Source organism: Viridibacillus sp. NPDC093762 (assembly GCF_050279675.1).
GTDB lineage: Bacteria > Bacillota > Bacilli > Bacillales_A > Planococcaceae > Viridibacillus.
This window is the reverse complement of sequence record NZ_JBNNUK010000006.1, coordinates 115,344-173,014: the sequence shown is the minus strand read 5'-3', so window position 1 is coordinate 173,014 and position 57,671 is coordinate 115,344. Positions and strand designations below refer to the sequence as shown.

The following is a 57,671-nucleotide window of genomic DNA, read 5'->3' as shown; positions in this document are numbered from 1 at the left end:
TATACTCGTGACAGGTATAATGTCTCTGCCACTTGCTATTATTTTCTGTCTTGCAGGATTTTTAATTGGCGATACACTTCGTATGAAAAAAAGCAAAGTTTATTTATTTATGACTACAGGTATTAGTGTATTACTATCTATGGCGATTATGTATGTAATCTCGGTTAAGTTATTCAATGTAGATAGTTTGAAGATTATGTTGAAGATTGTCAGAGAAAGCTATGAAAAATCAAATGAATTAGCTAAGACTATGCCGGGGGTTAAAGCGCTCACTGCTGAACAGTTAGATCAGGTGTTTGATTTAATAACTATGGTAATGCCGACTATGATTACGATGTCTGTATTCATGATCACTTTTATCATCATTACAGTTAATTTACCGTTATTAAAACGTTTTGGAATAACTGTTCCAAAATTTGCACCATTTAAAGACCTTCAATTGCCTAAATCGGTCTTATGGTACTATATGCTAGTTTTAATAGTGACATTATTTATAAAACCTGAAAGTGGCTCTTTTGCTGATATGGCTTTTTTGAATCTGTCATTTATACTTAGTACATTACTGTTGTTACAAGGGATTTCGTTTATTCACTACTATGTACATGAGCAAGAATGGCCTAAATGGATTGCAATAATAAGTACTATTTTAGCGTTACCTTTATATTCGTTTGTTACGCTACTTGGTATTGTGGATTTAGGATTTAATATTCGTGCGCTTGTAACGAGAACGCCGAGAAAATAAGGAGCTGAATTCTATGGGTACTTTGTTTAGAAAAAGGCCAATTCGATATCCTCTTTTAATTCTGTCTCTTCTTAGTGTAGCAAGCGTTATTGTATGTATAATGTGGAATCCGCTCATTGGTATTGCTTATGGTCTTGTAGTGGTATTGGCTTTAATAACGACTTGGAAAACGGAAAAAACAACCTATGAAGAAACAGAAAAGCACATTGAAACTCTCTCATATCGTATGAAAAAAGTAGGGGATGAGGCCTTGCTTGAAATGCCTATTGGTATCATTTTAATTGATACTCAATATATGATTGAATGGTCGAATCCATATATGCTTGGTATTTTAGATGTAGATACATTAATGGGAGAGGAGATTTTTACGCTTTCAGAGGATCTCTATACATTAATTAAACATGATGAAAAGCATGAGATGAATGTCACACTTAGAGATCGTAAGTATCGAGCATTTTATAAACCCGAAGAAAGGTTATTATATTTCTTTGATATAACAGAGCAAGTAGAAATTGAAACGCTATACTATGAAGATCGTTCAGTAATAGCTGTGCTCTTTGTTGATAACTATGATGAAATTACACAGGGTATGGATGATCAAAATCGTAGCCAGACAAATTCACTTATTACATCGCTCATTAATAATTGGGGCACACAATACGGTATTTTCATAAAACGAATTTCGACGGATCGGTTTATAGCGATATTAAATGAATCCATTTTACAAGAAATCGAGAAGAAGAAATTCTCTATCTTAGATGATATTCGTGAAACTACTGCAAAACAAAGTTTATCTTTGACTTTAAGTATTGGTGTTGGTACTGGTTCACAATCCCTTATAGAACTTGGTGAACTAGCGCAATCTAGTTTAGATCTTGTTTTAGGGCGCGGTGGTGACCAGGTTGCTATCAAGCAACCAAATGGTAAAGTGAAATTTTATGGTGGTAAAACAAATCCAGTTGAAAAACGTACTAGAGTACGTGCACGCGTTATTTCCCATGCACTACGTGATTTAATCCAGGATAGTGATCAAGTCTTCGTAATGGGCCATAAAATGCCCGATATGGACGCCATAGGAGCAGCCATTGGCGTTCGTAAAATGGCTCAGATGAATAAGATTGATGGTTATGTTGTTATGGATTTTGATCAAATTGATAATAGCATTGTCCGCTTAATGAATGTGGTCAAGGAAAAATCAGACCTCTATGATCGATTTATTACTCCAGAGGAAGCATTATCAAAAATTACCGATAAGTCATTATTAGTCGTTGTTGATACACATAAGCCATCGATGACTATTGAAGAGAAATTAATAAATAAGGCTGAAAAGGTCGTCGTAATTGACCACCATCGACGTGGTGAAGAGTTTGTAAAAAATCCAATGCTTGTCTATATGGAACCTTACGCGTCTTCGACAGCAGAGCTTGTAACAGAATTATTAGAGTATCAGCCAAAAAATGATAAAATAACAATGTTAGAGGCAACAGCTCTTCTAGCAGGCATTATTGTCGATACCAAAAGTTTTACTCTACGTACTGGAGCGCGTACGTTTGAAGCAGCGTCGTATTTACGTACGAACGGTGCAGATACAATCTTAGTACAACGTATATTGAAGGAAGATATCAATACGTATATTGAACGTTCTAAAATAGTTCAAACAGCGGAGTTTGTACATCAAGGGCTAGCTATAGCTCGTGGGGATAATGATAAGATTTATAACTCGGTATTACTTGCACAAACAGCAGATATATTATTAACAATGAAAGATATTTCTGCATCATTTGTAGTCGCACATCGTCATGATGGAGTCATTGGTATAAGTGCCCGTTCACTAGGAGAGATTAACGTCCAACTTGTAATGGAAGAGCTTGGTGGTGGTGGACACTTAACGAATGCCGCATGTCAATTAGACGTAGCAACAATCGATGGGGCTATTAGCATGTTAAAAGAAGCAATAGAGGTTGTATTAGAAGGGAGTTCGGAATCATGAAAGTAGTATTCTTAAAAGACGTTAAAGGTAAAGGCAAAAAAGGTGAAATCAAAAATGTAGCTGATGGTTATGCACATAACTTCTTATTAAAAAACAATCTAGCTGTTGAGGCAAACCAAGCAGCAATTAGCCAATTAGATGGGCAAAAGAAAAAAGCTGCAAAAGATGCTGCTGCTGAATTAGCTGCTGCAAAAGATTTAAAAGCAAAAATTGAAGAGTTAACGGTTATTCTAAAAGCAAAATCAGGTGAAGGTGGCCGCTTATTTGGTGCGGTGACTACAAAACAAATTGCAGATGGTTTAAATAAACAACATGGTATTAAAATTGATAAACGTAAAATGGAATTAGCAGACGCTATTCGTGCACTAGGATATACAAACGTACCAGTGAAGCTACATCATGAAGTGACAGCTACGCTGAAAGTACATGTTACAGAAGAAGCGTAAGGAGAGACATATATGAACGATCCATTATTGGAACGCGTTCCGCCTCATAATCTTGAAGCTGAACAATCTGTCATAGGAGCCATTTTTCTTGAACCACAATCACTCATAACGGCTTCAGAAATTCTTCTTGAAGATGATTTCTATAGATCTGCGCATGTTAAAATCTTCTCGACGATGTTGCGTCTAAGCGATCAAGGTAAAGCAATAGACGTCGTTACAGTGACAGAGGAACTTTCCAATCATAATGAGCTAGAAGACATAGGAGGCATTTCTTATTTAACAGAACTTGCCAATGCTGTACCAACAGCAGCCAATGTCGCTTATTATGCACAAATCGTTTCAGAGAAGGCTTTACTACGCCGCTTAATTAGAGTAGCAACGAAAATTGTAGAAGATGGTTATACACGTGAAGATGAAGTAGATGCACTTTTAGCGGAAGCTGAACGTAAAATGATGGAAGTGGCAAGCCGCAAAAACGCAGGCGACTTTAAGCCTGTGAAGGATGTACTTGTCCAAACATATGAAAACATTGAGCAGTTACAACATCGAAAAGGAGATGTAACTGGTATCCCTACTGGGTTCCGTGATTTGGACCGCCTAACTGCGGGATTCCAACGAGGGGATTTAATCATTGTAGCGGCACGACCTTCAGTTGGAAAAACAGCATTTGCTTTAAATGTTGCCCAAAACGTAGGAACAAAAACGTCTGAAAACGTTGCTATCTTCTCACTTGAGATGGGTGCAGAACAGCTCGTTATGCGTATGATATGTGCAGAAGGTAACATTGATGCACAAGTATTACGAACTGGTGCGTTAAATGTTGAAGATTGGCGCAAACTAACAATGGCAATGGGCAGTTTATCTAAGGCTGGCATTTTCATTGACGATACACCAGGTGTACGTATTAATGAAATACGGGCAAAATGTCGCCGTTTAAAACAAGAACATGGGCTTGGTATGATTTTAATTGACTATTTGCAGCTTATTCAAGGCAGTGGTAGCGGGCGCGAAAACCGCCAACAAGAAGTATCCGAAATCTCACGCTCACTAAAAGCATTAGCACGTGAATTAGAAGTGCCTGTTATTGCTTTATCTCAGTTGTCACGTGGCGTTGAACAACGTCAAGATAAACGACCAATGATGAGTGATTTACGTGAATCCGGAAGTATTGAGCAAGATGCCGATATCGTTTCTTTCCTATATCGTGAAGATTACTACGATAAAGAAACGGAAGATGCTAATACGATTGAAATTATTGTAGCGAAGCAACGTAATGGTCCAACAGATACGGTTAAGCTTGCGTTCGTTAAAGAACATAACAAATTTGTTAGTGTCGATTGGTCGCAGCATGAACCAGCTGGAGGATACTAGAGTATATAAAACACGAACGTTGAATTACTATACATCATAGTGCGTTCGTGTTTTTGTTTGTTTTTAATTGACTATTGTCTTTTCAGTTGATACAATAAGCGTTGTTTGATTCAGGATGCTTGAAAGCGTCTGACGGAGGTGCTGGTATGACATCAGTAGTAGTAGTAGGAACTCAATGGGGAGATGAAGGTAAAGGTAAAATTACCGACTTCCTATCTAAAAAAGCAGAAGCGATTGCTCGTTATGCAGGTGGAGATAATGCAGGACATACAATTAAATTTGATGGTGAAACTTACAAGTTGCACTTAATCCCATCAGGTATTTTTTATCAAGATAAGATTTCAGTAATCGGTAACGGATTAGTTGTAAACCCTAAATCCATTGTAACGGAATTAAAAGGCTTACAAGAAAGAGGAGTAAGTACTGAAAATCTTCGTATCTCGAACCGTGCACACGTTATTCTTCCTTATCATATTAAACAAGATATTGTTGATGAAGAAAGTCGTGGCGACAACAAAATTGGGACAACTGCTAAAGGTATCGGACCTTGCTATCAAGATAAAGTAGCCCGTATCGGTATCCGTATGGCGGACTTATTAGATCGTGAAGTATTTGAACAAAAACTTCGTGAAAACTTAGCTCTTAAAAATCGCCTTTTTGAAAAGTTCTATGAAACAGAAGGGTTAAATTTTGAAGACATTTTTGAGGAATACTATGGCTATGGTCAGGAAATTGCTAAATATGTAACTGATACTTCAAAAATCTTGAATGATGTTCTTGATGAAGGTGGTCGCGTATTATTTGAAGGCGCACAAGGCGTTATGCTTGATGTCGATCAAGGAACATACCCATACGTAACTTCTTCAAACCCAGTAGCAGGTGGAGTGGCAATTGGTGCAGGAGTTGGACCATCTAGAGAAATGCGTGTAATAGGAGTTTGTAAAGCCTATACATCTCGTGTTGGTGACGGACCATTCCCAACTGAATTATTTGATGAAGTAGGTAACCAAATCCGTGAAGTTGGTCGCGAATATGGTACAACTACAGGTCGTCCACGTCGTGTTGGTTGGTTTGATAGCGTAGTAGTGCGTCATTCACGTCGCGTAAGTGGAATTACAGATTTATCGTTAAACTCAATTGATGTATTATCAGGTCTTGAAACGGTTAAAATCTGTACAGCTTATAAATACAAAGGTCAAACAATCACAGAATACCCTGCTAACCTTCACATTATTGAACAATGTGAGCCGGTATATGAAGAACTACCAGGTTGGGCTGAGGACATTACAGGCTGCAGAACGCTAGAAGAATTACCAGTGAACGCTCGTCGCTATGTTGAGCGCGTAAGTGAACTAGCTGGCATTCAAATTGCTACATTCTCAGTAGGTCCAGACCGTGATCAAACAAATGTCCTTGTAGACGTTTGGGGAGAATAAGTAAAAATTAATAAATAGACAAAAGGTGGGGGAAATTTTCTCCGCTTTTTTTGTCTTTTTAAACTGTATAATATTAACTATATTGTTTTGAAGTGGGATTTATTTGGAGGCGAAATAGTTTTGGGGAGTAATAAGTGTTATTTTAATTAGTTGGTTAGGAAATACACTATATTATCAATTAAAGCAATTGAAGGATCCGATTATACTAACTAACTAAGTAGGTAAGTAAATGAGTGAAGGCTTCAAGCATTTATTTATTGGATATCTCTTTCTTCTAATTAATATATATAGTTGTAGATATAATACCTAAGTTTATAGGTTACATTTTAATTTCTAGCGGTATTGCAAAAATAGCTACTGAAGGAAAAGAAACGATGAGAGCTCAGCTATTAGCAATAGTACTGACTGTGTATCCACTGCCACATTTTTTCTTATAAGATCAAGTGAGGGCCTCTTATAACTGGGATGAGTACAACGATTTAGGCTATGCATTGTTGCAAGTTATTCAAGTATAGTTTCTTTTCGTTGTTATTCAGTCAGTTTTTACTCCTTTAGCTATTGTGAAATTGAGTAAAATGACTAATAAGATGGGTATGTGGCATCTTTCAATACACTTGCTGTCGCTGTTTACTATGACTTTAATAATGAATACATTTTGGATGTTACAATTTACTTTCTTATTTATCATGTCAGCAGCGACTTTTATTATTAAGATTGGTTTTCTCGTTTATTTACGCAAATGCAACAAAGAACGGAAAAGAGCATAGCGATTGATACTTTAATATAAATGCAAAAGGCTAATTCTCTAAAGAGAATTAGCCTTTTGCATTTAGTGAATATCTTTCTTCTTAAAGCGTCCACCACGAACTTCGGCGATATTGCCAATTGCCAGGAATGCATGATTATCGAGTTCTTCTACAATTGTTGTTAGTTTAGATTCTTCTAGTCTAGTGATCACCGTGAAAATCACTTTTTTCCTGTCACCAGTATAAGCCCCTTCTCCAATTAGATACGTTACCCCACGACCTAGACGATCCATAATAGCACGCCCGATTTCTTCATATTCTTCGCTGATAATATAGACGGATTTCGATTCATCAAGTCCTTGAATAACTACATCGATGGTTTTGTAAGCAATGAAATAGGCTAGAACTGAATACATTGCTTGTTCCCATGTGAAAATAAAACCGGCTATAGCGAAAATGATTAAGTTGAAGAACATAATGATTTCGCCGACAGAGAACGGAGAATTTTTGTTAAATAGAATGGCCATAATTTCGGTCCCATCAAGAGAGCCACCGTAGCGGATAACGATACCGACACCAGTGCCAAGAACGATTCCGCCAAATACTGTAGATAATAGTAAATCGTTTGTGAAAGGTTCAATTGGGTGTAATAGAACCGTTGCTATAGATAGAGTAGTAATTCCTAACGCGGTTGATAAGGCAAAGGTTTTCCCTATTTGCTTATAACCGAGGAAAAAGAAGGGTATGTTCAAGAGGAAAATAAATAATCCTAGTTGTAAACCGCTAAGGTGGGAAACAATAATAGATATACCAACAATTCCACCATCTAAAATATTGTTTGGTACAAGAAATTGTTCCAAGCCAATGGCCATAATAATAGCACCGGTCATCACCATAATAATGCGTTTTAGTAAACGAGCTTTAGACGTTTTCCTATTCCTATCATTGATTTTTTTTGCTTCGGCTAAAATGTCTTCCATACTCCTGTTTGAGTCACTCAAACTAATCTCCCCCATTCTCTAAAAAACTAATAATTCTAACTTAATTTTAACGGAATTTTCAAAAATGCAAAAGTGCAAAGAGTTATATTGTAACAATTATCACAAAAATGAAATGAGATTTTTGTATATATAGAGAGTAGTATGGTGAATAATGTTTACAAAAAATGTTTATAATATATAAAAATTACCTAATTTGAACCTTGATTTGTAATAAATTCAAAATAAATGGAGTTAATTATACATTTTAGTGACATCAAGTGTAATATGTTCAATTGGAAATTGGAATATGTTAAATTAGAGAGGCTTGATTTCGACATAACTCTTGTAAGTAATAATTGATTTATATCAATAAAACGAAAGGAGCTTACCATGCGTTTGAAACGGAATAGTAGTGAGAACTCTATATTTTTTAAACGAATCTGCCAATTAACAGCACTGAAAGTAGCAACTATCACAATATTCTTCGTATCATTAGTAGGATGGAGTAATAGTTATGCAAATGCTTCGGAAGCCAATCAATTGCATAAAATTTATCATATATACATTAAGAATCAATACATTGGAGCAGTATCCAATGAAAAGTTGATTGATCAACATATTGAAGACAAAGTGAAAAAGGCTAGTACACAATACGATGATCTGTCTCTTGATGCTACGTCAGATTTATCCGTTATATCAGAGCAAGTTTTCCAAGAGGAAACAAATGACGAAGATACTTTAAAAAAGCTAGATGAAGCTTTAACAGTTAAAGCTTCAGCATTTGCATTACTTATCGATGGTGAAGTGGCTACCTATGTCAAAGATATCGATGCATATGATGAAACAATTCGCCAGCTTAAATTACAGTATGTTTCAGCCGAAGAGCTTAAGTCGTTGGATGCTATGGAAAATAATCATAAAACTTTACCACCATTAAAGAAAAACGAAACACGTATTGTGGATGTTTCTATAAAACAATCTGTAGCTGGGATGACTGAGTATACAGATCCAGCTAATGTATTAACTACAAAGGAAGCTGTTAAATTACTAACAAAAGGCAAGCTTCTAGAGAAACCTTATACCATTAAAAAAGGCGATACACTTAGTAGTATTGCAGCTAAATATAACCTTTCAACTTCTAAGCTTTTGAAACTAAATGAAGATTTAACAGATGAAAAATCCCTAACAATTGGAAATACCATTAAAGTAGCAGAATTAGAGCCTTGGATTAATATCGAACTAACAAAAGAATCCATAAAGTCCGAGAAAATAGAGCATAAAACAATTATAAAAAAAGATGAAAAAATGCTGACTGGCGAGAAAGAAGTAAAACAAAAAGGCGTGGACGGCAAAAAACTAGTAAGACATATAATTACTGAAATAGACGGTGAGCCTGCTTTAGAAAATGTAACGACGCAATCTGTTATGAAGGAAGCAGAAACACGTGTAATCGTGAAGGGAACAAAGGAAGTACCTTCGCGTGGGAGTGGAAGCTTTGAATGGCCAGCAGAAGGTGGTTACATTTCAAGTGAAATGGGCTATCGTTGGGGCGAATTACATCGAGGACTCGATATTGCTAGACCGGATGGTTTTACAATTAAAGCAGCTGATAACGGTGAAGTCACATTTGCAGGTGTGGATGGAACTTACGGCAATAAAGTAACAATTGATCATAATAACGGCTTTCAAACAGTCTATGGGCACCTGGCATCTATTGATGTGGAAGTGGGACAAGTTGTAGCGCAAGGTTCAAAATTAGGGGTAATGGGTACAACAGGTAATTCAACAGGCGTACACTTACATTTTGAGGTGTCTAAAAATGGAAAATTACTAAACCCGTTAAATGTATTAAAATAAAATAGAACGATACAGTCCGTTATGCAAGTGGACTGTTTTTTTTACATAGAGTTCTTTGTAAAATGGGTTAAGAATAAAATTATTCCCCGGGAAACTTCAATGTGCCTTGAATTCCAAAAGATGCACAGAAGGCTAAAGCATGATAGAGTTAAAGATATGGAATATACGAAAACTAACGTTAATTGACAACATAAATCCAATTCATATATGAAGGGAAGTATAAACGTGGACAAGACAATATTAGTTGTAGATGATGAAAAACCGATTGCAGATATACTACAATTTAATTTGATAAAAGAGGGTTACAAAGTTATTTGTGCCTATGATGGTGATGAAGCACTTGAGAAAGTGGAAGAAATCAAACCAGATTTAATGCTTCTAGATATCATGTTACCGAAAAGAGATGGTATAGAAGTATGCCGTGAAGTACGAAAGAAATATGATATACCTATTATTATGTTAACAGCGAAAGACTCCGAAATTGATAAAGTATTAGGTTTAGAATTAGGCGCAGATGATTATGTGACTAAACCATTTAGTACTCGCGAATTAATCGCCCGTGTAAAAGCGAATATGCGCCGCCACCAATCAACTGTAGCAACAGAAGAGCAAGAAGAAACTTCAAGCGATATCGTAGTTGGCTCGCTTGTCATTCAACCAGAAGCGTATTTAGTATTAAAACGCGATGAAGCAATTGAACTGACACATCGTGAATTTGAATTACTACATTATCTAGCAAAACATATTGGTCAAGTTATGACGCGTGAGCATTTATTGCAAACGGTATGGGGCTATGACTATTTTGGAGATGTTCGTACTGTGGATGTAACAATCCGCCGCTTACGTGAGAAGATTGAAGACAACCCAAGTCATCCAGCATGGATTGTTACACGCCGTGGCGTAGGATATTATTTAAGAAATCCTGAACAGGAGTAAAGTACATGCAGAAAGTCCGTTTTTTCAAATCCGTTCATGTAAAGCTAGTACTAGTTTACGTGCTATTAATTGTAATAGCTATGCAAATTATAGGATTCTATTTCGTCCGCGAATTGGAACAAACATTAAAGGAAAACTTTCAAACATCTGTTAACGACCGTTTAAAACTAGTGACATTTAGTGTTAAAGAGGAGCTTTTAAAAGAAAGAACTGAAGCTGATCCTTCGTTGGAGCAAAGTTTGAAATCGGTATTAGGTGGAATATCCTCTGGGGATATAAGTGAAATTCAAGTTATCGATGCACGCTATCGTATTTTAGCTACATCTGATGCGAGCAATCAGTCCATCGTTGGACAGCGCGCGACGGAGAAATTAGTGCGCCAATCAATAGCTACTCCAACTCGTTCGGAAAAAATCGCATTAGATGATCAAACCAAAACACGTGTATGGTTAGTAGCGACGCCTATTACTTCCAATGGTAAGGTCATTGGAACTGTCTATTTAAAATCGAATATTGAAAGTGTTTTTGGACAGATGAATGAGATCAATCGTATTTTGGCTGGGGGCACAGCACTTGCTTTAGCCATTACAGTTATACTTGGTATTTTCATCGCAAAAACAATTACGAAACCAATATCAGATATGAGAAAACAAGCTCAAGCAATGGCTAAAGGGAATTATTCACGCAAAGTACGCGTCTATGGCAATGATGAAATTGGCCAACTAGCAATAGCCTTTAATCATTTAACAAATAGGCTCCAGGAAGCGCAATCCACAACAGAGGGTGAACGAAGAAAGCTTGCATCCGTTTTAGCTAATATGACAGATGGTGTAATAGCGACCGATCGAAAAGGTCGTATTATACTAATCAATACACCTGCACAACAGCTTTTAAATAGTGAAGACGATGAACTAATGGGACGCCCACTTATTTCTGTTTTAGGATTAGAAGAGGAGTATTCTTTTGAAGATTTAATCCATATGAAAGATGCTGTGAATCTAGATTTTAGTGCACCGGAACGACCGTATATTTGGCGGGCAAATTTCTCTGTTATTCAAAAAGAAACTGGTTTTGTAAATGGTTTAATTACAGTTCTGCATGATATTACTGAACAAGAGAAGATTGAAATGGAGCGCCGTGAATTTGTATCTAACGTTTCGCATGAACTTCGTACACCATTAACAACAATGCGTAGCTACTTAGAAGCATTAGCGGATGGTGCATGGCGAGATGAAAATATAGCGCCTACTTTTTTAAATGTAACACAAACAGAAACAGAGCGAATGATTCGCCTTGTAAATGACCTATTACAACTATCACGTATGGATAGTAGAGAATATGAGTTAAATGCAGATATTGTAGATTTTAATAAATTTTTTGACCGTATTATTGACCGCTTTGAAATGTCAAAATCAAAAAACGTAGAATTCCAACGACACATCTCAGATACACCATGCTATGTAGAACTAGATACTGATAAAATTACACAAGTCATTGATAATATTATTTCGAATGCATTAAAATACTCACCAGATGGTGGCAATATTCGCTTTGGAGTAACGGCACAAGAAGGAATTTTAAAAGTCATGATTTCCGATGATGGTATGGGGATACCGAAAGAAAATGTTGACCGTATCTTTGACCGTTTTTATCGTGTAGACCGTGCTAGAGCCCGCTCTATGGGGGGAACTGGTTTAGGCTTAGCAATTTCTAGGGAAATGATTTATGCTCATGGTGGTAAAATTTGGGCAGAAAGTGAGGAAGGACATGGTACAACGATCTTCTTCACATTGCCATATGAATTAGATGAGGCAGGTGAATGGGATTGAAGTATGTTGAGCAAATAAAGTCTATCGCTCTATTCGTCCTCGTCTTTTTGAGTATTACACTTACATTTTCTATTTGGACTTACAAACCAAACTATGAAACAATCGAAAAACCGAAAGTCCTAGATAGTTCAATTGGTAAACAATCTCAAATTTCAGATGTCATTAAGCCCTATCGAATGATTTTTCATATGAATGGAAAGTGGAAAGGTACTAATGAAAGTGTTAAGATGGACCCTATTTTAAGTGAAATGAAAAAATGGGAACTTTCAGATTTGACACTTGTAAGCAATAATTTAGACGATAAAAGGCTCAATGAACTAATAGGTGTCAATAATCGCATGACTTTGTTTTATACAGGAGAAATACCTTTCCCTGTATTTTTTCAAAACCTATTACCCACACAGAACAAAAAAATAACTGAAGCATCATTTAATCGTATGATTATTGATTGGAATAAGCTAAGCAATAGTAGCATGTCTAATAATGAGCTTATTGTTTTTTTTGCTAATTCAAAAAATAATAAACTGTATAAAGCTAAAATAAAAGTCCAAAGCGGAAAACACTTCCAAACTAATGTAGTAACAGTGGCAAAAAGCTTTCGAAATTATCTTGAGATTGAACGTGAGGGAGCGAAGAGTTTCTATTTGCCAGCAAAGGCTATTAACATGCCTAAATACACTTATATAGTTGAATCAGATCCTATTATTCGTTATAAAAATGCGCTTTTCTCTAATCCTAATATTGTAAAACGTAGTCCAGATGAAGCAACTAGTACAGAAAAGTACACAGATGATAAATCATTAATGACTATTGATGTTACAAAGAAAACACTCAATTTCGTTAATACATCCATTGTAGATAACAAAGAAAAGGCGTTAGAGTCTGATCTTATTTTGAATACATTTAATTTTATAAATGAGCATGGTGGCTGGACAGGCGTTTTCCGTTATAACGAAGTAGATTATGGTAATCAAAAAGTTACGTATCAAATGTATTTAGAAGATCAGCCAGTCTTTAGTGACCGATCAGTTACCTTAACGGAAATTTCGACTTATTGGGATGAGGGTAACGATCGCATCTCGAAGTATTATCGCCCATACTACCAGCCGGTTCCTATTCCTTTAGTAAGGAATGATGGTAAGTTAATATCCGGACCAGAGGCAATAGAAAAACTAAAGGATAGAAAAGATATTAACTATGAAGATATTGAGGAAGTTCGGCCAGGTTATTACTTAACTAAAAATGATAATCCAAATTTATTCACATTGGAGCCAATGTGGTTCTATAGTATTAATGGTAAGTGGGAACATTTATCACCTGTTATTGCGGGAGGTGGCCAAATTGGATTGGAGTAAAACGAAAACAATTTTCATCATTGTATTTTCATTACTAAACGTTTTCCTTTATTCACTTTATGTCAATCGATATAATGAGGATCAAGATGTTGAGAAAGTTGGAGAAGCATCGTTAGAAGAGCGCTTAGAAGATGAGAACATTACGGTTAAAGGTTTACCTGTTAAAAATGAAAAAATTTCGTATATATCTGGTCAAATCAAGCACTTTAAACCGACCGACATCAAGGGAATTGATAATCAGCAGTATGACATCACAAATGGTTCTATACGGACTTTAAAATTCGAAAAACCAATAGCACTTAGAAACATTAAAGATGCCACGAGTTTTGCAGAATTTATGCAAAAGTATGTGTATGCGGGAGAAACGTATAAACTTTGGCGTATAGATGAAGAAAAAAGAGAAGCAATCTTTTTCCAACAAATTGACAATCGCGTAATCTATTTTAATAAAAATGCGAGGGTAACATTGCAATGGAATAAAGACTTAGCAGTGACAGGTTATGAACAAACAATGTTCGAATCATTAGAGGCATTTGGTGAAAAAAGCATGGGTTTCACTGCTAGTGAAGCAATCAAAGTACTATATGAAAAAGGATTGTTAAAGCAAGATTCGGAAATTAATAAACCACAGCTTGGCTACTATACATTTGCTCCTTTAATAGAAACTCAAGTTCTTGCGCCAACATGGCATATCCGTGTTGATTTTGCTGAGGGGGACGAAGCGGATTATTTCGTTAATGCGGTAGATGGTCAAGTTATCGATATTCAAGCAATAGAAAATGATAAAGAATTAGAAAGTGAATAAGGAGTCTTTACTATGCAGTTCAGTGTATTAGCAAGTGGCAGTACGGGTAATGCTATTTATGTAGAAAATGAGGACCATGCATTTATTGTAGATGCGGGTCTTACAGGCAAGAAAATGGAGCAGCTTTTTGCAAAAGTTGATCGCGATATAAAAAAACTAAGCGGTATTTTTGTAACGCATGAACATATTGATCACATAAGAGGCGTGGGTGTTTTAGCACGTAAATATCATGTTCCAGTTTACGCCAACGCTAAAACATGGGCTGCAATGGATGACAAAGTGGGTAATATTCCATTAGAACAACGCTACCAATTTGATATGGAGACAGTGCAATCATTCGGCTCATTAGATGTCGAATCATTTGCTGTTTCTCATGATGCTGCCGATCCTATGTTTTATACTTTCCATGAAAATGGTCGTAAACTTGTAGTTATTACAGATACAGGTTATGTCAGTGATCGGATGAAAGGGATTATCAAAGGTGCAGATTCCTTTGTTTTTGAAAGTAATCATGATGTAAGTATGTTGCAAATGGGGAGTTATCCTTGGTCTACAAAACGTCGTATACTCAGTGATGTTGGACACGTATCAAACGAAGATGCTGCTGTTGCTATGAGCGAAGTTGTAGAACAAAAACCAACACGTATTTATCTTTCCCATTTGAGTAAGGATAATAATATGAAAGATTTGGCTCGAATGAGTGTATCTCAAACGTTGCAATCATGTGGAATCATGCCAGGTGAATTTGTTACGTTATTAGATACCGATGCAGAAGAACCTACTAAAGTTGTAACAGTATAATAATTTTAACCTCTCTTAAAAAGGGAGGTTTTTTTATGCACTTATAGGGGAATATATGTTACGAAGATAAAAAAAGTAAAGAATTTTGAACTAATTTTTAATCCATTTTCATCTGATTTTAATCTTCAAAAGATATAGTATAACTATCAGATAAACAACGGAGGGATGATTCGTATGGGATATTACGATAACATTAACGGAGAAGATAGAAGTCGTTCTAAAAAACGAAGTGGCAGAGCAGGTTATTTCTTTAGTGGACTAATTGGTGTTATTATTGGTGCTTTGCTTGTTTGGCTATTGATGCCATCGATGGTAGATCGTTTACCAAATAGTTCTGGAGCAATCGGTACAGGCAATAATACAACTCAGCAAGTGACAACTGAGGTAACAACAGATGTTACAGGAGCAGTTGAAAAAGTTGCAGGAGCGGTGGTTGGTATTACAAATATCCAAGAAACAACACAAGATTTTTGGAGCCAAGCTGAACCAACTACCCAAGAAGCCGGCAGTGGATCGGGCGTCATTTATAAAAAAGAAGGAGATACAGCGTATATCGTAACAAATAATCACGTAGTTGAAGGCGCGAAACAATTAGAAGTGACATTAGCAGATGGTTCAAAAACAGAAGCAAAACTAATAGGTAGTGACGTTTGGACAGATTTAGCGGTCATCTCAATTTCAAGTAAAAAAGTAGATACAGTTGCTACATTTGGTAACTCTGAGGTTTTAAAACAAGGAGAGACAGTTATTGCAATTGGTAACCCATTAGGTCTTAATTTTTCGGGATCTGTTACAACAGGTGTCGTTTCTGGTAAGAATCGTACAGTACCAGTTGATTTAAATGGTGATGCTGAGCCAGACTGGCAAGCAGAGGTATTACAAACAGATGCAGCTATTAACCCAGGGAACAGTGGTGGAGCTCTTGTAAATCTTGCAGGTGATGTGATAGGTATCAATTCAATGAAAATTGCTGAGTCGACAGTTGAAGGTTTAGGTTTTGCTATTCCGATCAACACTGCAATACCAGTAATTAATGAGCTACAAAAATCTGGTAAGGTAGAGCGACCATCTATGGGTGTATCATTAATTGATTTAACAAATGTTCCTGCATTCCACCAAGCCCGTACATTAAAATTACCAGCGGAAATAACTGAAGGTGTTGTTATTAGTAGCGTTGTTAATAATTCATCAGCAGAAAAAGCAGGTTTAGAACAATATGACGTCATTGTTGAAATTGATGGTCAAAAAGTAGACAATTCAATTGAGCTTCGAAAACATTTATATAATGAAAAAAAGGTCGGCGATAAAATGAAAGTTAAAGCGTACAGAGGTGGGGAAATAATTGAAAAAGTACTAACTTTAACGAATAGTCCAACAAGTTAATCTTGTGGATAATAGAATATAATTACTAACGTATCAACAAGCGAGTAGGAAACGTGAAACCACGACTTTCCTACTCGCTTTTCCTTTGCTACAATAGACTGTGGATAACATTGACCGAATTGTGCATAAGTTTACGGGAATTCCGAAAATTGAAAGGATGAAATATTTTGAAAATATACAGCTGTGAAACGCATATAGGGCACGCTTTAGACATGTTCGTGGCAGAACAAAAAGAGGTGCCGTTATTTGAAATGGCTACAGAGGAAGAAAAGTTATCCACAAGTTGTGCTTATTGTGAAGAGGCAGCAACATATGTTGTGGCGAACGAATGAGCGTACACAAGATATTGATTCGACTTGTGGATATGTGTATAACTTCTGTGGATAACGTGTTTGTAAATTAAATGTGAAGGTGGATAACTTGTGAATATAGCGATTATTACCGTTGGGAAATTAAAAGAAAAGTACTTAAAGATGGGGATTGAGGAGTACGTCAAGCGTCTTGGCGCCTATGCAAAAATCGATCTCATTGAAGTCCCAGATGAAAAAGCACCCGAACAATTAAGCGAGGCCGAAATGGAAATTGTTAAGAAAAAAGAAGGCGAACGCATTTTAGCTAAAATTTCACCTGACACTCACGTCATTGCTCTTGCCATCAACGGTAAAATGAAAACGTCCGAGGAAATGTCCAAAGACATTGAATCACTTATGACATATGGTAAAAGTAAAATTGCTTTCGTCATTGGTGGCTCGCTTGGATTACATGATGACGTTTTGAAACGCGCAAACGAAAAACAATCATTCGGTAAAATGACATTACCGCATCAGTTGATGAAATTAGTGTTGGTGGAACAAATATATAGAAGTTTTAGGATTATGAAGGGTGAACCGTATCATAAGTAAATGAGGTTTTTATCGGTATAAAAAGCCCTTATTTTTACATGAAACATCAAAGACTCTTAAGGAGAAGGGTCTTTTGCATAATAAATGCAGCTGTGTTAGGTTTTATAGAATTGGAAAAACCTTAGCGGTGATATTTTCTAGATTTTGATGAGAAACAAGAGAATCTATCTCTTGCTTTCTTTTTAGTGTTATATTTTTTATGGGAGGGTTGAATGATGAAAAAGGCAGAAATGATGGATAAGTATTTTGATTCTTATGGGAAAAAAATTAGTAGTTCTGAGATTTGTCATGTTGTAGATTTAATCTTCAAGGTTAATTTAGATGAGATACCTATATTATCTAAAGAGAAGGAAGAAGCAGATGGGGGTTCTTCATCAACAGGAAATGCACTTGCATCTAGAGAGGCAATAGATTCCTATCTAAATCAATACGACAGGGAAATAACAGGGGCAGAAATTCGCAAAATAATAAATGAAATTTTTGGTGTTAATTTAGAAGCGATATCTTCATTAGAAGGAGCCAGAATTTCTTTATATTCAAAAGGTCAGTGGGTTGTTCAACATGAAAAAGACTTATTTGTAGTATATTCTGGAGCAAGAGATGTTGATGTGAAGGTCGTTCCTACAAATTATTTCACTGAACAAACTGGGCTAGTAGAATTACCGACTGACTTACAACATTTACTAACGAATATAGGGTATTACTTCGATGAGAAAATAGATAGTTACTATTTCTTAAACCCCACAGGTGAAGCTGTTCCAGATGCCTTCAAAGGAAAAACAATAGGAGCGATCCTTGGAGTCATTCAACATTCATTCTCAAATTTATAAAGAAGCGAGTAGATAGGTAAGCTATTCGTTGGAGATAGAGTTGTAATTATACATAGACATAACAGGGAAGTTTACAGTGTCATAGAAAATTTATCTTCATTCAGCAGAAGACTCCCACCTCTGAAGGTGGTGAGATGAATGCGGATGTTGTTCCTTTTCAGTAGGTGTCTAAACACCTACTGAATGAATATAAAGCCTCCGGATGCAATTACGCTAAGTCGAAATTGATATTTCTCTGTAAGATAAAAAAGTCATATAAAGTGAGTATGATGCCCGCTCTATATGACTTTTCATATGTAGTTATGAAACCTTAAAAGTTCTTACTTTCCAAAAGAAGACAAAAATTTAACTCGGTCTCCCATAGGAGGCGTATTATGATCTGTTAAAGCTACTTCCAAGACTGCTGGCCCATTTAAATTCAATAAGTTATTAATCATATCTTGGTTAATATCTAGTAGTTCCGTTACTCGAAAACTTGGTATATCCATAGCTGAAGCCAAAGCACTAATATTAATTGGATTTTGCTCAAAAGATGGGTGAGTACGGTGGAATTGTAGCGCATGTCCATGGTAAACCATTCCTAAACGAGCATTATTCATAACAATAAACAAAATCGGTAGATTATATTCTTTTGCTGTTAATATTTCCATTCCATGCATGAAAAAGCAACCATCACCTGTGATACATACAACAGGACGTTCAGGTTCAGCTAACTTTGAGCCAATGGCAGAACCAATCCCACTTCCCATTGCGCCAAAATGTACATTAATACTATAAGTATCATAATCTAAAACCTTCATGTGATGAATGACATAGGACATAAATTCACCAATATCAATTGCATACCTAGTGGAGGAAGGTAAATATTTTTGAATACTTAATAGAACGTTTTTCGTGTTATACTCCCCTGTATCCTCAAGAAGCTCTTTATTTTCTTTAACTTCAAGTGGAGTCCTTTTTTTTGTTACCCCTTTAGTTCTCAATTCTTCTATGAGTAATAATAAAGTTAAATTTATATCGCCAAGCACAGGTATATCAATCTCATATTTTCGATTGAAAACCGATTGATCAAAGTCCATTTGTATAGACAAACGATTTTTCGTAAGATTTAAGTTGTAGTTATTTGTTGCTGTTTCGCCTAAACTTGAACCCACGATTAATAATACTTGTCCATCGCCTTCAGCTATCAATTTTGAGGCAGCCTCGTGGCCAGCAAAACCGAAAACGCCTACTAGAAGAGGATGATCCTCTGGAATGTATCCTTTTGCTTGCGGTGTTGTTATAATAGGCCAATTTAATATTTCTGCTAACTCTAGTAATTGTTCAACTGAGTTCCGTATTCCTTGTCCTGCCAAAATGTAACCATTTTTTCTTTTTAGTAGCTCTTCAGCTACATTTTTAATGGTATCGATATTAGGAACTATAGCTGTTCTTTTAGGTGGAGCTGGTATTTCTATGTTTTGAACTATTTCGTGTTGAATATCTATTGGTATAGCAATATGTACTGGACCAGGCACTCCAGATATAGCGATTTCGGAGGCTTTTACTACTTCTTTCAGTAAATCCTTTGATTCTTTAACCGTTACACTATATTTGGTGACTGGTTGAAAGATCGGTTCAGCATCCAATTCTTGAGAAGCATTTAAACCGATTGTGTTAATTGGAACAGCACCGGTTAAAAATAAAACCGGTAAATGCTCCCGCATGGCATTTGCAGCACCTGTTACTAGGTTTGTTCCACCAGGTCCACTACAACCAATACATACACTCATCTGGTCTGTGTATTTTGCGTAAGCTGCGGCCATGTATGATGCTGCCCCTTCATGTTTTGTTACAATCGGTGTTAATTCACTCATATCATTGAGTTCATCAAAAAACGCATTGACAGAACCTGCTGGAATACCAAAAATATGTTGAACACCGTTACTTTTCAAATATTCTAAGACCGTACGAGCTGCTTTCATAATGATTCTCCTTTACTTTATAAAATAGAAAGCTAATAGAAATATTTTTTCATAATATCTTCAGCCTTCATGGGCTTACTAAAAAAATACCCTTGCATTAAATGACAATTTTGTGCCAATAAAAAATCTGCCTGTTCTTTTGTTTCAACCCCTTCAGCAATAACCTCAAGGTGTAAATTTTGAGCGAGAGTAATGATCGTATTTGTAATGGCTGCATCATCCCATAACATTTCTTGTACAAAGGATTTATCAATTTTTAATGTGGAAATCGGCAAATTTTTTAAATAACCTAAAGATGAATATCCGGTACCAAAATCATCAATAGCTAAATTTATCCCAAGTCCCTTCAATTGTGTCATTGTTTTTAATGTTAACTCTGTATTTTTAACAATTAAATTTTCTGTAAGCTCTAGTTGTAAATACTCAGGTGACAGATCTGTTTCTTTTAGGACATTTTTTACAATAGAAAATAGATTATTCTGTTCGAACTGATGGACGGATAAATTTACAGACATACTAATTAAAGGGTATCCTTGATTATGCCATTTTTTCAATTGTTTGCAAGATTCTTTAAGAACCCACTCACCTATAGGGACAATTAAACCTGTTTCTTCAGCAATTGGAATAAACTTATCTGGTGTTATCATTCCGTGTTCTCGATGATTCCACCTTAGTAAAGCTTCTACTCCCTTAAGTCTGTTTGTTTTATAGTTTATTTGTGGCTGATAGAAGATAATAAGTTCATCTTGCTCTAAAGCCTTATATAAATCATTTTCAAGTTTGATACTTTCAAAAGTTCTTGTATCCATCCCTTCGCTAAAGAAATGGTAGCTAGTACCTGGTGTTTCTTTCGATTTGTACATAGCTGTGTCTGCATTTTTGATTAACGTATCTGTAGTATCGCCGTTATCAGGAAACAGGCTTATACCAATACTTGTTTTAATATATATTTCATTGTCTATTAGGTTGAAAGGTTTAGAGAAAGAAGCATTTAAACAATTAATAACCTTCAAAATGTCATTTTCACATTTAATATTAGGTAAATAGATTGTAAATTCATCCCCTCCTTGCCGTGATACGGTTGCACCTTCTGGAACGCAAGCACTTAAACGTTTGGCAACATCTTGGAGCAATAGATCTCCATAGCTATGTCCTAGCGAATCATTTACTAACTTAAAACGGTCTAAATCCAAATATAGAACTGCTAATTTTTCTCCATTCAATTTTGCATACTTCAATCCTTGAGTTAGTCTGTCTATTAAAAGAATTCTATTTGGTAAATCCGTTAAACTATCAAAATAAGCGTGGTATTTAATCTTTTCTTCCAGTTGCTTTCTTTGAGTTATATCTTTAAATGTGACAACTTCTCCTACAATCTCGTCTCCTTCTTTTATTAAGGAGGTTACATATTCAACTGGAAAGTTGGAGTTGTCTTTTCTAAAAAACACCTTGTAGCTGTTGAAATTTGTATTTAAAAAGGATGAAACAATAATGTTGTCCTCTGTTTCACTTCCACTCATAATAATATCGACTGATTTTCCGATTAATTCTCTCTCTGTTTCATAACCCAGCATGAGTGCACCTGCTGGATTGCAGAATGTAATGTTTCGATCAAGATCTAATCCAAAGATTCCTTCACCTGCAGAATTGAGAATTAACTCTTTTTCACGGCTAAGCTGCTGTAACTCTGCTACAACTTTTTCAAGCTCTTTATTTTTGACTATTACTTCTGAGGTTCTCTCCTCGATAACGATCTCTTGCTTTTCCATAAATAAAAGGTTTGATAATGCAGATGCTGTAGTGTCAACAATTGATTGGGCTAGCTGTAATTGAGTTTCTGAATAGAAAAATGCTTTTTTTTCAAGATTAACAATAGATATTTGTCCTAAAATTTCACCCATTGAAATCAAAGGAAACATAACTAAACCGTATATGCCGAAATTGCGACAAACTTCATGATTAGGCCTTTCATCCTCAAATACATTTGGAATAAGAATTGCTTTTTTGGTTTCAAAAACCTCCTGCATTACAGCATCATTACTTTGGTCAATTTTTATTTTGTTATGTGTTTTTAGCCAATTTTCTTCTGTCCAATCACTATCCTTACTCAACTTAACCGGTTTAATTCTTTTTTCTGCTAAAGGATCTAATAAGTGAACACCTATATTGTTATTATCTAAAACCTTTTCTAAGTAGAAAAAACATTTATCAAGGCTCTCTTGTAGTGAGGAGCACATTGATAAGTCACGTGTAACATCAAGCAGCAACTGCTTTTCTTTAATGAGATGTTCTTTATGAGCTAAATTTTTTGCGTTTTGAATAGCAACGGCAGCCATATTTACATATGCCTCAACAGTTTGAATTTCTTCATCTGTTAAGTTCATTGGAATGCCATAATCAAATAAAAAAACAAGGCCAAATAACTCTTGTTCAAAGGAGATGGGAAGAGCTAATAATGATTTAATATGAAACCCCTCAACAGCTCTGGGATCAGGTCGATTATCCTTTGAGGTATTAGGAATATAGATGGTTTTCTTTGTTTCAATTACTTCTTTTGCCAGTAAATCTATTTCAGTGTCAATTACATGCATATCCAATGTCCAGCCATTAATTACTTCTGGTTTTCCTACATATCCTCTGAATGTTCCATCTTTTTGCGGCAAATAAATGCCCACAGAATCACATTTGACGATTTCTTCAGATATTGCTAGTGTTACCTGCTCCAATACTTCACGTAAATCTAGCTTCATGTTTATCATTTTCGTTATATAAGCCAGTCGAGAATACCTCGTTTGTTCCATAGACATTTAAATGAACCCCCAATCTTTTATCATTGTCCTGTATAAATTCTTGATAAATGTTTGCTTTATTCATGTTGAATAGCTCATTTTTATCATTTTACAGTAGTAATTAACAAGTAAGTAAAAAAATACAGAAATTAGTTAAAATGTCTTAAGAGCATTTTGTGTTTTAGCAATTAGCCTATTGTATGTAGGACTATCAATCCTTTCTTAAGCGAAGTTCAATTTATTCTTCCTGCTGATTTGTATTCAAATAGCGAAAGTAGATCTAAATATATTCCACAGTGGCAATGGTCTATTAAGTTGTTATATAGGAGATGAAAAGTAAACGTTCATTAAATAAAAAAATGCAAACCTCATTTAGGTGCACTAAAGTGAACCGTATCATAAGTAAATGAGGTTTTATTTTTATAGAGAGAGCCTAGCTAATTAATTTAACTAGGCCTTAGTTATTTGTAAAGAGGTAAAGGTAAATCGTATTCATATAATGCCTATTTTAAAACAAGTCAAAAAAGCTGGTGAGAAGGAGCCTATTTACAGCGATTTCCTCGAGAATATCATAATCGCAAAAAATCTAAACTAGTAAACATATATAAGAAAGAAGGAAATGAACAAAGCAATAATAATGAATTAAAATGGCTAGACTTAACAAAAGTTCAAGTTGTTCTAGTTCCAAAGTGAACAACAGTAAACAGGTATAATATTGGTTCTTATATAAATGGAATTCCAGATGTGTGGGAAGAGCTTTATCAATTGTCAAATGCGAGAGGGCTGGCCGAACAGGATACAATGATGTTCGGTGTTCCCAGGAACAATCCGTACATCACACCACCAGAGAAAAGTCGTTATGATTGTCGCATCGCTATTTCGGATCATCAGGAGCTAAAATTTGATGACGAAATGACCTATACTTTTAGTGGTGGAAAATATGGACTGTATCGCTTTGATGAGCCTGTAGAGTATAGTGAAAGAAGTGAGCGGGATACTCAATCTTACTTGCAGAATCAGTGCAATCATTTTAGCCGTTGAGCCTAAATAAAATCGGAGGGAAATGTATGTCTATTGAATTAAGTGAGTTAAATTATCTTGCTATTCTTGCTGGTGGAATCTTGTATATGATTTATGGAGCGATCTATTATTCGATAGTAGTAGGAAATGAAGATCAAAGCAAAGGTGCATTAAAATATGTAATCTCAGTAATTGTTGCATTTATAAGTTCTATTTTTATTGCTATACTCATACAAGCAACTAGCTCTAACAGTTTGTTAGAAGGTGCTGCTGTAGGAGGTATCATTGGCATTCTTATTTCAATGGTATATCTAAAAAACACTTTATTTGAACTTGTAAATAAGAGGAATTTTTTAATCGCCATCGGTGACCATTTGATTATTTTCACTTTACTAGGTGCACTTCACGGTCTTTTTGTCTAACTGTATGGCTTTATTGATTGAATCAAGTAAAAATAAGGATCTCTCAAAATAAGGGAATCCTTGTTTTTTTTCTCATTTCGTTGTGTTACGCCGAACCGTATCATAAGTAAATGAGGTTTAATAAATGAGAGTGTAAAAGGCGTTTTTTGTAATAATCTATAAAATTAATGATGTAATTTGATAAAAAGACTAGATTAAACAATTTTCTTAAATGAAAATCGTTTATTTCTGCTTTTCTATGTAAATCTTTGTCCCAACATTTACTGTAAAACTTAATACATAATATTGTCTGATTATTATGATAGTATGTGAATAGAATGATATCAACATAAAAGAGGGATGATATGACGATAGTGCCTAAGCTGGCTTCGAAGTTACAACGTCGTGATGAAGAACCAAATATTGAACTAGCACAGGAATTAGTTAACGATCATAATCTTGAAGGTATAAAAGAGGTTATACAAAACTTATCTAATAAGGATAAAGGAATTCAACAAGATTGTATTAAAGTAGCATATGAAATTGGGGAAGTTAAACCAGAGCTTATAAGTGAATTCGTTTTAACCTTTATAAATTTACTAAAAAGTAGAAATAACCGTTTAATTTGGGGTGCAATGACAGTATTATCCACCATTGCAACAGTGTCATCTACGATTATGATGGAGCATCTTGAAACGATTTTTTTAACTATGAAAACTGGCTCGGTTATTACTGTTGATAAAGGGATATTAACTTTAGCAAAGTTAGCATCCGCAAGCAAGGAAAACAATGAACGAATTTTTCCTTTCTTGCTTCATCATTTAGAAACTTGCAGATTTAAAGAACTCCCCCAACACGCTGAGAGTACTCTTATAGCTGTTAATAATGATAATAAAGAAGCATTTTTAACTGTGTTAAAGCGAAGAGAAATTGAACTCACAGCACCGCAATTAAAAAGAATTAAAAAAATTTATAAAGTACTAGGGCTGAATGTATAAAATGTGGAGGAACTATGATGAAAGAATTAAGAAAACCTCATATTGATTTATAACGGAGAACTGTAGGATAAGTAAATGAGGTTCTAATTTGTTTAACAAGTTTTTTCTAAAGTAATTATTTTGAATTTAGTAATGCCAAATTGTTGTTATATAACCATTTTGGCATTTTGTATTTCATTTAACTATTTATTCTGATGATCTATCAATGGTCGACGTTAGGATTACTAAAGCTATGACAAAAACCTAATTTCAATTACATCAGTATTCTTTGGATTTACTCAGTGCATATTTTCTGAACATATTACAATACTAAGCATTGGATCACAATATGTATGGAAAGGAATGTGGAACAATGGCTAAGCACTCGGATACAAGTTGGAAAAAGGATCATCCAAGTACTTTGTTAAGCAACTCTGTTCAAAAGGCGGATCGTGCAGTTAAGCAAGCGATGTCACACCCAGAGGAGATAGCGGTTGAGCATGCTTTCAATTCAATATCCCATGCAGAAAATGCACTCTTAAATGCAGAACAACGTCATGAGCACATGGATACAGTGGAACAAAATAAAGGTCAGTTAGAGTTGATAAGACAGCAATTGGTCAAAGCTGATGAGATTGTAAAAGAGTAGCATTATAAGACAATAACCCCGTAGGTTAACAATACTTACGAGGGTTATTTTTCTGAAGTGACGGTTAAGAAGAATTTGCTAAGTAGATACATTATTATTTTTCTTCAACATCTCTGAAAGTCGAGGTCAATTGACATGCTATTTATGCGAAATCATCATAACTAGCTAAGCGGATTAACTCGTGGTCTGCTTCTTCCTTCATTAACAGGACAAATCCTAAGTTCCCTAAATCCGTAACAAGATAAATAGATAGTAAGGAGATTACTTGATGAATGTTAAGAAATCAAGTGAAATAGCTTCCATTACGAGCCTCTAGGATGGAAATGTCTTAGAGGCTTTTTCATAATTAATGATAACGGATGCATAACTTTTTTAAGATGTTATATAATAGGTTCAATGTGTTATTTTAGCTTCATTAAATAACGAAAACTGTGGAAATTTCAGAGCTCTAGAATATGATTTTATTCTGAATATCTATATAAAGAAGTGAGAATATTTTTGGTATCTAAATATGCTAGTACAGTGCAACTAAGAAGGGTTATACTCGCTGGTAGAAGTATACCAAAATTTTAACTTTTGCAAGATGCTGAGTTAAGGGCTTTTTACTAGCTTTTAAATAGCTTATAACTATCAAATAGTAGTACATGTTTTAATTATTTCGTAACTTTGATAGACTAGGATAGAATAATGAAAAATACAGATAAGGTGTCTTCCTAGGTTGAGCCTTGTCTTGCTATGACGCCTAAGCATGAGCGCCTACATTTTTTTGAAAATTTTAGGAGATAAGGAAGGTTAATATGAGCAACAGTCAGAATAAAACAGACGTTATCTTAATTGGTGCCGGAGTCATGAGTGCGACTTTGGGATCGTTACTGAAAGAATTAGCACCAGAATGGGAAATCAAAGTGTTTGAGAAGCTCGCAGACGCGGGAGAGGAAAGCTCTAACGAATGGAATAATGCGGGAACAGGGCACGCTGCACTGTGCGAACTTAACTACACATCCGAAAAATCGGATGGCTCTATTGATATAAGCAAAGCGATAAACGTTAATGAACAATTTCAACTTTCAAGACAATTTTGGTCTTATCTTGTAAAAAGCAATCTGATTAGTAATCCACAAGACTTTATCATGCCATTGCCTCATATGAGTATGGTACAAGGCGAAAAAAATGTAGAATTTTTGAAGAAACGTCATGAAACAATGTCAAAAAATCCATTGTTCCAAGGCATGGAATTTTCTGATGATCCGGAAACATTGAAAAAATGGATTCCACTTATTATGCAAGACCGTCCAGAGAATGAAGCAATTGCGGCAACAAAAATGGACACTGGAACTGATGTTAACTTTGGAGCCTTAACGCGTATGATATTCGATAACTTAAAAACTCAAAATGTCGATATCAATTACAAACATAGTGTTGAAAGCATTAAGCGTACTAAAGATGGCTCATGGGAATTAAAAGTGCACGATATGGATGGCTGTAAAATGGAATACCATAAGGCGAAATTCGTCTTCCTTGGAGCTGGTGGAGGAAGTCTGGAGTTACTGCAAAAAACAGGTATTCCTGAAGGTAAACACATTGGTGGATTCCCAATTAGCGGATTATTCTTGGTATGTAAAAACCAAGAAGTTGCTGAGCAACATCATGCAAAAGTATACGGAAAAGCTAAAGTTGGTGCACCACCAATGTCTGTTCCGCATCTTGACACACGATATATTGAAAACAAAAAATCGTTGCTATTTGGACCGTTTGCTGGGTTCTCACCTAAGTTCTTAAAAACAGGTTCAAATATGGATTTAATTGCTTCTGTAAAACCACATAATATTACTACATTATTGGCAGCAGGAGTTAAAGAGATGGGATTGACAAAATATCTGATTCAACAACTTATGTTATCGAAAGAACAGCGAATGGAAGAGTTACGTGAGTTTATCCCGAACGCTAAGAGCGAGGATTGGGATATTGTAGTTGCTGGCCAACGTGTACAAGTTATTAAAGATACTGAAGCAGGTGGTAAAGGAACGCTTCAATTTGGTACTGAAGTTGTAAGTGCTGCTGATGGTTCAATTGCTGCATTACTAGGTGCTTCTCCGGGTGCTTCTACTGCTGTTCACGTTATGCTTGAGGTATTAAATAAATGCTTCCCGCAACATATAAAAGAGTGGGAACCGAAAATAAAAGAAATGATTCCTTCTTATGGCGTATCACTAGCGAATAACCCAGAGTTTTTCCAAGAAATTCATAATTCAACAGCACAGACGCTTTGTCTAAGCGAAGACTTGCAAGATGATAATTAATTTTTGGATGTAGAAATAAATGTACTGAATGAAATAAAACATAAAACCTTTGATCAATCTTTGGATTAATCAAAGGTTCTTTTTTTTAAAACTCGCGGTTACTCTGGACCGTATCAAAAGTAATTAAGTTCTTTTCAATTTGAAATTTGGAGTTTAGTGAAAAGTAAAAGAAGGAGAATGTTTGATATACATAGCGTGCTCCTCTTTTTATGAAATTGAAAACAATGTTTATAAGAATCTATTTGTGTTGTTGTGCATCTTTTTAAAATTATTTAAAAAATGGAAGTTTTTTTAGGACAGCACAAACTGGAATGGCCGCACAGATTCCTACAACATTTTGAACAATGTTTCCGGGAATAGAAGCCATTGGTACAATCCAACTACTGAATATAACTCCTTCACAAATGTAATATCCAGCTATCATAAATGGAACTGAAATAATAGTAGCGAAGAGATTGAAACCCATACTACGTCCGTTGCGACCATTTGACCAGGCAATTTTCCCAACTATATAGCCTTGCAAGCCGCGCGTTAAAATGGTGAATGGTGCCCATAATGTCCAACCGGAGATTAAATCAAATAACCCCATCCCAACGGCACCAGCGATGGCGCCTTTTTTAGGCCCAAATAAGATTGAAACAATAAAGAGCATAGCTGTTCCAAGATGAACTAAACCGCCATTTGCCGTAATAGGTAGTTTGATATTTAACAAGAGCGTGGCAACAAATACAAGTGCAATTAACATTGATGTTAAAATTAAATTAAAAGTACGTGCGTTTGAATAACTTGTTGTTTTTTGCATAGTCATTAACCTTCCTTATCTTTTCTTTATAGGTATCGGACATAGTAGCGTAAAATTGTCATTTCCTTTGGTTCGTAACGACTGAATATTTAGAATAATGTAATTGCAAATTCACCATAGATACCGTTATTTTTACTAGTACATAATCAAAGAGCGTAGTCAAAACTTGTGAAAATTATTTCCCATAATAGAATCCTTTCACTTAAATCAATTTCATCAATTACTGATAACCTTAGCAAAGGATTGGTGTTTTTAAAAGTACCAATTTAACATAAAACTTAGATGCCAGTTTGAAGAATAACTATAAAAATTAAATGTTGAACCCATCATGAAATAAAGAATTCTAGATTTAAAATTAGATGAATAATGCCATAAAAAAGAACCTTGAAATTGATATGTAGAGTCCTATAGTTTTTTAGGTTTTTTTAAAAAAATTAATAAAATAAAAATTGCACTTAGTTATTTCATCGTGAACCGTAGCACAAAGAAAGGCCAAAAATAAAATCAATTTAATTAACAAAGAGAATGGCATGATGATTAATGATGTTATTTTTCTCATTTCATCCATTCCTATTTCACTATTGGAAGAATATCCATAAAAAGGATTGTTGTATCCGTGCAATACAATGCTAAATTTTGATAGTTTATTATAAATTATCTTAGTCTTTTCAATTAAAAATTGATTTTGAGAATTTTTCGCAGTAGTATATATAGGCTATATCTTTAAGAAAATTTGATTAAACAAACAAGTAATTTTGATATTTACTATAATATAGTGCTATTGTTGGAAAGTAAGTTCTTGATTCCATTTAATAAGCAAATGAATATTTTATAAGAAATCTGTATGATCTATTTCATTATTTATCTTTTCAATTAAAAACGATGAGGAAGTACCAGTTTGTATGAAAAATCGTAAAATAAAGTTAATTTTATTGTTATCTACTGTCTTATTATTAGTGTTTACCAGTTTAAATATCCTTACTTCTTATGTGAAGATGAAAAGGACTGTTGAAGAGTCAATCGCAAACCAAAGCCTTGAAGCTGCAAAGTCGATTGCGTCAGAGATAGATATTGAAGAATATCAACAATTTTTGAATAATCCTGTGAGAAACGATTATTATTGGTATCTAAGAAGCTACCTAAATGATGCAAGAGAAAAACTGGGCGCTTTATATGTATATACATTAGAAATTGATAATCCGAAGATATCAAAAGCAATGATAGTGGGGCTACCCAAAGAAATAAAAAAGGGCTTTAACATTGGTGAGTTTTGTACAGTACCTGAAGAGCAGGTCAAAAAAGCCTATGAAGGAAGTACATATGTGACAGATGTAATTGAAGATCCAGAGTATGGGGGTTATCTGTCTGTTGGTGTGCCAATACAGGATGAAATGGGAAAGGTAATTGGATACCTAGGTATCGATATTAGTACTGATAAACTTGATGATATAAAAGTAAAAGTACTGGCAAATAACATCCATCTTTTCGTTTATAATGGTGTATTTATTTTGGTCGTAATTGGTTCCTTTTTTTTATTACAAAGATGGTATCAAAAAGAAGTAGCTAAAGAAGTAGGGGATACGGAAGATACGTACCAAGCGGAAATTAGAACATTAATTACTTCTATATCCTCTTTAAGGCATGATTTCACCAACCATATTCAAGTTTTACATGGACTTCTGCAATTAGGAGAATCTGATCAGGCGCAACAATACTTATCATCTCTGTCTAAAGAAGTTCAAGCAATTGAATCTTTAAAATTAAATATAGATCATCCTGGTCTTTCTATATTATTGCAAACAAAGAAACTCGCTGCACAAAATTATAATATTGATATGGATTTTACGATTTCTCATGATTCATTCGATAAAATAAAAACAACAGATTTAATCAAAATATTATCGAATTTAATTGATAATGCTATTGATGCAACAGTAGAATTACCTGAAGCCAAACGTAAAATAACGATTAGCTGTAAAGCCGGTGATGCGCAATATGTATTTAAGATAACGAATACGGGACCGAAGATTATCGATAATGAACATATCTATAAACAAGGGTATTCAACAAAAAAAGAAGAACATGGGAAAATCAGAGGGCAAGGTTTATTTATTGTGCATGAAATAGTGAATAAATATAGTGGGAAAATCTCAATTGATTCAACAAATGAATTAGAGACGACTGCCATTGTGGAAATCCCACTAAAGTAAATCAGAGTATAAATGTAAGCTTCCTACTATTAGTTGTAGGAAGTTTTTTTAAATCTCACTACTTCTTTACAGGAGTTCCTTTGAGCATATCCGTCGAAAAGGAAAAAGGGCTTTCATCTGTAATGATGAAAGCCTCAACTAATTTTAATAAAAAATGGATAATATAAACGTCCAAATACAAACAAATGCAAGTAGTGCAACGCTGTATTTTAAAGTCATTTTCGTTAATTCGGACTCCTTACCAGTTTGACCAACAGCAGCAGTTGCGATGGCGATGGATTGTGGGGAAATTAATTTTCCCATTACCCCTCCAGCTGTATTTGCGGATACTAATAAAGCAGAATCTACTCCAATAATGTTACCTGCTGTAGCTTGAATTGGTGCAAACAAAGTATTGTTATTAACAACCGATCCAGTCATAAATACCCCAATCCATCCTAGTATTGGTGATAAAAATGGGAAGAAATTACCTGTAGTTGCTACGGCTTCACCTAATGCACTTGTTAATCCTGCATAAGTCATTAGCTTAGCAATTCCAAGAATGGCACAAATCATCACAATTGGAATCCAAAATTCTGAAATTGTTCTTCTTAAAAGTTTAAAACCATGACCGAAACCAATAGCCTTTGTTGTGAATATAGTTGTTAAAGCTGCTAGTAATATTGCTGTACCTGTTGCACTTATTAATTCAATGCTTGAACTTAATGTAGATCCAGGTATGCCAAATGTTACTTTAGTAAAGGCCAGTGCCCCACCTTCCGCAAACAAAGCTTTAAAAGGTGGAATACTCCATATTAAGACAAATAAACTTAATAAATAAAACGGAGACCAAGCCTTAATCACATCCCCAGTTGTATGTTTTTCAATTTTAACCTCTTTATTGTTGAGTAAGAAGATATTCTTTGGTTTCCATTTTTTTGAGAATAAAGCCAAAATCCCCATCGCAAGTAACGGAGGGATAATATCAGCTAATTCAGGACCTATGGAAATGGTGATTATTGCTTGTGTCACCGTATAGGTAGTAGATACAACGAGAATAGCTGGTAGTGTTTCTTTAATCCCCTTTAACCCATCAATTAAGAAGATAAGTAAGAAGGGAATTGTAAAATTAATAATAGGTAAGGTTAATGCTGTCATCGTGGAAACGTCCATGGTAGTTACATTACCTTCTAAATTTAATGTACCAGTAATTGCGACAGGTATCCCAATTGCACCAAACGCTCCAGAGGCCCCATTTGCTATAAGACAGAGCATAGCGGCTTGTAGAGGTTTAAATCCTAACGAAACCAATAGTACCGCACAGATTGCAATTGGAACACCAAAACCAGCTGCTCCTTCAAGGAATGCATTAAAACAAAAGCCAACTAGCAGTAGCTGCAGTCGTTGATCTTGTGAAATACCAGCAATACTTGCGCGTAATACATCAAATTTCCCCGAGTCAACTGAGATTTTATATAACCAAACCGCCATAACAATAATATAACCAATGGGCCATATTCCTTGAATAGTACCTTGAATGACACTCCCAACTGATTCGCTAAAAGGCAATTTGAACACCATCATTGCGATAAAAAAGGTAATGACTAAATTTAATAATGCTGCATAAATACCTTTCATTTTAAATACGGTCAAACACAAAATAAAAACAATAATTGGAATCGAAGCAACCATTGAGGAAATAAGTAGTTGATCAAAGGGGTTGTAAGTTTCTACCAACATGGTCCATGGCTCCTTTGTTAGAAATTCTTACGCCATTTAGGGATTACTTCCAAAATGGAGATTGAACTTCTTTCAATGTTTTTACGGAATTCGCCAACTTTTCCTTTTCTTCAGGGTTTAAAGTAAGTTCTACGATACTCTTTCTGCCCCCACGATTAATGATTGTAGGAACACCAACATATATATTGCTGTGACCATATTCTCCTTCTAACAATGAGCCAACTGGTAATACAACGTCTTCATTTCGCAAAATGGCTTTTGTTATTCGAGCTAGCCCCATTGCGATTCCATAATAAGTAGCTCCTTTTGACTCAATAATTGCATAAGCTGCATCGCGAACTTGGACAAAAATTTCATCTTTTCTTTGATCAGTTAAATCAGATGCAATTAACTTCCCTGAAATGTTAGCAGTACTCCAAACTGGAAGTTCTGAATCGCCGTGTTCGCCAATGATATAAGCATGAACACTTGTTGGTGCTACACCAAATTCTTCACCCAAAAAAAAACGGAATCGAGCAGAGTCTAAAATAGTACCTGAACCAATAACTCTTTCTTTCGGTAGACCAGAGTATTGCCAAGTTGCATAAGCTAAAATATCTACTGGGTTGGAAGCGACTAAGAATATGCCATTGAATCCAGAATCCATAATGCTTCCAACAATGGATTTAAAAATAGCAAGGTTTTTACTTACAAGGTCAAGGCGTGTTTCACCAGGTTTTTGTGCTGCACCTGCACAGATAACAACGAGTGCGGCATCTTTACAATCACTGTAATGCCCATATTTAATTTTTTGAGGTATTGGTGCGTAAACAAGTCCATGATTCAAATCCATTGCATCAGCTTTTGTTTTAGCTTCGTTTATATCAACAAGTACAAGTTCTTCACATATACCTTGATTAATCAACGCATACGCATAACTAGATCCCACTGCACCTGTCCCAACTAATACAACTTTATCTCCTTGTGTAAAATTCATCTTACATTCCTCCAATTCAATTTTTATATATTTACTATGCGTATCATTTGTTTAAAAGAATTTTTATAAATGAATAAGCGTAGTTTGGCAATGTTTATTTGTAATATACCTTGAGGTATTTAAAGAAGTATTCCATTTTAGTTAATTCAAAAAAAACCCATTGGATGCTAATCCAATGGGTTTTTTTGATCATTGCATGGAAAATTCTTTTTTTGATATAGAAATATCCATTTCAGATTTTTTAATGAACATCTTAAATGGATAGTTGTTCTATTGCCTTCTCCAAATAACTCATCAATTCATCGAAAAATATTATAACTGAATTCAAATTCCATTAAAGGAGAAATAATTTCCTCTATACACATTGATTACCGATAAAATAACTATTTTTTTCGTTTGCTTTTGGTAACCAATGTATCGAGTTCAGCCAACTCTTGAGAGAACTCCTCATTCACCTTGTTCGGGGCTATTTTTTGATTTTTAGGTGTTTGAGGTAATGTACCCTTGTTCTGACTTTTCCCTTGTTTATTGTCTCTTCCCATTCTAAATCTCTCCTTTCATTTTGAATTATTCTTAATATGGCATTGATACATTTTTTTATCACAACAAAATAAGCAGTTGATAATTAAGAAATTCATCAAGTACAATGATAAACTTGACTGTACAAACTTTAGTTGTAAAAAATTATTCAATGCAGTATACTTTTCCCGGTAAAGAACGCATGCTATTACTGAGATAAAGGATGAGTATAAGTGACTTTTGAAGAGGTATTACCACGTTTAAAGGCTGGCGAGAAAGTAATTCGTAAAGGTTGGGGCAGTGCCGAATTGTATGTGAAGCTTGTTGGGCAAAGCGAACATGATGGCGAGAATTTAAACCCATACTTTTTAATTAATGTACAAGGTGAGGGCTATACAATGTTCACACCAACAGTATGTGACTTATTAGCGGAAGATTGGATAATCGTCGATTAATAGGAAAAGCTCATGAGAAATCATGGGCTTTTTGTTATGAGGAGTGAAGTTTTGAAATTTGATGAGTACACAGGAAAAACAGTATTTGTAACAGGTGCTTCATCTGGCATTGGACAGGCTCAGGCAATTGCTTTTTTAGAAAATGGTGCGAATGTATTTGGTTTTGATTTAGATGAGCAGGGTTTAATAAGCATTAATCAAAAATATGGTGCACGCTTTGCTTACTCAGTGGGTAGTGTTTGCATTAAATCAGATGTTGTGCAAGCGAGTAACGAAGCTATGGCTACATTCAAGCAAATAGATATTTTATTGAATACGGCTGGAGTTTTAGATGGATTTGCGAAAACACTGGATACGGATGAGGATCTTTGGGATAAAATTATGAACACGAATGTAAAGGGTACTTATTTTGTAACGAATGCAATTTTACAGCAAATGTTAAAGCGAAAATCAGGAGTAATCGTTAATATGGCATCAATTGCAGGGCTTGTGGCAGGCGGTGGTGGTGCAGCTTATACAGCCTCTAAACATGCAATTGTTGGTTATACAAAGCAGTTAGATCAAGATTATTGTCGTGAAGGAATTCGTGCAAATGCGATTGCACCTGGTGCAATTCAAACACCGATGAATAAGGCTGATTTTGAAGGAGACGGTGAAATAGCAAAATGGGTAGCAAAAGAAACACCAGCGGGACGTTGGGCTCAACCAAATGAAGTAGCAAATTTAACGCTTTATTTGGCTAGTCAAGCATCTGATTATATTCATGGGGCGGTTGTACCGATTGATGGTGGATGGACTGCGAGATAACCTTGTTCAATATTAAATTCTTCTGATATAATACGCAAGTAAGCAAATATAGCTTGCACTACGGCACTTCAGATAGGGCGATAGGCTCTCTTCCTTTGGTCGTAGTTATTACTAGAATAGCGGATGTGCTATTTTACAAAGGAGAATTAAAATTGAATACGTCTATTTCAAAGGATTCACCACGTATTTCTGTAAGTGAACTTACAAAGATTTCACTTGTAGCAGCCGTATATGTGGCAGTGACTGTTTTATTGTCAGTCATTAGTTTTGGAGCAGTGCAATTACGTTTATCCGAGATGTTTAACTATCTGGCATTGTATAACAAGCGCTATGTTGTGGCAGTAACAGTAGGAGTAATACTTGCAAATTTCATGTCACCAACTTGGGTACTAGATGTACCAATCGGTGGGATTTCTACTTTTCTTGTATTAATTCTTTGTCGTACAATAACTAAAAAAATAACAAATGATGTTTTGAAGATGGTAATTACTGCATTGATTTTTTCTATATCAATGTTTACAGTTGCAGGACAATTAACGATTCTTTATGACCTTCCATTTTGGCCGACTTGGTTAACAGTAGGGATTGGTGAGTTATTGTCTATGATTGTTGGAGGTATTACTATTTACTTATTAAATAAAAGAATTGATTTATCAAAATAATTTAAAACACGTTCGCATTAGCGAGTGTGTTTTTTTTTGTATAGAGCTGAATTGTTAAACATTGCATTTTTCCCCTAAAGCAGATATTGTAACTCTTTTTAGTTTAGTTAAATATTATAAATAGTGCTTAAAAGTAGGTATTTAAAGTGACTACAACTTTAAGTTTTTCTGGTCGGAAATGTAGAGGATTCACCCTGAGCAATTAGATTCAAACAGTATGGATGAAATTTTAAGTATTGATAACAGTTCAATAATAAAGCTAAATAAAATAATAGTTCGTTGGATTGATCAATAAGTAACTGAACAGGTTGAGTAATGTGGGATTAGCATGGCATGGAAACTTTATTTTCCAACTGGGAGGTCTTGTCCGCCCAAAGTATATGTAGAACTTGGAATTTCACCAGGATTAACGATTTATAGGTAACGTAAGATGCAATTATCTTGGCATAAAAATTAATTGATTATAGAGTAGGTTTACATACTACTCATAAGTTGGGCCAATTGTTGCAGTTAAGCGGACTAACATTAAAAATAATGATTATTGCTTGGGAAATTAAATAATTACTTTGCTATAAAACTAGGAGCCTTACTACAAGTAGGTACGGTTTTTTTAGTTGACTGTTAGTATAAAAGGAATACTGAAAGAACCTGAATAACTTTATTTTCATAACACATGTCATTTTTAATGGGAATTTTATTATGTATCAATAGGTTTATGTTATTGATATTGTGAAAGTTTTTACTTAAATCATTTGAACATATTAGTTGAATAGTAAAATTCAAATATAATGCTATTAAAATAATTTAAACTTCTAAGGGATACTAGTTTTTTTCTTTCTTGTTAAAGAACCATAAATGGATAGGTCTTTCTAGCGGCGTAATATTGATAATGAAGTAACCTATAATCAGAATTAAAATTATGAGTGAATAAATTAATGTATCGGTAGGGTGATCATGCTCAACAATAATAAGGCGAATCATTGCAGTAATGCCGATATATATAAAATATCTAAGTGGGAAATGGTAATCTTCTTTGAAATATTTCACAATCATCGTGATAAATTCGAAGTACAAAAAGAAGATAAGGATATTTTCGAGGAATAGCTTATAGTCACTACTACCATGAGTCATTAAAATCTCTAAGAACACTACTATCTCTTTCACAAGTAAGAGTGATAAAATGAGCGCTAAAATAACTAGACAAAAATTTAGGAATAGCTGTAAAAATACTGGTATTTTCTTTATTATCACAGACAATTTCACGTTGTTATTATTCATTTGATTCTCCTATTCTATTTTAATTTTTTTAAAAGTTAGCATGGAGAAATAATGATGCCATTACAGTCTATGAGAAGAGACCTTAATTGATGAGAAATCACTTTGAGTACATCATTAAAATCTTATTGGTTATATTATTAGTGGCAGAAATGCATGTGCAGGTGAAATTTCGAGTATAATGTAAGTTTGTATAAGATAATCATCTATTTGGAAATATTAATAGTAAATAATTTAAAAATGAGGCTTAGTTATGAGTGGAAAAAGTTTTAAAGATTATAAATTAAGTAATGAAATCGTAAATGCGCTAAATAGCTTAGAATACAAAAATCCAACAGAAGTTCAAAGTAAAGTTATACCGCTTGTATTAGAGAATAAGGATCTTGTTGTGAAATCTCAAACGGGTAGTGGTAAAACGGCCTCTTATGGGATTCCAATTTGTGAATTAGTTGATTGGAAAGAGAATAAACCACAAGCTCTAATCTTAACACCAACGAGAGAACTTGCTGTTCAAGTCAAAGAGGATTTCACAAATTTAGGTAGATATAAACGAATTAAAGCAACGGCTGTTTATGGTAAACAACCTTTTGCCATCCAAAAGACAGAATTAAAGCAAAAAACACATGTAGTAGTTGGTACTCCGGGTCGTGTCATGGATCATATTGAAAAAGGCACTCTAGCATTGGATCAGATTCGCTATCTTGTTATAGATGAAGCAGATGAAATGTTGAATATGGGGTTCATTGAACAAGTGGAGGCAATTATTAAAGAATTGCCACGAAAACGAGTGACGATGTTATTTTCAGCTACTTTGCCAGAGGCTGTTAAAAACTTAGCTCTTAACTATATGAAAAAACCTACTGATATTGAGATTAAAGCTACTGGACTTACAACTGATAAAATTGACCATGCTTTAGTCGTAGTGGAGGAAAATAATAAACTTTCTGCTATTCAAGATTTAACGATTGTTGAAAATCCAGATAGTTGTATTATTTTTTGCCGAACAAAAGACAGAGTAGATACTTTGTGCGAACAATTAGCCGATTCAGGCTATAGCTGCGATAAAATTCACGGTGGCATGGTACAAGATATTCGTCTCGAAGTGATGAGTGATTTTAAGCGAGGAGATTTCCGTTATTTAATAGCGACAGATGTAGCTGCTAGAGGAATTGATATTGATAATATTACACATGTCATTAATTACGATCTTCCTTTAGAAAAAGAAAGTTATGTCCATCGTACAGGAAGAACGGGACGAGCAGGTCAAAAAGGAAAAGCCATCACGTTAGTGACACCATTTGAAGATAAGTTTTTAAGTGAAATTGAAGAGTATATTGGTTTTAAAATTCCGCACATGGAAGTTCCATCAAAAGAAGAAGTTTTAAATAAAAAATCTGATTTTGAAGCAAAAATGAATATTGAGCCAATGTTGAAAAAGGCGAAAAGCGAAAAATTAAACAAACAAATCATGAAATTATATTTTAATGGTGGTAAGAAAAAGAAACTGAGAGCAGTAGATTTTGTTGGGACGATTGCGAAAATTGACGGTGTTACAGTAGAGGATATTGGCATCATTACAATTTTAGATGCATTTTCTTATGTTGAAATATTGAATGATAAAGGTCCAATTGTGTTGAAAAACATGAAGAATACGACTATAAAAGGTAAGTTGTTAAAAGTCTACGAAGCAAATAAGAAATAGATTTTTAATGTAGGTGACAACCGAACGATAAAGTTAAATCTGAAACTTAATGATAATGGAGTTAGTAGTAATTAAACTTCATTTTAGATACTTCACAAAAAACCGTACCTTAAACAGGTACGGTTCTTTCTTTGGACTTGATAGAGGTTCCGCAACTACTATGACATCTTCCACAATCACCTGAACATTAATACACTATCAAGCACAAAGTAATTGAGGCGACCTTTACTTGAAGATATAAATTCCCTACAGGAAAGTCCATGTTATACCTGTCATTTTAGACAAATAAAGAGAGTTTGTTTTTACAATATCGAGCTTACGAAATGAAACATTTATCTTATCCTCATCAAAATTAGGCATTCTTTAATAATCTACTCAGGGAATTTATACGAAAGTTATAGATAAATCCATTCCAAACCGATAAAATTTGTCGGTTCTTTTGTCTTTTATCAACGAAACATAACTCTGCTGATTACCAAATTGGGCGGTTAATGGGAATGACTTGCTACCATAGCGTTATATTGTAATTTCCTTTAAAATTAAATATGTTATTTATTAGTTGCTAAAGGAGAAAAAAATGTCACCTATCTATTTTCCTCCATCATTTTGTGGGGATAAAGCTAAACTTCAGTTAAAAAAGGATTTAGAATTAATACATCCAGATCAATGTATTCCAAAAGGCGAGCAATGTAGAGTCAATGAAATTAAAGACTATGCTTATTTCCTTAAATTTCAAAATTTAGAGGAGCCAATAAGGCTTAAAGAATCTATTTTAGAAGCACATTTTGACATTTTAGATGAAGGCATAAAAGATTGGCAGGTTGAGAATTATGAACTGCTAATAAAAGCTAAGTCTCAAAAGGTTAAGTTAGCCAAGGAATTGATTATCAAGGATGTAGTAACTATATATGCTGGCAAAGAGTTTTTCCCTATAGGATATATTGGTTATAAAGGCTATAAATATTGGAATTTATATGATGGGGAAACACATGAAAAGTTGCTAAATTTACGTGATGAGGAGTATATGAGTTATTTTTCAGACAATGAGCTTTAATTACTTTATATATAATATCACTAGCTTAGATTTAATTTGACTTTTTAAAATAATTTAGTTCATTATATGTAGAATTTTAGATAAATTAACATATATTTCACTAAAACTGCACTCTAAGTAGTGCGGTTTTTTTAATCCTGTTGTATTCTGAATGTTTTGGTTATTTTAAGTTAATTAGGTTTACAGTATTCTTTCGAAAGTATTTGAAAAAGTAGTTGTAAACATTTTCATTGTCTGGTATATTTCTAATTGATAATGATAATTATTTTCAATTAAAATAGATGGGGGATTTTTTAAAATGAAAAAAAGTTTATATGGAGCTGCATTCTTATCTGCTCTACTTGTATTAGGTGGATGTGCAGAGGATAAAGCAGAACCAGAAACGGCAAAAGAAAAAGTTGTCGCTAATCAAGATAGTGATGCTGCAAAATCTAAAAGTGATAACAAAGTATCTAGTGAACATATAGCAAAAGTAGAGAAATTAGTAAAACAATTTCCAGCAGAACAACCGACATCAATCGTCACAACATCTGTCTCGATTTTAGAAATGATGAAAATTTTAGATGTAAAACCAGTAGGGATACCAACTTCAACACACAAATTACCTGAGGGATTCGATAAGATTGAGCAAATCGGTTCTCCTATGGAGCCAGATGTAGAGAAAGTGGTAAGCCTTAAACCTGACATCTTAATCGGACCGGAATCGATTAAAGACAGTTTAGAAAAGAAGATAAAAAACAGTAAAGTAGCAACTGCATATATTCCAACAGATTCTTATGAAGATCTAAAAATTTCTCTTGAAGTAATGGGGAAAGTTTTACATAAGGAAGATGCAGCAAAAACGTATCTTTCACAATTAGAAGAGAAAGAAACAGCAGTATTAGAAGATGTGAAAGGTAAAGACTCATCTAAAGTAATGGTGTTATTTGGTTCAGGAGAGTCATTTATGTTAATGAGTGAAAAAACATATGTTGGTAGTTTAGTGAAGAAGTTAGGCGCTACGAATATAGTTAATGAAACGTTAAAATCAACAGAAGCATATGTACCGATGAATATGGAAGATGTAGTTGCCTCAAATCCAGATGCAATCCTTCTTGTTTCACACGGTGATCCAACAGCAGCATTAGAACAGTTTAAAGCAGAAGTGAAGAAGAATGGCGCTTGGGAGAAGTTACAAGCCTTTAAAGAAGATCGCGTTCAAGCCCTTGACTATGAAGTATTCGGTTATGCTTCAATTGAAAAAGCAACAACAGGATTAGAGCAGTTAAACGAAATTTTATATAAGTAATATGACTTAGGATGAGGGTTGGGCGTAATGAAAGTGAAACCGAAGAGAAAATTTAGCATAGGTATAACTGCTGTTCTACTAATCATTTTTATGATTTTGTCGATTGGTATTGGAAGTGTGCAACTGTCACCTATGGAAACGATAAGAACAATATTCGGTTCTGGTGAATCGTTGTCAGAAACAATCGTCTGGGATTTACGAATACCTAGAGTCCTTATTGCTGCTATAGTAGGCATAAACTTAGCTATATCAGGTGCATTATTGCAAGCGGTAATGAGAAACCCCCTTGCAGATCCAGGTTTAACGGGGGTATCAAGTGGTGCTGCCGTGACAGTTTTATTTATCTTATTGTTATTCCCTGAATTCGGTAAGTGGATTCCTCTTGCGGCAGTAGTAGGTGGGTTGATAGCTGTTACGCTCGTTTATGCATTAGCGTGGAAGAAGAATGGTATTTCACCTGTTCGAATTATTCTATCAGGAGTAGCAGTAAATGCAGTATTTGGTGGAATAACAGGGTTACTTTCGATTCTTTATAGTGATCGTCTTCCTTCGGCTTTACAGTGGATGAATGGTAGTTTATCAGCGAAAGGAATGGGAGATGTAAGTATTCTTTTCCCATATTCTATTATTGGTTGGATTGCCGCATTATTTTGTATTCGTTCAGCTAACATTTTGAACTTAGGCGAAAATGTAGCTGTAAACTTAGGCGAAAATACAAACAGAATCCGAATCGTACTATCCCTAGTGGCAGTATATTTGGCAGCTATTTCTGTATCGATCGTAGGGCTGTTAGGTTTTGTAGGACTCATTGTGCCACATATGTCTAGATTAATAGTCGGTTCAAATTATCGTCTTCTATTGCCTATGAGTATGGTATTAGGGGCTGTGGTTCTGCTAGTTGCAGATACAATTGGACGTTCCCTATTCTCACCTTTAGATATTCCAGCAGGTATCGTCATGGCAATGGTGGGCGGACCTTACTTTTTATATTTAATGAGAGCGGGTGACATTTAAGATGCTAAAAGCTCAATTATTGGATATTAGCTATGATCAGAAAAAAATATTAGATAATTTTGAAATAAACGTAGAAAAAGGCGAAATCGTTTCGATTATAGGTCCGAATGGTTCAGGGAAATCTACAGCTTTAAAAGCGATGTCTAGATTGATTCCAGTGCAAAAAGAAAAAGTTTTTTTAGACGGTAGAGACTTGCAGTCATTAGGTACAAAATCAATTTCACAAATGATGAGTGTTTTATTTCAATCAAATGAGCCACCTTCAGATATTACAGTTGAAGAACTAGTGAAGTATGGACGTATACCCCATAAGAAATGGTATGAACGTACGAGTGATGAGGATTTAAGCATAGTTGAATGGGCCATTGAAAAAACAGGATTAACACCTTTGAAAGATAGATTAGTGGCTTCACTTTCAGGTGGAGAAGCGCAGAGGGCTTGGATTGCCATGTCGTTAGCTCAGAGACCGAAAATTTTGATGCTTGATGAACCTACAACTTACTTAGATATTGCTCATCAACTTCAATTGTTAGAATTAGTTCATACCGTTAATCGTGAATTAGGCATGACGGTTGTAATGGTACTACATGATTTAAATCAGGCGAGTATTTATAGTGATAAAATATGCGTTATTTCCAAGGGAATAGTCGTAAAATACGGTACGCCAGAAGAAGTAATGACTCAAGAAATGATTCGTAACGTTTATGGAGTGGAATGTGAAATTGATTCACATTTTCAGCATGGAAAACCACGTATAAACTTATTAGGAATCTCTAAAGTAAGTGCTCAATAATAGGAGGAAAACAAATGGTAAAACAAATCGATATCACTAAAAAGAAGGAACAATATTTACAGTTTATCGATAAGTGTAAGACAGTTGTCATTAGTAGCTTAGATAACGATGGTAACCCATTCACTAGTTATGCACCGTATGTTCAGCATGATGGGAAGATTTATATTTATATAAGCATCATAACGGACCATTATAAATTTATTGAAGATAATAATTTAATCAGTATTATGATGATTACAGATGAACAAGATTCTCCAAACTTATTTGCACGTGAGCGAGTTCGCTTCCAATGTGTTGCAGAGAATGTAGGAAATGATGGTCATGAAGAAATTTTTGCTAAGTTTGAAAAGAATCACGGTGCACCAATGATGGGCGTTTTACGAGGATTAGATCTATCTTTATTTGAACTTACACCAAAAGAAGGTCGCTATGTTGTCGGATTTGGTCAAGCTTTTGATATTAATTTATCCGGGGAAAAATTTGAGCATGTTGTGGTAGATAAAAAGGATAGATAAGCTATATCTTAATGAAGTGATTTTCCACTATTGTGCTCTAAGTGATAAAGTAAGCCTTGATTTAAAGGTAGATATTTTAAAATAGTAGGACAATTGAATCGGATTAATATGAAGGGAAGAAATATCATCCACCTTTGATGATATTTCTTCTCTTTTTCATATTTAAATCTATTTATGAAGATGGAGGTACTATAATTTCGCAGCTCTTACATCTCCTTTGTATCTCGGTTACACTTCTCTAGTTATATTAATCTGCGCTTACATACTAAGAGATTCCATCTATAGTAAAATTAATAAGGAGCTCAACTTCAAAAATACTCTCTGCCTGCATTCACTTCATAGTGAGTTCACAAAGAAATGCTAAAGTAACAATTATAAGTTTACTAAACGTTGTATGGGAAGATATAAGGAGGAATATGAACAATGAAAGAAGAAATAAAAGAAAATAAATTAAAGGGTTGGCGACAATTTGTTCAGTTAATTAAACAAACCGAACCGCCTAAGCTTTTGCTAATCATTGCACTTTGTATGAGTTTTGCGACAACAGGTGTAGGCTTTGTCGTACCGTTATTTACAAAAAAATTAGTGGATGGTTTTTCACTCGATTCACTTAACTATTGGCAAATAATAGTATTAGTAATTGCTTTTATTGCCCAAGCAATAGCAAGCGGGCTCTCGATTTATTTGTTAAACAGGGTTGGTCATCATGTAGTAGCAAAATTGAGAGATCGCTTGTGGAAAAAACTACTTCACCTACCAATACCTTATTATGATAAGAATGATACTGGGGAGACACTGAGCCGTGTAACGAATGATACTGCTGTTGTGAAGGAACTTATTACAGAACATCTTGCTAACTCTCTATCTGGCATTATAGCGATAATCGGTTCTGTTACGATTTTGCTATTCTTAGATTGGAAAATGACGTTAGTAATGCTTGTTGCTGTTCCAATTGCAATGTTGATATTAATGTTGCTAGGTAAGAAAATGTATGTAATTTCAAAAGGAATGCAAGATGAAACGGCAAAATTTACTGCTGTGTTAAATCAAGTATTACCAGAATCACGTTTAGTAAAAGCTTCAAATGCAGAAAACATAGAATATGAGCGTGGAAAAAAAGGCATTACAAATCTTTTCAATTTTGGTTTAAAAGAAGCTAAAATACACGCACTGATTTCACCATTAATTTCTTTCATCCTTATGATTGTGCTTGTGGCAGTTATTGGGTACGGGGGGGTACGGGTCTCTTCTGGTGCATTAACGGCTGGTGATATGGTTGCATTTATTTTATATTTAATTCAAATTATTATACCGATGACGCAATTGACGATGTTCTTTACGGAATTACAAAAAGCAATGGGAGCAACAGAACGTATTAGTGCAGTACTTGAACATGATGAGGAAGTTATCTATGAAGGGAAAGAGTTAGATCTAGTGAAAGAACCTATTCATGTCAATCATGTGGACTTTGCATATGGAAATGAAGCGATTTTATCTGATATTAATTTCACAATTGAACCTGGTAAAGTAACGGCTATTGTTGGTCCTAGTGGAGGGGGAAAGACTACTACATTTTCTCTCTTAGAACGGTATTATCAACCTACAAAGGGAAGTATAACATTGGGGGATACACCTATTGATACATTTTCTTTACATTCTTGGAGATGTAAAATTGGGTATGTTGCTCAGGAAAGTGCACTTATATCCGGAACAATACGCGATAACATTTGTTATGGAATAGAAAAAGAAGTTACAGATACAGAACTTGAAAAAGTCGTAAAAATGGCGTATGCCGATCAATTTATTCAAGCACTTCCAGATAAGTTTGATACCGAGGTAGGAGAACGAGGAATCAAACTTTCAGGTGGGCAGCGACAACGGATTGCAATTGCTAGAGCACTATTACGTGATCCCCAAATTTTAATGCTTGATGAAGCTACTTCTAGTCTTGATAGTAAATCGGAAATTTATGTTCAAAAAGCATTAGACAATTTGATGAAAGGCCGAACGACACTGGTTATTGCACACCGTCTTTCTACCGTTGTCGATGCCGACAATATTATATTTATTGAGAAGGGTCATATTACGGGGAGCGGGACGCATAATGCGTTATTCCAATCACATGAGATGTACAAGGAATTTGCTAAACAACAATTACGTATTCAAGAGTAAGTATGAAGGGATTTGTTGTCATGACAAGATTGTTAGTTGTGGATGATGATGAACATATTAGAGAATTAGTAAGTGTGTTTTTACAAAATGAAGGACTAAGTATACTTGAAGCTGTGGACGGTGTTGATGCACTGTCCAAGCTAGAATCGGAAAAAGTTGATATGGTCATTATGGATATAATGATGCCAAATATGGATGGATGGGAATTATGCCGAGAAATACGAAGGTTAAACAACGACTTGCCTATTCTAATGCTGACTGCAAAAGGGGAAACCGCTCAAAAAGTAAAAGGATTTAATCTGGGTACAGATGATTATCTTGTAAAACCATTTGAGCCAGCAGAATTAATTGTTCGAGTTAAATCTATCCTAAAGCGTTACCATATTTCTTTATCTCAAACAGTGGAAGTGGGAAATGTTTGGATGAATCGAGAAACGTATGAGCTAATGTATAGAGGAGAAAATATTACGCTTCGATTAAAGGAATTTGAATTATTATTTACATTAGCAAGTTATCCTGGGAAGACATTCTCAAGAGAACAGTTAATAGAGGGAATTTGGGGATATGACTATGAAGGTGATGACCGTACGGTAGATGTGCATATTAAAAGACTTCGAGAGCGATTCCCAGAAGATAAAAGTGAATTCACAATACGGACGATTCGGGGGCTCGGTTATCGATTGGAGTTAGGGGCATGAAGAAATGGATAATTTTGTTGAAAGTATTGAGTATGTTTATACTTTTTCTTTTAACTAATACGCTCTTTGCATTTATTTCTTATCACGTGACCTCACTGATATATGATTCGCTTGGCAAACATCCCCAAGGTTTTTGGCAACAATTTTATACTGTAATAGGTGTATTTATTCTTTTTGCATGTACTGCTGCAATTCTCTTTTTATTTGGATTTAGAAGGCAGCGGAGTTATTGGGATACGGTAGTTGATGCTATAGGACGAATTGCGAAAGGGGATTTTAGCGTCAAATTAGACTTAAAATCAGATGATGACGAAGATCATTTTGGACAACTTATTAGCGGTATCAATCATATGGCAATTGAATTAGGCGAAATGGAGAAAATGCGTCAAGAGTTTATATCCAATGTTTCTCATGAAATTCAATCGCCATTAACATCGATTAATGGTTTCGCTAAAGCTTTGAAAAATATTAATTTGACTGATGAAAAAAGGCAGCACTATTTAGAAATTATTGAGATGGAAAGTCATCGATTATCGAAAATCAGTGATAATTTACTAAAATTAACTTCATTAGAATCACAACATCATCCATTTGAACCAAAACAATTTCGATTAGATAAACAACTACGTAATGTGGTTTTATCTTGTGAACCGAGATGGATATTTAAAAATATTGAAATGGAAATCGATTTGGAAAATGTTACAGTCTTTGCTGATGAAGATTTGATGAATCAAGTATGGATGAATTTAATTAGCAATAGTATAAAATTCACCCCAAATGGAGGAACAATTTATATTCGTTTATTCAAACAAAATGATACGGCCACTATTTCTATTACTGATACTGGGATAGGAATGACAGAAGAAGATCAAAAACATATATTTGAACGTTTCTTTAAAGCCGATAAATCGAGAGCAGTATCAAACGGGGGCAGTGGCCTAGGACTTTCTATAGTGCAAAAAATTATAGACATGCATAATGGCAGTGTTTCAGTGCAAAGCCAACTAGGTGAACAAACTACATTTTTTGTGACAATTCCTTTAGAGCAAGATGAACCCGTTTATAAATTGCTATGAGGCAGATATTAAACAATCATTGATTAATACTAAAGAAAGACTTCTAGAACGTGCTAGAGGTCTTTTCTACTTTCTAAAATAAACCAGGCGAATATTTGATTAAGTAATAGATCACGTAAAACCAGCTAAAACACCCGTGTATGACAGCCCACCCTATGGAATGATACGCAGTATAAGAAATAATCATAGATAGGCATGTGCCATAGCTAATACCTTTCTTTATAACATGAGTTTGGAAAGAGTATTTTTTATTATCATTTGATTTCAATACTCGCTTATCCCCCTTCAATTCCTTTATTGAAGTATGTATGTCAAAGCATTTTATAACAATCATTCTGTAAATACCTGTTTCTCTAAGTTTTTACTTTGCATAAACGGCAGATCTTTCATTCAGTGATCTAGTAACAAGCTGATCTAAACGTTTATTCCATTTAACTGATACTTTTCGCTGAAATTCTATGTTAAGTTCTTCAAATTCGGTTAGATTATTTAAATTAGACATGATTGCACCCCCTTATTTTTATTCAAAAAGGGAAAAAAATATAAATTTACGATTTAAATTGTTTACCCCCTATAGTATCTTACAAGCGCACATTTTATTACCTATTTTTGTAAATCCAAGCCTTCTAATTTTTTCAATATTTTAAATCGCACAAATTGCACATTAATATAAGTCTTTTACACGGTAGAAAAGTTCTTTTTTTAAGTAATATCTCATGTGTTTGAAAAGTTTTACAAAACAAGAGTTTTTATCTTGTGATTTTTTAGGGGAAAATATAAAGGAGAACTTGAAGCGGTTATAGAAAAATATAGTAGTAAAGTATACATTCTGAAAGTAGGAAGATTTTATGGATTTACAATTTTTGTTTAAAGAGCCAATTAAAGAGATGCTGGAATTAAGCCCTGGTTATGAAGACCACTCTAGTGATGTATGGTTGGTAAAAACAGATAATCAAGAAGTAGTTGTACGTTCCTCTAAAATGAAAGAAGAACCTAATAATGAATTTTGGTGGGGATGCAAAAAGTTATTTGGAATTGATCCAAGGCAAGTTTATGAATTAGAACACGTAAATAATACATTGAGTAAGCTTACTTCAATACCGATACCAAGAGTTATAGATAAAGGGAGGATTCTAAAAAAAGAATTTGTTGTTGTAGAAAAACTAAAAGGACAAATTGTCGAGTCATTTACTGATTGGCCATCTTCAGTTTTGCAAAGTTTTGGAGAAGATTTGGCTAAAATTCATCGGTATAAAGAAAATTTTGTGGGTAATCCATCAGGAAGTTATCAAGTAAGTCTGAGAGAATTTAATCAACATTTAATGGATACAGTAAATGAATTAGTTTCTAGATTTTACTATAAAGAAGAAAAAATAAAAAGTATGCTCCCTAAAATAAATAATTTAATCAATGGATTACCTATACCTGAATATTCTACGTTTGTGCTAGTTGATATGGATCCAACACAGTTTTTATCAGACGGTAGAGAAATCACTGGTCTTGTCGATACTGAAGCATATGTTATAGCTCCTAGAGAGTTAGATTTTATCGCATTAGAATATGTGCTAGATGTAAAATCAGGCCAAGCTTTTAAAAAGGGTTATGAAAGGGTAATGGATATTCCCGACTTAGCAAAATGTAGAATGCCTTACCGATATTTATACAGATTATTAGCCGTTCAAGGTAGCGTGGATATAGATGATTGGTTAGGACATAAGACGTTATTTTAATTATCAGCTTAGGGCCATTAGGTAGTCCGCGAGATAGTTATCTATTACATATTTAAAGAGATTATATGAATATATATTGTTCTATAGCGTTAAGGAGAAGTTATCAATGATTTCCCTTTTTTGGTTTCTAGACCATAAGAGCAAGAATGAGGACGAATTGAATGTGTATGCCTTGTTAAAATGAGATTCAATACACTTTAGGAGGAAATAAAATGACAACAATTCAGGAATTCAATGAACTTCATTCGTCCGAGGAACCGTTATTTTGGGGAAATGCTTGGGATCTCTTATCTGCATTGATACTTGAAAAAGCCGGATTCAAAGGATATAGGTGTGGAACGTATTAGCTTTGGAATTGCTTTATCGGATAAAGTATTTGCTTTTTTAGGAATCAATGCGACACAAATGCTCGAGTTAAAGGATACTTCAATTTTATATGAAGATTAAATTGAGAGAACGGAGAAATTAAAGGTGAAAAATATTAATCTCTCTTTTGAAGAAATGTGGGAAAAGATTATTGCGTGTGATCGAACATACGATGGACTATTTTTTACAGCAGTAAAAACAACAAAGATCTATTGTCGTCCTTCATGTAAATCAAGGAAGCCCAAGAAAATAAATGTGGAATTCTACTATGACATAATTGAAGTTGAAAAATCTGGGTTCCGGGCTTGTAAGAGATGTCAGCCAGAAGTTGAACATTCCCCACATATCGGGCTTGTAAGAAATGTAACTAGCTATTTAGTCAATCACTATAAACAAAAGGTAGCATTACAGGATGTTGCTGATTATGTCGGCATAAGCCCATATCATCTTGATCGCCTATTTAAACAGGAAACTTCAGAAACTCCGCGTACTTATTTAGAAAAAATTCGAATTGATAAGGCGATGCATCTTCTTAAAAATACTAATCACACGAATCTAGAGATTTGCTATGAAGTTGGATTTCAAAGCCCTTCCAATTTTTATAAGTCATTTCGTCGTTTGACGAATTATTCCCCTAGTGAATATCGTACCCTTGAAGGGTAAGGAGTTGTGAAAATGAATTGGATTGATCATCAATCATATATAGAAATTTATCCCCCTGAAGAATTCAATTTCAAAGAGTGTTTATTGTTCTTAAGTAGGTCTAACCAAGAAGTATTGCATCAAATAAGAGATGGATATTTATATAAACTAATAAAAGTAAAACAAGAGTTAATTTTGTGTAGGATTGGATGCAACCAAAATATTATTCTAGTTGATTTTCCAATCACTCCACCCTCGAAAGGAATTCGTGAAGAATTGACAGCGTATATATGTGAATGGTTTGATTTGGACGCAAATCTTCATGTATTTTATGATGTAGCAAAGCAGGACAAGGTGTTACAGGGGGTTGCTCGAAAATATTATGGCTTAAGGATAATGTGTATTCCAGACTTATTTGAAGCATTATCATGGGCAATTATTGGTCAGCAAATAAATTTAACATTTGCTTACATATTAAAGAAACGCTTTGTTGAAACTTATGGTGAAAGTCTTACATTTAAAGGAGATACCTATTGGATATTCCCGACCTATGAAAAGATAGCAACTAAAAATGTGAATGATTTACGGGAACTGCAATTTTCAGTTAGGAAGGCTGAATATGTTATTGGTGTCGCTAAGATGATGGTAAATGGTGAATTAACAAAGGAATTGTTACTTGGGCTTCAGGATTATCAACAAATTCAAAAGTCGTTAATGAATATTAGAGGAGTAGGGGCTTGGTCGGCTGACTATGTGATGATGAAATGCTTACATCATCCTTCTGCCTTTCCAATAACAGATGTCGGTCTCCATAACGCATTAAAAATTCATTTAGGCCTTGGACGTAAGCCAACGATAGAGGAGATCAAAGAGCTATCAGCAAATTGGGGAGGGCTACAAGCATACGCAACCTTTTATCTATGGAGGTCTTTATATGAGTAAGGTATATAAAAAAGATTATGAATCTCCAATTGGAGTGATCGAAATAACGGGTACAGATGAAGCAATTAGCTCTATTATGTTTTCTGAACAGGACAGAGCCGTAAATAATAAACAAGAAGAAACGCCAATGGTTTTAGAAAATTGCTATACCCAACTTGATGAATATTTTAAAGGGGAGCGTTTTGAATTTACTTTTTCTATTAAACATGAAGGGACAGACTTTCAAAAAATTGTGTGGAACGCGTTATTGAATATTCCATACGGAAAAACAGTGTCTTATAAGGATATTGCCGTTTCAATTGGAAATGAGAAGGCCATTAGAGCGGTAGGGAATGCAAATGGAAAAAATAAATTAAGTATCGTTATTCCATGTCATCGAATTATTGGATCAAACGGTAAATTAACAGGTTATGCAGGGGGCTTGTGGAGAAAGGAATGGCTACTTCAGCATGAAAAAACTAGTGAGAAAAGAATTACGACAGCTTATGGGATATAGATCAATAAAAAGAGCGAATAGACAATTGCCTATTCGCTCTTGTTTTGATGAGAGTACTGATTAAAGTTCTTATAGCTTCACTCATCATATTTATATCTTATTTAGTATAGTTATCAAAGTAACCTTGGATAAAGATCATTGGAGTACCTTTGTCACCACTACCTGATGTTAAATCAGATAAAGAACCGATTAAATCAGTTAGTTGGCGAGGTGTAGTACCTTGTGCTTCCATAGCGCCTACAAGGTCAGTTCCTTTATTATCAATGTATTCAGAGATAGCTTTTTGAAGTTCTTCTCCTCTTAAATCAGCAAAGTTATTATCAGCAAGATATTTTAATTTGATTTCATTCGGTGTGCCATTAAGACCAGCTGTGTAAGCAGGTGATACAACTGGGTCAGCAAGCTCCCAAATTTTCCCTACTGGATCTTTGAATGCGCCATCACCATAAATCATAACTTCAACATTTTTGCCTGTTTTTTCTTTCAGCATTTCTTGAATTTTATCTACAACAGGTTGGCAATTACGTGGGAAAAGCTTCACACTGTTTTCTGTTGATTTATTTGATCCTAGTAGACCGTAACTTTCGTTGAAGCCACTACCATCAATTGATTCAGCTAGGATGTTATCAAGGCTATAGATTTTTTCTCCACCGTTAGCTTCTAAAATTCTCTTTGTTCTAAATCTTGTATGGATATCACAAGTTAATACACTCTTAGTATATTCTAAGATTGTTTTTGGATTGTTCGAGAAGATTACTTCACATTCAACACCGTATTCTTCGACTAATGATTTGTAGTAATCGATATAGTCAACTCCAGTGAAAGTGTGTTTATTATGTCCAAATAATTCGCGGAATTGTTTTTCAGTTAAAACGTCTGTCCATGGGTTAACACCTTTTTCATCAAGTGTATCAAGGTCAACTAAGTGGTTACCTACTTCATCTGATGGGTAGCTAAGCATTAAAACAACTCTTTTAACACCTTTTGCAATACCACGAAGACAGATGGCAAAGCGGTTACGGCTTAAGATAGGGAAGATAACGCCTACAGTGTCATCTCCGAATTTTGCACTAACATCTTTTGCGATGTGATCGATTGTAGCGTAGTTACCTTGAGCGCGGGCAACGATTGATTCTGTTACTGTTACGATATCTTTATCTTGAATATTAAAGCCTTCAACTTTCGATGCTTTTAATACGCTTTCTACAACGATATCTTCGATGCTATCGCCTTGATTGATGATTGGTCCACGAAGACCTCTTACAACTGTGCCAACTACTCTTTCCAAAATAATCGCTCCTCATTGCTAAATTGTTTACTATCTTTTTTTAAAATCTCACAACTTGTAATATACCTCAAAATAATGGTATAAGTAAAATTAATATATCAAATGATAGGTATAAGGTGAAGTTATATGGTGAGTAAATTAGATTTATATAAAGTGTTTTGTAAAGTGGGGAAAAGCTCAAGCTTTTCAAAAGCCGCAAATGATCTATATATGACACAGCCAGCTGTTAGTCAGGCTATTAAACAATTAGAAATAGAACTAGATATCCGCCTATTTAATAGAACGCCTAAAGGGGTCTCATTAACATACGAAGGTAGCTTGTTGTTCGAATATGCAAATTCAGCTATTAACTTACTTCGTGTTGGAGAAGAAAAGCTTTTAGAATTTAAAGATTTAACTACTGGTGAATTGAAAATAGGTGTGGGTGATACAATTTCAAAGTATTTTTTACTTCCTTATTTAGAAGCCTTTCATAATCAGTACCCAAATATTAAATTTAAAATAATAAATGGTACGACAATGGAGCTTTGTACATTTTTAAAATCGGGAGAAGTTGATATTGCCTTCTGTAATTTCCCTATTGATGATCCAACATTAGAGCTTAAACCTTGTATAGATGTTCAAGATATATTCGTTTGTGGAGAACAATATATGAAGACCATTACGGAGCCACTTAGCTTTGCTTCTATAGTAGATTTGCCACTAATATTACTTGAGCGACAATCTGTCTCGAGGAAATATGTAGATGATTATCTGATGACAAAGGGTGTTAAGATCTCTCCAGAATTTGAACTGGGTTCACATGATTTATTATTAGAGTTTGCAAAAATAAATTTGGGAATAGCATGTGTAACAAAAGAATTTTCTAAAGAGTATTTAAATAAAGGAATTTTATATGAAGTTCCTTTAATGGAAGACATCCCAAAAAGGAGTATAGGCGTATGCTTTTTGAAAAGTGTGCCTCTATCACCAGCTTCTACAAAATTTGTTGAAATCGTAGAAAGTAATTAAATATAGATAAATAAAAAAAACCGCCAAAAAATTTTTGGCGGTTTTTAATGTGTTCAGGTTCTTAGTATGTTTTATCGCCATTAAAGATAGAGTTTTTAACGACAACATAATCTACTGTACGGATAGCGTCAAGTTTTTTGCCGCCAGCATAAGAGATAGATGATTGAAGGTCTTGTTGCATTTCAGTAAGGGTATCTTTTAGAGCGCCCTTATGTTCAACATACAGTTTTTTACCTTCTACGTTTTTCTTCTCACCTTTTTGGAATTCAGAAGCTGAACCAAAGTATTCTTTAAGAAGTTTACCGTCTTTTTCGATAGTTTTACCTGGAGATTCTTCGTGTCCAGCAAATAATGAACCGATCATGACCATTGAAGCACCGAAGCGTACGGATTTAGCGATATCACCATTAGTTCGGATACCTCCGTCTGCAATAATCGGTTTAGTAGCAGCTTTTGCACACCAGCGTAGAGCCGCTAATTGCCAGCCACCTGTACCAAAACCAGTTTTAATTTTTGTAATACATACTTTACCAGGTCCAATACCCACTTTAGTAGCATTAGCGCCAGCATTTTCTAATTCTCTTACGGCTTCTGGTGTACCAACATTACCAGCAATTACAAAGCTAGTAGGTAAGTGTTTTTTAATATGTTGAATCATATTGATTACAGCATTTGAATGACCGTGTGCAATATCAATTGTGATGAATTCAGGAATTATCTTATCTGCTGCTAGTTCTTCGATGAATGCATACTCTTCTTCTTTTACACCTACGCTAATTGAAGCGATTAATCCGCGAGCGTGCATATCTTTAGTGAAATCTGCACGTTTTTGTGGTTCAAAACGATGCATTATATAGAAGTATCCATCTTCAGCTAATTGAATGGCTACTTTTTCGTCAATAATTGTTTGCATATTTGCAGGTACTACCGGTAATTTGAATGTATGTTCACCTAAAGTAACTGATGTGTCACATTCAGATCTACTATTTACTATACATTTTGCTGGAACCAATTGAATATCTTCGTAATCAAATACATTTTCCATAAAACACACTCCTAAAACCGAATAATAATTATCGTTATTTAAAAAACGTTCGCCTTTTAGTAATTTACATCATTTTTAGTCTTATGTCAAAAGATAATAAGTATTTACATTTTTTTCTGTAGAAATTTAAGAAATACTCATATAAAAATCTTGTAGGAAAATTAAAAAACAGCGTCGCATGTTAGGGATTCTTAAGGGAGAGAATACTTTAATTTCAAACGATGATATTTATTAAGAGTAGCATTAGGAAATCTTGATGAAATATACATCGAAGTTTCATAGAGTAGTTTGTAAATCGCTGTTTATAGTCATATTTATTAAAAGCTTTTTAGTAATATTGTATGTAGTATAATCTGTGTTCCGTCACTGATGATTACTTTGAAAAAATTTCAGCCAATTCAACTTATAATTATTTCTGTTCTTAGAAATTCATAATCATTGTTTTAATTTAAGCAAATTATGGACATTAAAAAGCATTACGATTAGTGGTATACTGATTAAATAGATTAACCATCTGAAAGGAGATGAAAATCTTTGAAATACATTAAATCACAGATGCAACAATTAATAAATGAAAACAAAGAATTGCATACAAAATTTAAAGAGTTGAAAAAGTCCTTAGATCTTGAGAAAAACTATGCCTTGAAGGCTTTATATCATGCAGAAGTTGCTGATGGCGGTAAATATCAACAAGACTATCAAGCGTTAGATGACCCAAAATACTAAGAGCATTTTTTAGATATATATTTGAGTATCAAGGACGTAGTAAAAGGCTAAAACGATAAATTTAATATAACTTATGTAGGGATATATACTTATTAGAGTGTTATCGCATAAAGATTATATGTAAGGGTTAATTTAGTTTTAATTGGATAATGACAGGAAAAAAGACTTGCAAAAGACTGGTCTTTTTTCTTTTTTTGGTTTTTTTTTCTGTTAAATTAGAAATATGACGTTATTTGTAGTTAATTTTTTTATATTATGTCCTATTTGATAGTAATTCACTGTTTAAGAAGTTAATATTATAGTAACAATAATACATTTCTTGAAAGGGAGCATCGTATGATAGAGATAGAAATGAAATTGAAGAAATATTTAATTGGGCAGCCTTCCATTGTGATCAATGAAGATGAAACAATGGAAGATAGTATTGAAGTACTGGATGCACGAAATGATGTCAATTACGGTTATATTGAAGTAACGGAAGATAAAGAGCTAACAAACATCAATATTGATTTTGACAAATTAGTAGAAAATAACGATGTAGAGTTAGAAAGTCTAGAAGAACTTGGGATGGATGAAATTTTACATATTACAGAGTCCTTTGTGAAGGATTTCGGCCGTGAAGTAGTACAATTTAGTAATTTCTCTGAGATTGGCGAAGGTGAATATTTAGTAGTTTATGAGGCTATAGATAAAAAACTAAAACTTTCTTTACCTAATTCTGGTGCAGTTATAGAGATCAATTCATACGGTACTATTACAGCGGCTACTGTATTCCAAGAGTATTATCAACTTACATATCCAAAAGTAGAAGTAACAGAAGATGAAGCAAGAGAAATTTTATGTAAAGAAACATTAGTAGAATTAGGAATCGAAGAAAATGAAGAGCAAGGGGAATTTGAATTAGTTTATCAACCCATTCGAGATTATATAGGTGTTACTGTTGATGGGGAGGTTCAAAAAGCAAGTCAGTTGTTCAGTGAATCACAGCTTGAACAATTTGCTGTTACACCTGTTCAAGTGACAAAGGCATTGCCAAAGTTATTAGGTGCAACTGATCAATATGTACTACGTGAAGAAGAGGGTAATTTATATTGGTATGTTTCGGAAGAGTTAGATGACAAAGGTGAAGATGCAGAAGCTGTAATCGAAGTGCTACATTTTGATGATGCGGGCGCTAAC

Annotated in this window: 52 protein-coding genes and 1 pseudogene (2 of these 53 cut by a window edge); 42 read left to right on the top strand and 11 right to left on the bottom strand. The window is 34.5% G+C overall.

From position 1 onward, the window contains the following. The 5 genes from ACQKM9_RS10340 to ACQKM9_RS10320 all read left to right on the top strand — a co-directional run. A protein-coding gene (locus tag ACQKM9_RS10340; protein WP_427734279.1) for a YybS family protein crosses the window boundary here: on the top strand, positions 1-742 show its 3' portion. The gene continues 200 nt to the left of window position 1, outside the view; only the last 742 of its 942 coding nucleotides appear in the window; its start codon lies beyond the left edge, outside the window; its stop codon occupies positions 740-742. 13 nt (positions 743-755) lie between these two features. Beyond that, on the top strand, positions 756-2,732 hold the full coding sequence (locus ACQKM9_RS10335; protein ID WP_427734278.1) for a DHH family phosphoesterase: 1,977 nt from the start codon (positions 756-758) through the stop codon (positions 2,730-2,732). Then, positions 2,729-3,178, top strand: coding sequence for a 50S ribosomal protein L9 (gene rplI / locus ACQKM9_RS10330; RefSeq protein ID WP_427734277.1), 450 nt, complete (start codon positions 2,729-2,731; stop codon positions 3,176-3,178). The genes ACQKM9_RS10335 and rplI overlap by 4 nt, the downstream gene beginning before the upstream one ends. Before the next feature lie 12 nt (positions 3,179-3,190). Further along, positions 3,191-4,549, top strand: a complete 1,359-nt coding sequence (gene dnaB, locus ACQKM9_RS10325; RefSeq protein WP_038178807.1) for a replicative DNA helicase — start codon at positions 3,191-3,193, stop codon at positions 4,547-4,549. Positions 4,550-4,695: 146 nt separating this feature from the next. Further along, a complete protein-coding gene (locus ACQKM9_RS10320; RefSeq protein ID WP_427734276.1) occupies positions 4,696-5,985 on the top strand; it encodes an adenylosuccinate synthase in 1,290 nt (429 codons plus the stop codon). 829 nt (positions 5,986-6,814) lie between these two features. On the opposite strand, the gene ACQKM9_RS10315 is transcribed toward ACQKM9_RS10320, so the two are convergent. After that, positions 6,815-7,711 (bottom strand): YitT family protein, encoded by an 897-nt coding sequence (locus tag ACQKM9_RS10315; protein ID WP_427734275.1) that lies wholly within the window; start codon positions 7,709-7,711, stop codon positions 6,815-6,817. Between the two features lie 390 nt (positions 7,712-8,101). Between ACQKM9_RS10315 and ACQKM9_RS10310 the strand changes: the two genes are divergently transcribed. The 10 genes from ACQKM9_RS10310 (at position 8,102) to ACQKM9_RS10265 (ending at position 18,409) form a co-directional block, all read left to right on the top strand. Next, positions 8,102-9,568 (top strand): peptidoglycan DD-metalloendopeptidase family protein, encoded by a 1,467-nt coding sequence (locus tag ACQKM9_RS10310; protein ID WP_427734274.1) that lies wholly within the window; start codon positions 8,102-8,104, stop codon positions 9,566-9,568. Positions 9,569-9,793: 225 nt separating this feature from the next. Next, positions 9,794-10,504 carry a response regulator YycF gene (yycF, locus tag ACQKM9_RS10305; protein ID WP_427734273.1) on the top strand — a complete coding sequence of 237 codons (711 nt, stop codon included), beginning with the start codon at positions 9,794-9,796 and terminating at the stop codon, positions 10,502-10,504. Positions 10,505-10,509: 5 nt separating this feature from the next. Then, positions 10,510-12,333 (top strand): cell wall metabolism sensor histidine kinase WalK, encoded by a 1,824-nt coding sequence (gene walK, locus ACQKM9_RS10300; RefSeq protein WP_427734272.1) that lies wholly within the window; start codon positions 10,510-10,512, stop codon positions 12,331-12,333. After that, entirely contained in the window at positions 12,324-13,688 is a 1,365-nt protein-coding gene (locus tag ACQKM9_RS10295) for a YycH family regulatory protein (protein WP_427734271.1), read from the top strand. The genes walK and ACQKM9_RS10295 overlap by 10 nt, the downstream gene beginning before the upstream one ends. Next, positions 13,675-14,493 (top strand): two-component system regulatory protein YycI, encoded by an 819-nt coding sequence (locus tag ACQKM9_RS10290; protein ID WP_427734270.1) that lies wholly within the window; start codon positions 13,675-13,677, stop codon positions 14,491-14,493. Before ACQKM9_RS10295 ends, ACQKM9_RS10290 begins: the two co-directional genes overlap by 14 nt. Before the next feature lie 12 nt (positions 14,494-14,505). Next, positions 14,506-15,294 carry an MBL fold metallo-hydrolase gene (locus tag ACQKM9_RS10285; RefSeq protein ID WP_427734269.1) on the top strand — a complete coding sequence of 263 codons (789 nt, stop codon included), beginning with the start codon at positions 14,506-14,508 and terminating at the stop codon, positions 15,292-15,294. 174 nt (positions 15,295-15,468) lie between these two features. Beyond that, the gene (locus ACQKM9_RS10280; RefSeq protein WP_427734268.1) at positions 15,469-16,677 is read left to right on the top strand and encodes a S1C family serine protease; all 1,209 of its coding nucleotides are present in this window, start codon (positions 15,469-15,471) and stop codon (positions 16,675-16,677) included. Positions 16,678-16,844: 167 nt separating this feature from the next. Beyond that, positions 16,845-17,009, top strand: coding sequence for a CxxH/CxxC protein (locus ACQKM9_RS10275; protein WP_368539347.1), 165 nt, complete (start codon positions 16,845-16,847; stop codon positions 17,007-17,009). Between the two features lie 90 nt (positions 17,010-17,099). After that, positions 17,100-17,579 (top strand): 23S rRNA (pseudouridine(1915)-N(3))-methyltransferase RlmH, encoded by a 480-nt coding sequence (gene rlmH / locus ACQKM9_RS10270; protein WP_193737915.1) that lies wholly within the window; start codon positions 17,100-17,102, stop codon positions 17,577-17,579. A 215-nt stretch (positions 17,580-17,794) separates the two neighbouring features. After that, positions 17,795-18,409 (top strand): hypothetical protein, encoded by a 615-nt coding sequence (locus tag ACQKM9_RS10265; protein ID WP_427734267.1) that lies wholly within the window; start codon positions 17,795-17,797, stop codon positions 18,407-18,409. Between the two features lie 320 nt (positions 18,410-18,729). On the opposite strand, the gene ACQKM9_RS10260 is transcribed toward ACQKM9_RS10265, so the two are convergent. Together ACQKM9_RS10260 and ACQKM9_RS10255 are read right to left on the bottom strand one after the other, a co-directional pair. Beyond that, positions 18,730-20,373, bottom strand: a complete 1,644-nt coding sequence (locus ACQKM9_RS10260) for a thiamine pyrophosphate-binding protein (protein ID WP_427734266.1) — start codon at positions 20,371-20,373, stop codon at positions 18,730-18,732. Positions 20,374-20,405: 32 nt separating this feature from the next. Next, positions 20,406-23,180, bottom strand: a complete 2,775-nt coding sequence (locus tag ACQKM9_RS10255) for a bifunctional diguanylate cyclase/phosphodiesterase (protein ID WP_427734265.1) — start codon at positions 23,178-23,180, stop codon at positions 20,406-20,408. A 696-nt stretch (positions 23,181-23,876) separates the two neighbouring features. On the opposite strand from ACQKM9_RS10255, the gene ACQKM9_RS10250 reads away from it, so the two are divergent. The 5 genes from ACQKM9_RS10250 (at position 23,877) to mqo (ending at position 28,509) form a co-directional block, all read left to right on the top strand. Next, positions 23,877-24,203: a GyrI-like domain-containing protein gene (locus tag ACQKM9_RS10250; protein ID WP_427734310.1), complete on the top strand. Its 327-nt coding sequence runs from the start codon at positions 23,877-23,879 to the stop codon at positions 24,201-24,203. Between the two features lie 26 nt (positions 24,204-24,229). After that, positions 24,230-24,604, top strand: a complete 375-nt coding sequence (locus ACQKM9_RS10245) for a DUF1761 domain-containing protein (protein WP_427734264.1) — start codon at positions 24,230-24,232, stop codon at positions 24,602-24,604. Between the two features lie 344 nt (positions 24,605-24,948). Beyond that, positions 24,949-25,581, top strand: a complete 633-nt coding sequence (locus tag ACQKM9_RS10240) for a hypothetical protein (protein WP_427734263.1) — start codon at positions 24,949-24,951, stop codon at positions 25,579-25,581. 352 nt (positions 25,582-25,933) lie between these two features. After that, positions 25,934-26,209, top strand: a complete 276-nt coding sequence (locus ACQKM9_RS10235; protein WP_427734262.1) for a hypothetical protein — start codon at positions 25,934-25,936, stop codon at positions 26,207-26,209. A gap of 797 nt (positions 26,210-27,006) precedes the next feature. Continuing rightward, a complete protein-coding gene (gene mqo / locus ACQKM9_RS10230) occupies positions 27,007-28,509 on the top strand; it encodes a malate dehydrogenase (quinone) (RefSeq protein ID WP_427734261.1) in 1,503 nt (500 codons plus the stop codon). A 268-nt stretch (positions 28,510-28,777) separates the two neighbouring features. Here mqo and ACQKM9_RS10225 read toward each other — a convergent pair whose 3' ends face one another. Further along, positions 28,778-29,311, bottom strand: coding sequence for an ECF transporter S component (locus tag ACQKM9_RS10225; protein ID WP_427734260.1), 534 nt, complete (start codon positions 29,309-29,311; stop codon positions 28,778-28,780). Between the two features lie 902 nt (positions 29,312-30,213). On the opposite strand from ACQKM9_RS10225, the gene ACQKM9_RS10220 reads away from it, so the two are divergent. After that, the gene (locus ACQKM9_RS10220; RefSeq protein ID WP_427734259.1) at positions 30,214-31,521 is read left to right on the top strand and encodes a sensor histidine kinase; all 1,308 of its coding nucleotides are present in this window, start codon (positions 30,214-30,216) and stop codon (positions 31,519-31,521) included. A gap of 144 nt (positions 31,522-31,665) precedes the next feature. Here ACQKM9_RS10220 and ACQKM9_RS10215 read toward each other — a convergent pair whose 3' ends face one another. From ACQKM9_RS10215 to ACQKM9_RS10205, 3 genes are all read right to left on the bottom strand, one after another. After that, positions 31,666-33,240 carry an L-lactate permease gene (locus ACQKM9_RS10215; protein WP_427734258.1) on the bottom strand — a complete coding sequence of 525 codons (1,575 nt, stop codon included), beginning with the start codon at positions 33,238-33,240 and terminating at the stop codon, positions 31,666-31,668. A gap of 43 nt (positions 33,241-33,283) precedes the next feature. Beyond that, on the bottom strand, positions 33,284-34,216 hold the full coding sequence (locus ACQKM9_RS10210) for an L-lactate dehydrogenase (RefSeq protein WP_427734257.1): 933 nt from the start codon (positions 34,214-34,216) through the stop codon (positions 33,284-33,286). A gap of 383 nt (positions 34,217-34,599) precedes the next feature. After that, on the bottom strand, positions 34,600-34,758 hold the full coding sequence (locus tag ACQKM9_RS10205) for a YfhD family protein (protein ID WP_427734256.1): 159 nt from the start codon (positions 34,756-34,758) through the stop codon (positions 34,600-34,602). 210 nt (positions 34,759-34,968) lie between these two features. Here ACQKM9_RS10205 and ACQKM9_RS10200 point away from each other — a divergent pair, with 210 nt between their 5' ends. The 3 genes from ACQKM9_RS10200 to ACQKM9_RS10190 all read left to right on the top strand — a co-directional run bounded on the left by ACQKM9_RS10200 (position 34,969) and on the right by ACQKM9_RS10190 (position 36,659). Beyond that, complete coding sequence (locus ACQKM9_RS10200) at positions 34,969-35,190, top strand: DUF2829 domain-containing protein (RefSeq protein WP_427734255.1); 222 nt, start codon at positions 34,969-34,971, stop codon at positions 35,188-35,190. A gap of 36 nt (positions 35,191-35,226) precedes the next feature. Next, complete coding sequence (locus tag ACQKM9_RS10195; protein ID WP_427734254.1) at positions 35,227-35,997, top strand: 3-oxoacyl-ACP reductase; 771 nt, start codon at positions 35,227-35,229, stop codon at positions 35,995-35,997. A 152-nt stretch (positions 35,998-36,149) separates the two neighbouring features. Continuing rightward, positions 36,150-36,659 (top strand): QueT transporter family protein, encoded by a 510-nt coding sequence (locus ACQKM9_RS10190; RefSeq protein ID WP_427734253.1) that lies wholly within the window; start codon positions 36,150-36,152, stop codon positions 36,657-36,659. An 822-nt stretch (positions 36,660-37,481) separates the two neighbouring features. On the opposite strand, the gene psiE is transcribed toward ACQKM9_RS10190, so the two are convergent. After that, the gene (psiE, locus tag ACQKM9_RS10185; protein WP_427734252.1) at positions 37,482-37,937 is read right to left on the bottom strand and encodes a phosphate-starvation-inducible protein PsiE; all 456 of its coding nucleotides are present in this window, start codon (positions 37,935-37,937) and stop codon (positions 37,482-37,484) included. A 250-nt stretch (positions 37,938-38,187) separates the two neighbouring features. Here psiE and ACQKM9_RS10180 point away from each other — a divergent pair, with 250 nt between their 5' ends. The 9 genes from ACQKM9_RS10180 (at position 38,188) to ACQKM9_RS10140 (ending at position 48,246) form a co-directional block, all read left to right on the top strand. After that, entirely contained in the window at positions 38,188-39,636 is a 1,449-nt protein-coding gene (locus ACQKM9_RS10180) for a DEAD/DEAH box helicase (protein ID WP_427734251.1), read from the top strand. A 577-nt stretch (positions 39,637-40,213) separates the two neighbouring features. Next, positions 40,214-40,690, top strand: coding sequence for a hypothetical protein (locus tag ACQKM9_RS10175; protein ID WP_427734250.1), 477 nt, complete (start codon positions 40,214-40,216; stop codon positions 40,688-40,690). 298 nt (positions 40,691-40,988) lie between these two features. Then, positions 40,989-41,978, top strand: coding sequence for an ABC transporter substrate-binding protein (locus ACQKM9_RS10170; RefSeq protein WP_427734249.1), 990 nt, complete (start codon positions 40,989-40,991; stop codon positions 41,976-41,978). A 27-nt stretch (positions 41,979-42,005) separates the two neighbouring features. After that, entirely contained in the window at positions 42,006-42,992 is a 987-nt protein-coding gene (locus tag ACQKM9_RS10165; RefSeq protein WP_427734248.1) for a FecCD family ABC transporter permease, read from the top strand. 1 nt (position 42,993) lies between these two features. Further along, positions 42,994-43,785, top strand: a complete 792-nt coding sequence (locus ACQKM9_RS10160; RefSeq protein WP_427734247.1) for an ABC transporter ATP-binding protein — start codon at positions 42,994-42,996, stop codon at positions 43,783-43,785. A gap of 14 nt (positions 43,786-43,799) precedes the next feature. Continuing rightward, positions 43,800-44,300, top strand: coding sequence for a HugZ family protein (locus ACQKM9_RS10155; RefSeq protein WP_427734246.1), 501 nt, complete (start codon positions 43,800-43,802; stop codon positions 44,298-44,300). 423 nt (positions 44,301-44,723) lie between these two features. Beyond that, positions 44,724-46,472, top strand: a complete 1,749-nt coding sequence (locus ACQKM9_RS10150) for an ABC transporter ATP-binding protein (protein ID WP_427734245.1) — start codon at positions 44,724-44,726, stop codon at positions 46,470-46,472. A 20-nt stretch (positions 46,473-46,492) separates the two neighbouring features. Further along, positions 46,493-47,170: a response regulator transcription factor gene (locus ACQKM9_RS10145; protein WP_427734244.1), complete on the top strand. Its 678-nt coding sequence runs from the start codon at positions 46,493-46,495 to the stop codon at positions 47,168-47,170. Next, positions 47,167-48,246 carry a sensor histidine kinase gene (locus ACQKM9_RS10140; RefSeq protein ID WP_427734243.1) on the top strand — a complete coding sequence of 360 codons (1,080 nt, stop codon included), beginning with the start codon at positions 47,167-47,169 and terminating at the stop codon, positions 48,244-48,246. The genes ACQKM9_RS10145 and ACQKM9_RS10140 overlap by 4 nt, the downstream gene beginning before the upstream one ends. A gap of 361 nt (positions 48,247-48,607) precedes the next feature. Here ACQKM9_RS10140 and ACQKM9_RS10135 read toward each other — a convergent pair whose 3' ends face one another. Next, positions 48,608-48,748, bottom strand: coding sequence for a hypothetical protein (locus ACQKM9_RS10135; RefSeq protein ID WP_427734242.1), 141 nt, complete (start codon positions 48,746-48,748; stop codon positions 48,608-48,610). Positions 48,749-49,094: 346 nt separating this feature from the next. Between ACQKM9_RS10135 and ACQKM9_RS10130 the strand changes: the two genes are divergently transcribed. From ACQKM9_RS10130 to ACQKM9_RS10105, 6 genes and pseudogenes are all read left to right on the top strand, one after another. After that, a complete protein-coding gene (locus tag ACQKM9_RS10130) occupies positions 49,095-49,976 on the top strand; it encodes a phosphotransferase (protein ID WP_427734241.1) in 882 nt (293 codons plus the stop codon). A gap of 212 nt (positions 49,977-50,188) precedes the next feature. Beyond that, positions 50,189-50,299: pseudogene (locus tag ACQKM9_RS10125) on the top strand (isocitrate lyase/PEP mutase family protein); the annotation flags it as partial. Further along, positions 50,280-50,423, top strand: coding sequence for a hypothetical protein (locus tag ACQKM9_RS10120; protein ID WP_427734240.1), 144 nt, complete (start codon positions 50,280-50,282; stop codon positions 50,421-50,423). The pseudogene ACQKM9_RS10125 and the gene ACQKM9_RS10120, both read left to right, overlap by 20 nt. Before the next feature lie 54 nt (positions 50,424-50,477). After that, positions 50,478-51,005, top strand: coding sequence for a bifunctional transcriptional activator/DNA repair enzyme AdaA (locus ACQKM9_RS10115; RefSeq protein ID WP_427734309.1), 528 nt, complete (start codon positions 50,478-50,480; stop codon positions 51,003-51,005). Between the two features lie 12 nt (positions 51,006-51,017). After that, the gene (locus ACQKM9_RS10110) at positions 51,018-51,926 is read left to right on the top strand and encodes a DNA-3-methyladenine glycosylase 2 (protein WP_427734239.1); all 909 of its coding nucleotides are present in this window, start codon (positions 51,018-51,020) and stop codon (positions 51,924-51,926) included. Then, positions 51,919-52,422 (top strand): methylated-DNA--[protein]-cysteine S-methyltransferase, encoded by a 504-nt coding sequence (locus ACQKM9_RS10105; RefSeq protein ID WP_427734238.1) that lies wholly within the window; start codon positions 51,919-51,921, stop codon positions 52,420-52,422. Before ACQKM9_RS10110 ends, ACQKM9_RS10105 begins: the two co-directional genes overlap by 8 nt. Positions 52,423-52,519: 97 nt before the next feature. Here the strand turns inward: ACQKM9_RS10105 and ACQKM9_RS10100 are convergent, their stop codons facing one another. Beyond that, positions 52,520-53,710 (bottom strand): coenzyme F420-0:L-glutamate ligase, encoded by a 1,191-nt coding sequence (locus ACQKM9_RS10100; RefSeq protein WP_427734237.1) that lies wholly within the window; start codon positions 53,708-53,710, stop codon positions 52,520-52,522. 126 nt (positions 53,711-53,836) lie between these two features. Between ACQKM9_RS10100 and ACQKM9_RS10095 the strand changes: the two genes are divergently transcribed. Further along, positions 53,837-54,721, top strand: a complete 885-nt coding sequence (locus tag ACQKM9_RS10095) for a LysR family transcriptional regulator (RefSeq protein WP_427734236.1) — start codon at positions 53,837-53,839, stop codon at positions 54,719-54,721. A 61-nt stretch (positions 54,722-54,782) separates the two neighbouring features. Here ACQKM9_RS10095 and guaC read toward each other — a convergent pair whose 3' ends face one another. Then, positions 54,783-55,766, bottom strand: coding sequence for a GMP reductase (gene guaC, locus ACQKM9_RS10090; RefSeq protein WP_427734235.1), 984 nt, complete (start codon positions 55,764-55,766; stop codon positions 54,783-54,785). Positions 55,767-56,300: 534 nt separating this feature from the next. Between guaC and ACQKM9_RS10085 the strand changes: the two genes are divergently transcribed. Next, complete coding sequence (locus ACQKM9_RS10085) at positions 56,301-56,492, top strand: hypothetical protein (protein ID WP_038178903.1); 192 nt, start codon at positions 56,301-56,303, stop codon at positions 56,490-56,492. Positions 56,493-56,828: 336 nt separating this feature from the next. Further along, on the top strand, positions 56,829-57,671 hold the 5' portion of the coding sequence (locus tag ACQKM9_RS10080; protein ID WP_427734234.1) for a hypothetical protein. It continues 606 nt past the right edge of the window; 843 of the gene's 1,449 nt are visible here — the first part of the coding sequence; the start codon lies at positions 56,829-56,831; its stop codon lies beyond the right edge, outside the window.

What these genes read in the sequence shown, in the direction of transcription:
- ACQKM9_RS10315 (WP_427734275.1), bottom strand. Translation starts at nt 7,711, where the DNA reads ATGGAAGACATTTTAGCCGAAGCAAAAAAAATCAATGATAGGAATAGG.
- dnaB (WP_038178807.1), top strand. Translation starts at nt 3,191, where the DNA reads ATGAACGATCCATTATTGGAACGCGTTCCGCCTCATAATCTTGAAGCT.
- ACQKM9_RS10255 (WP_427734265.1), bottom strand. Translation starts at nt 23,180, where the DNA reads ATGTCTATGGAACAAACGAGGTATTCTCGACTGGCTTATATAACGAAA.
- ACQKM9_RS10245 (WP_427734264.1), top strand. Translation starts at nt 24,230, where the DNA reads ATGTCTATTGAATTAAGTGAGTTAAATTATCTTGCTATTCTTGCTGGT.
- ACQKM9_RS10105 (WP_427734238.1), top strand. Translation starts at nt 51,919, where the DNA reads ATGAGTAAGGTATATAAAAAAGATTATGAATCTCCAATTGGAGTGATC.
- walK (WP_427734272.1), top strand. Translation starts at nt 10,510, where the DNA reads ATGCAGAAAGTCCGTTTTTTCAAATCCGTTCATGTAAAGCTAGTACTA.
- ACQKM9_RS10295 (WP_427734271.1), top strand. Translation starts at nt 12,324, where the DNA reads ATGGGATTGAAGTATGTTGAGCAAATAAAGTCTATCGCTCTATTCGTC.
- rplI (WP_427734277.1), top strand. Translation starts at nt 2,729, where the DNA reads ATGAAAGTAGTATTCTTAAAAGACGTTAAAGGTAAAGGCAAAAAAGGT.
- ACQKM9_RS10095 (WP_427734236.1), top strand. Translation starts at nt 53,837, where the DNA reads ATGGTGAGTAAATTAGATTTATATAAAGTGTTTTGTAAAGTGGGGAAA.
- ACQKM9_RS10225 (WP_427734260.1), bottom strand. Translation starts at nt 29,311, where the DNA reads ATGCAAAAAACAACAAGTTATTCAAACGCACGTACTTTTAATTTAATT.
- ACQKM9_RS10310 (WP_427734274.1), top strand. Translation starts at nt 8,102, where the DNA reads ATGCGTTTGAAACGGAATAGTAGTGAGAACTCTATATTTTTTAAACGA.
- ACQKM9_RS10175 (WP_427734250.1), top strand. Translation starts at nt 40,214, where the DNA reads ATGTCACCTATCTATTTTCCTCCATCATTTTGTGGGGATAAAGCTAAA.
- ACQKM9_RS10265 (WP_427734267.1), top strand. Translation starts at nt 17,795, where the DNA reads ATGAAAAAGGCAGAAATGATGGATAAGTATTTTGATTCTTATGGGAAA.
- ACQKM9_RS10320 (WP_427734276.1), top strand. Translation starts at nt 4,696, where the DNA reads ATGACATCAGTAGTAGTAGTAGGAACTCAATGGGGAGATGAAGGTAAA.
- ACQKM9_RS10220 (WP_427734259.1), top strand. Translation starts at nt 30,214, where the DNA reads ATGAAAAATCGTAAAATAAAGTTAATTTTATTGTTATCTACTGTCTTA.
- mqo (WP_427734261.1), top strand. Translation starts at nt 27,007, where the DNA reads ATGAGCAACAGTCAGAATAAAACAGACGTTATCTTAATTGGTGCCGGA.
- psiE (WP_427734252.1), bottom strand. Translation starts at nt 37,937, where the DNA reads ATGAATAATAACAACGTGAAATTGTCTGTGATAATAAAGAAAATACCA.
- ACQKM9_RS10160 (WP_427734247.1), top strand. Translation starts at nt 42,994, where the DNA reads ATGCTAAAAGCTCAATTATTGGATATTAGCTATGATCAGAAAAAAATA.
- ACQKM9_RS10110 (WP_427734239.1), top strand. Translation starts at nt 51,018, where the DNA reads ATGAATTGGATTGATCATCAATCATATATAGAAATTTATCCCCCTGAA.
- ACQKM9_RS10260 (WP_427734266.1), bottom strand. Translation starts at nt 20,373, where the DNA reads ATGAAAGCAGCTCGTACGGTCTTAGAATATTTGAAAAGTAACGGTGTT.
- ACQKM9_RS10205 (WP_427734256.1), bottom strand. Translation starts at nt 34,758, where the DNA reads ATGGGAAGAGACAATAAACAAGGGAAAAGTCAGAACAAGGGTACATTA.
- ACQKM9_RS10235 (WP_427734262.1), top strand. Translation starts at nt 25,934, where the DNA reads ATGGCTAAGCACTCGGATACAAGTTGGAAAAAGGATCATCCAAGTACT.
- ACQKM9_RS10335 (WP_427734278.1), top strand. Translation starts at nt 756, where the DNA reads ATGGGTACTTTGTTTAGAAAAAGGCCAATTCGATATCCTCTTTTAATT.
- ACQKM9_RS10145 (WP_427734244.1), top strand. Translation starts at nt 46,493, where the DNA reads ATGACAAGATTGTTAGTTGTGGATGATGATGAACATATTAGAGAATTA.
- ACQKM9_RS10280 (WP_427734268.1), top strand. Translation starts at nt 15,469, where the DNA reads ATGGGATATTACGATAACATTAACGGAGAAGATAGAAGTCGTTCTAAA.
- ACQKM9_RS10180 (WP_427734251.1), top strand. Translation starts at nt 38,188, where the DNA reads ATGAGTGGAAAAAGTTTTAAAGATTATAAATTAAGTAATGAAATCGTA.
- ACQKM9_RS10115 (WP_427734309.1), top strand. Translation starts at nt 50,478, where the DNA reads ATGTGGGAAAAGATTATTGCGTGTGATCGAACATACGATGGACTATTT.
- ACQKM9_RS10285 (WP_427734269.1), top strand. Translation starts at nt 14,506, where the DNA reads ATGCAGTTCAGTGTATTAGCAAGTGGCAGTACGGGTAATGCTATTTAT.
- ACQKM9_RS10210 (WP_427734257.1), bottom strand. Translation starts at nt 34,216, where the DNA reads ATGAATTTTACACAAGGAGATAAAGTTGTATTAGTTGGGACAGGTGCA.
- ACQKM9_RS10170 (WP_427734249.1), top strand. Translation starts at nt 40,989, where the DNA reads ATGAAAAAAAGTTTATATGGAGCTGCATTCTTATCTGCTCTACTTGTA.
- ACQKM9_RS10155 (WP_427734246.1), top strand. Translation starts at nt 43,800, where the DNA reads ATGGTAAAACAAATCGATATCACTAAAAAGAAGGAACAATATTTACAG.
- ACQKM9_RS10150 (WP_427734245.1), top strand. Translation starts at nt 44,724, where the DNA reads ATGAAAGAAGAAATAAAAGAAAATAAATTAAAGGGTTGGCGACAATTT.
- ACQKM9_RS10140 (WP_427734243.1), top strand. Translation starts at nt 47,167, where the DNA reads ATGAAGAAATGGATAATTTTGTTGAAAGTATTGAGTATGTTTATACTT.
- ACQKM9_RS10195 (WP_427734254.1), top strand. Translation starts at nt 35,227, where the DNA reads ATGAGGAGTGAAGTTTTGAAATTTGATGAGTACACAGGAAAAACAGTA.
- ACQKM9_RS10135 (WP_427734242.1), bottom strand. Translation starts at nt 48,748, where the DNA reads ATGTCTAATTTAAATAATCTAACCGAATTTGAAGAACTTAACATAGAA.
- ACQKM9_RS10215 (WP_427734258.1), bottom strand. Translation starts at nt 33,240, where the DNA reads ATGTTGGTAGAAACTTACAACCCCTTTGATCAACTACTTATTTCCTCA.
- ACQKM9_RS10240 (WP_427734263.1), top strand. Translation starts at nt 24,949, where the DNA reads ATGACGATAGTGCCTAAGCTGGCTTCGAAGTTACAACGTCGTGATGAA.
- ACQKM9_RS10165 (WP_427734248.1), top strand. Translation starts at nt 42,006, where the DNA reads ATGAAAGTGAAACCGAAGAGAAAATTTAGCATAGGTATAACTGCTGTT.
- ACQKM9_RS10130 (WP_427734241.1), top strand. Translation starts at nt 49,095, where the DNA reads ATGGATTTACAATTTTTGTTTAAAGAGCCAATTAAAGAGATGCTGGAA.
- guaC (WP_427734235.1), bottom strand. Translation starts at nt 55,766, where the DNA reads ATGGAAAATGTATTTGATTACGAAGATATTCAATTGGTTCCAGCAAAA.